Genomic DNA, 54,970 nt, shown 5'->3' with positions numbered 1-54,970 from the left:
TTGCCGCACCGCAACGCGGTCAACCTGGCGCTGTTCACGCAGGAAAAAGAGCGCGATCTTTCCGTCCTCGACCACCGCGCACCACGGATAAAACCCGGCAGGGACAGGCGCTTGGCCCGCATTCTCGATTCAGTGGGCGAAGAATGGACACCCTGGGTCCTTTCGAGCGTGGAAACGCCCGTCTGGCACAAGGGTCCTATCGGGCTTGTCGGCGATGCCGCCCACGCCATGCTGCCGTTTCAGGCGCAGGGCGCGGCGATGGGCATAGAGGACGCTGCGGTTCTGGCGCCCCTGCTCGCCGCTTCGCCCAGCGCCGAGCACGCCTTTTCCCGCTTTGCAGCCTTGCGTCAGGAGCGGGTAAAGCGTGTGCAGGACGCCTCGGCCAGCAACGGGAAAATCTTTCATATGGGCTTTCCCTTCTCGCTTGCCCGCAACACGGTCATAAGGGTTGAAGGTCCCCAGGGACATTTCAAGCGTCTGGACTGGCTTTATGGGTATGATGCCATTCAAACGGGAAAGAGTTGATCGAAGGCCTCGGAACCGGCTTCTTGGTTCTTGCCTTTCCCACCGCCGATATGCCAACTGAACGCTTGTCCAAAGGCCGCACCCAAAATCCATGCGCGTTAATCCCCAGTCCAAGCTGACGCTCGTATTTATCCTTCTCACGGTATTTCTCGACATCGTGGGGCTGGGCATCATACTGCCGGTGCTTCCGGGGCTGATCGTCGAGCTGTCGCACGAAGGAATGACCGATGCCGCCAAGATCGGCGGCTATCTGATCTTCGTTTATGCCTCGATGCAGTTCATCTTCTCCCCCATCCTGGGCAATCTGTCCGACCGGTGGGGACGCCGACCGATCCTGCTGCTCTCGCTGGTCGGACTGTCTCTCGATTACCTCATCATGGCCTGGGCGCCCACGCTTCTGTGGCTTTTCGTTGGCCGCGTGCTCTCGGGCATCTGCGGCGCGGCGATGGGCACGGCAACGGCCTATGTGGCCGACATCACGCCCCAGGAAAAGCGTTCGCAACGGTTCGGGCTGATCGGGGCCGCATTCGGGCTGGGCTTTATCGTGGGCCCGGTGATCGGCGGCGAATTGGGCGAATTCGGGCCTCGCGCACCCTTCTATCTGGCCTCGGCGCTGGCTGCCGCCAATGTGGTGTTCGGCTTTTTCGTTTTGCCCGAAAGCCTGTCGAAATTCCGGCGTCGCCGGTTCAACTGGAAGCGCGCCAACCCCTTCGGCGCGCTCTGGGCCTTCCGCCATACCCCGGTGATCTTCGTTCTGCTCGGCTGCGTTTTCCTGTTTTCGCTCGCCGGACAGACCTATCCCAATGTCTGGAACTTCTTCACCATCGAGCAATTTGGCTGGGGGCCATCGCAGGTTGGCCGGTCGCTGGCCATATTCGGCATCCTGTTCGCGCTGAGCCAAGCCCTTCTGGTCGGATTTTCAACCCGCTATCTCGGTGTTACCGCCACCGTTATCATCGGGCTCACGCTGGCCATGGTCGCCTTTATCGGGGTCTCGATGATCCACACCGAGCTGGGCTTGTGGACCTTCCTGGTCGTCGGCGCCTTTTCGGGTGTCGCGGCCCCGGCACTCACCGGACTTTTGGCCAACAACGCCCGCGCCAACCAGCAGGGTGAACTTCAGGGCGCGGTCAACGCCTCAAATTCGCTGACCGCCATCATCGCGCCGCTCGCGGCGACGCAGATGTTTTCCTTTTTCACCAACAATGATCTGCGGCCCTTCACCTTCCCCGGTGCACCGTTCTTTGCGGCTGGACTGATCATTGCCTGCGCCATGGCGCTCTTTATCTTCGCCGCCATTCGCTATGACCTGTCGCACCGGCCCTATGATGAAGCGCGCGAAAAGCCGCGCTATGCCCAACCAAGCGGCCAGGCGGTCAATCCGCCCGAAACCGAACTGCCCGAGGACGAGAACGGCAACGGTGAGCCGGAAGGTGCAGCTCAGACCACGAACAAATAAGGCCGGGTTGCCCCGGCCTTCTCGTTATTGACCGATCAGGCTCGGCCATGTGTGGTGAAAATCGCCATCCTTGTCCAAGCGCTTGAACCCGTGGGCGCCGAAGAAATCGCGCTGCCCCTGGGTCAGATTGGTCGTGCCCCGCGCCTGGCGATAGGCATCGAAATAGGCCAGGGCCGACGAAAGACAGGGCGACGGCAATTCATTGATCGCGCAGGTGGCAACCACGGCCCGCAATGCGCCATTGCTGTCCTTCATCATGTCGATGAAGGCCGGTTGGGTCAGAAGATTGGCCGCCCCACCGCTGTCGAACGCCTGGGCAATCTGGTCAAGGAACCGCGACCGGATGATGCAGCCTGCCCGCCAGATCTTGGCGATGGTGGCCAGCGGCAGGTTCCAGCCATTGTCCTCGGACGCCTTGGCCATGACTGCAAAGCCCTGCGCATAGGCTGCGATCTTTCCGGCCAGCAGCGCCTTTTCCAGCGCCTCGAGCGAAATGGTCGCCTTGCCTTTGGCGCCCGCGCCGTAGATTTCCTCGCCCCGGACGCGCTCGTCCTTCATCGCCGAAATCGACCGCGCGGCAACCGCACCTTCGATCGTGGTGGCCGACACGCCCAGATTGAGCGCTTCGATGGCCGACCAGCGGCCAGTACCCTTCTGGCCCGCCGCATCGAGAATGACCTCGACCAGTGGCTTGCCGGACTCATCGTCCATGGCGTTGAGCACATGGCTGGTGATTTCAATGAGATAGCTATCGAGGGGGCCCTTGTTCCACTCCTCGAAAACCTTGGCACACTCGGCGGGGCTCATGGCCAACCCGTCGCGCATGATGCCGTAAATCTCGCCGATCATCTGCATGTCGGCATATTCGATGCCGTTGTGGATGGTCTTTACGAAATGGCCCGCCCCGCCGGTCCCCAGATAGGCGCAACACGCCTCGCCATTGAACTTGGCGGAAATGGCGGTCAGGACGGCCTCGGCATTGTCCCACTGGGCTTCCGAACCGCCGACCATGATGGAGGGGCCGTGCCGTGCACCCTCTTCTCCACCCGACACCCCGATGCCCAGAAAGCCGATGCCCGTGCCATCGAGCTCTGAAAAGCGGCGTACGGTGTCGTGGTAATTGGCGTTGCCCGCGTCGATGATGACATCGCCCTCGGAAAGCAGCGGCTTGAGTTCGGCAATCACCTGATCGACCGGATCGCCGGCCTTGACCATGATGATGACCGAGCGCGGCCGTTTGAGCATGGAAATGAACGTCGCCAGTTCGCCGCTGCCCATCACGTTGGATTTCAGGTCCCCGGCATTGGCCAGAAACGCATCCACCTTCTCAGCGGTGCGGTTGTAAACGGCCACCTTGTAGCCGTTGTCGGCAATGTTGAGGGCAAGATTTTCACCCATCACCCCAAGCCCGACAAGGCCGATATCTGCCTCTTCCATGCACAAAGCCTCTCAACTTTCGTGTGCGGTCAGGAAAAGCTGCAGACTTTTCCGCTTCGACCGCGCGACCAAATAAGGACCTGGAACGCCGTGTCCATCGGTTGGGCGACCCCTGGTTCCAGTTCTATAGTCCTTGTCTCTAGCCCTCGACGGGAGCCGGGGCAAGTTGTGCCGAACCTCCGGCGTGCATCATCGCGCCCTGCTGTCACTCCGATGCATCAATGGCTTGCAACCGATTGCAGCGCGGGCGGGACCGTGGCAGGTAAGAAAACCTCATCAAGCAACACCCGGATCGCCATGCCGTCACCTGCCTCCAGCAAACCCCGTCTCATCGTCGTCATGGGCGTTTCGGGCGCCGGAAAGTCGACAATCGGGGAGGAGCTGGCCGAACGGCTGGATGTGCCCTTTATCGACGCCGACAATCTCCATCCGCGCGCCAATGTCGAAAAGATGCGCGGCGGCACCCCGCTCGAGGATTCAGACCGCTGGCCGTGGCTGGAGATCGTTGCCGACGCCATGCGCAACACCGCCGACACCAATGGGCGGGTTGTCTGCGCATGCTCGGCCCTGCGCCGGTCCTATCGCGATTGCCTCACAAACCGGGCCGAGGAACCGATCGCCTTCGTGCTGCTGCATGGGGACAAATCGGTCATTGCCGAGCGCCAGGCCAACCGTCCGGGCCATTTCATGCCATCGGCCCTGCTCGACAGCCAGTTCGCGACCCTCGAGCCGTTCGGACCCGACGAGCACGGCATAACCATCGACGTGGCACTGTCGATCAAAGAGATCGTCGACGAAGCGGCTGCGGCACTCGGCTAGCGCCGCTCGACCGTATAGCCGCGTTCTTCCAGAATTTCGGGAATGGAATCCGGGCCGACATAGTGGCCCAGCCCGACGGCCACCAAAGATGTCCCCTTGCCCGAGAGAATGTCCTCGATACCATCGGCAAAACCGAGATTGCGCTCGGTAAACAGCACATCGTAGAACCCTTCGAGTTCCTCGGCGATTTCGGCAGTTTCCCTCTCCAGAGTGGAAAGATCGCCGTCGATCCAGCTTTCCAGTTCATCGACCAGACTGATCTTGGCTTCCTCATATTCGATTATGGTCTGGCGCAGCACGTCCAGTTGCACGGACTCGTCCATGCCCGAAAGCGTTTCGAACTGTTGCTCGAAGGTTTCAAACCCCATCACTGGAATGCCCATCCGGTCGGCCCGGTCCTTGATGTGCATGTCGATGCCGCCCTGCGGATCGAACCCGGCATCGACCAGCATCAGGCTCGAAATCTGCAAATAGGCGTACCAGGGGCGCAAGTCATCGAAACTGTCGAGCGGCACCCCATGCTCATCGAGAATGGTTTCAAGCCCTGCCATTTCCTCGTCATCAAGCAATGAAGACAGCGGACGGTCAGGCGACATGCCCGATTCCATTATGAGCCCGAACAGGTTTTCCGGAGGTTCGAAACTGGCGAGTTCGAGCCAGACGTTGTCGGCCGCATCGAGAATGTCGGCCAGTTGCGGGCTTTCCCAATCCACGCCGTCGCGCATCATGTGCACGGTGCCAATCATATAGACGGTCGAATTGTCGTCCTCGATAACCCAGATCGGTGGCTCGGGCGTTTGGGCGGCAAGCGGGCCGGCCATTGTTCCAAACAACAGTCCAGCCGCAATCCTTCGTGTCCATCGTCCAAACGCCATAAGTTCAACCTTTCAAGTCGATAAGCGGAATGGGGAGAACCCCCAGTCCAAGAAATTGTTTCGAAAAGTTCATCTCGCCATTACTATGGCGCCATGACCCTTGCTCAAACCATAAGCGCGCCGCTTCACCGGCCAATGCCACGCCGCTGGATTGCGGCGGCTGGCTTTGCCGTGTTCGCCATGGCGGCGGTGGCCTTGTGGGGCAGCGGCTACGCCAACCGGCTCTATTTCGACGAAGCCAATGCGCGCGGCAACAACACCCTGCGTCTCGCGGTCGCCGTGTTGCGTGGCCACATGGAGCGCTACGAAAGCCTGCCCAGGGTTATTGCCGATTTTGATGACATCAAGGCCGTGCTCGCCGATCCCGGCAATCAGGACCTCGTTGCCGACGTCAACACCTATCTCAAGCAGATCAATACCCAGTTCGAATCCTCCGACATCTACGTGATGGGCGAAGACGGAACGACAATCGTCGCCTCCAATTACGACAGCGATACGCCTTTCGTGGGCGAGAATTTCCAGTATCGCCCCTATTTCTACGACGCAATCGAAGGGGGCGAAGGCCGCTTCTTTGCTCTTGGCACCACATCGTTCAAGCGCGGCTATTATTTCGGCGCACCGGTTCTGGTCGATGGCCAGTTCAAGGGTGTCGTGGCGGTCAAGGTTGACGTCGATTCGATCGAAGAGACCTGGCGCGGCGGCGACTATCTCATCGTGGTGACCGACCCCGAGGGCATCATCTTCATGTCGAGTCGGGCCGACCTGCTCTACAATTCCATGCTGCCGCTGACCGCCGACCGGTTAGCCCGCACCGCCGAAACCCGGCGCTATGCCAACGCCGAACTCGTCGAGCTGCCGTTCCGCGAAACCGGAGACGCGCGCCATCGCCTGCTCAGCATCGAGCGCGAGGCGACGGCCAGCGAATATCTTGTGGTCTCCGAATCCATGCCCGAGGCCGACTGGACGGTCAGCGTCATGCTCGACACCGCCTCGGCCCGTGCCCAGGCGCTCACGACCACCATCATCGCCCTCCTCGCCATCGCGCTGGGCACATTGGCCGGTGCAATCTACGCCCAGCGACGGGCCCGCTTGCGCGAGCGCATGCACCTGCAACGCGAGGCCAAGGAAATGCTCGAGCGCCGCGTCACCGAGCGCACGGCCGAACTCGCCAGCGTCAATATCAAGCTCGAAGAAGAAGTGGCCGAGCGCCGGGTGACCGAACAGATGTTGCGCAAGACCCAATCGGACCTGATTCAGGCTGGCAAACTCGCCGCTCTGGGTCAGATGTCGGCCGCCCTGTCGCACGAATTCAACCAGCCGCTCTCGGCCGCCCGCAACTATGCCGACAACGCGCTGGTCCTGATCGATCGTGGACGGATCGAAGACGCGCGCGCCAATGTGGGGCGCATTTCGGGGCTGATCGACCGCATGAATTCCATCTCGGGCCACCTGCGCAATTTCGCCCGCAAGCCCAAGCAAAAGCTGACAAATGTGCCGCTCGATCTGGTGATCGGCGATACGATCGAACTGATAAACTGGCGGGTGAAATCGACTGGCGTGGACCTGATCGTCGACATCGAACAAGAACCGCTGACGGTCATTGGCGGTCCGGTTCGCCTCCAGCAGGTTCTGGTCAACATTCTCACCAATGCCATCGACGCCGCCGAAACCGGAACCGACCGCCGCATTGAACTGACTGCGCGGCGAGAGGAAAACCGGGTCGCCGTCGCGATCCGCGACCACGGGCCGGGCATCGCTTCGAGCCTTGCCGAGCGGATCTTCGACCCGTTCTTTTCCACCAAGGGAGTCGGCAAGGGGCTGGGGCTCGGGCTTTCGATTTCCTACAACATCATCAAGGACTTCGGAGGCGAATTGCGCGTGGAAAACCATCCCGAAGGCGGCGCATTGTTCACCATCGAACTCCAAAGCATCCAATCGGGGTTTGCCGAGGCCGCACAATGAGCGGCGCAAAGATCATCCTCGTCGACGACGAAAACGAATTGCGTCATTCGACCGCCCAGGCCCTGGAACTGGCCGGCTTCGAGGTCATCGATTTCGCTTCGGCCGAACAGGCCACCCATTTCGCCGGGTTTGGCTTTAAAGGCATCGTCATCACCGATATCCGCATGCCGGGCCCGGACGGCCTGACATTGATGAACAGGCTGCACGAACTCGACCGCGACATACCGGTGATCCTGATCACCGGCCATGGCGACGTCCAACTGGCAGTCCGCGCCATGCGCGAAGGCGCCTATGATTTCATCGAAAAGCCGTTCGTGACCAGCCAGTTGGCCGAGATCGCCGCCCGCGCCCTCGAATACCGCAAGCTGGTGTTGGAAAACCGGGTCCTTCGCGCTGCAGCCGGCCAGAGCGATGATCTCGAACAGCGGCTTTTGGGCCGCTCCAACCCCATGGTGGAGTTGCGCCGCAAGCTGCGAACCATCGGCCCGACCGACACCGACGTGTTGATCGTCGGCGATACGGGATCGGGCAAGGAGGTGACGGCCCGTGCCCTGCACGATCTCTCCCACCGCTCGAGCAAGCCCTACGTCGCGATCAACTGCGCCGCGCTGCCCGCCAATCTGATCGAGAGCGAACTGTTCGGCCACGAAGTCGGCGCCTTTCCAGGCGCCATGCGGGCCCGGTTCGGCAAGTTCGAACTGGCGCAGGGCGGCACCATCCTGCTCGACGAGATCGGCTCGATGCCCATGGACGTCCAGGGCAAGCTGCTCCGCGTCATCCAGGAGCGCACCATAACCCGGCTGGGCTCAAATGATGGCCTGCCGCTCGATGTGCGGTTTGTCGCAACCTCGAAAACCCCGCTCGAAGCCAATGTGGCGGAAGGAACGTTCCGGGCCGACCTGCTTTACCGGCTCAATGTCATAACGCTGGAAATTCCTCCGCTGTCGGAGCGGCGCGAGGATATTCCCCTGCTCTTCCTGCAGCTTCTGACCGAAGCGGCAGCCCGCTACCGGCGCGAGCCGACCACCGTGCCGCCGCAGGTCCTGACAGCACTCAGCGAGCGCCACTGGCCCGGCAATGTGCGCGAACTGCGCAATGCGGCCGACCGCTACATCCTCGATCTTGGCCTGCCGTTCATTGAAACGGTCAGCCACAATGGCGCGGTGGAAGGCGACTCCCGGCTGGCCGAGCGGGTCGCCGATTTCGAGCGCGGCGTCATAGAAAGCGCGCTGATCGCCCATGCAGGCAGCCTCAAGCCCGTTTATGAATCGCTGGGGCTGTCGCGCAAATCGCTTTACGAAAAGATGCAGAAATACGGGCTGGAGCGCAGCCGTTATCTGCCCAGCGAGGCCGAGGCCGACTGAATTCGGGTGCGCTTGTGGGGGAATCCACACACCGGATGGGGCCGATGTTACCGTTTCCACCCACGCACCTCCAAAAATATGAAAAAACTATGGCAAGCGGTCTCGATCCGCTTGCGCCGCGCCGGCCATTGCGCCCCTCATGGGCCACCGCCGGGCGATGCGGAGGACGTTACGCGCCCGGTCAGGAATGAACCCAAAGAGGTAAACCCACGGGAGGAACGCAATGCGTTTTACCACTCTTGCCGCTTTTGCGGCAGCGACCCTGCTCGCCGCATCTCCGGCCATTGCCCAGGATGACCGGTCCGATTGGCCCTCGAGCATGACCATCGGCACTGCCAGCCAGGGCGGCACCTACTTCATCTATGGCACCGGCCTCGGCGGCCTGATCACTCAGGAACTCGGCGTCAACGCTTCGGGCGAAGTGACCGGCGGCCCGGTACAGAACTCGACACTTGTCGAAACCGGTGACCACCTGATGGGCCTTGTCACCATGGGCCCGGCATATGAAGCCTGGACCGGCGTTTCAGAACTCGCACCCGGCGTCGAGCACAAGAGCCTGCGCGCCCTGTTCCCGATGTATCAGACCCCCTTCCAGGTCGTGACGCTGGCCTCCTCGGGCATCGAATCGGTTGCCGATTTTGACGGCAAGCGCGTTTCTGTCGGTCCTGCCGGCGGTACGGCTGCCACTTACTGGCCCCGCTATTTCGAGATCCTGGGCGTCTCGCCCGAGATTTCCTATTCGGGCGCCAATGACGCTGTCAGCCAGGTCAAGGACGGCCTGATCGACGCCTTTGCGTTCGCCGCCGGCGTGCCGATTGCAGCCTTCGCTCAGATCGCTGCCGAGAACGACGTCAGGATTTTCGGCTTCACCGAAGAACAGCGTGGCCAGATTCTTACGCAAATGCCTGAAATGGCCGCGTTCGACGCTCCGGGCGGTCTCTATGAAGGCTTCCCCGACGAAAGCCCGACGGTCGCCATGTGGAACTTTGCCATCGCAAGCGATTCCATGCCTGAAAGCCTGGCGTACGAAATCACCAAGCTGGTGATGGAAAACACCGAGCGCATGGTGCAGATCCACTCGGCTGCCGCCGAAACAATCATCGACAATGTCGACAAGAATACCTTCATGCCGTTCCATCCGGGCGCCGTGCGGTACTTTGATGAAGTCGGCATCGAAATCCCTGACGAGTTGCGCGGCTGACGCCAGCCATTCTGAAAGGCAATCGCGGCGGATGACGGTTTTTACCGCCATCCGCCTGTTTGCAGGAAAACCAATTGCGGCGCATGCTCATGCGCTGTCCGGGGCACCAGCAGCCCGCGGGAGGAAAGTTCAATGTCTCAGGACAATGCCGCACCGGCCAGCGACGCCGGTCCGATGATCGCACAGGGGACCGACGAGGAGCCCCTCGCCACCAACCAGCGCAGCCTTGCAGGCAGGGTGGGTCTGGCGGTCACCATCATGGCCATCGCCTATACGATCTTCCACATTTATGTGATGAACATCTCCCCGCTCGAACCGTGGACCTACCGCATGGTCCATGTGACCGGCGGCCTGTTCATCGGCTTTCTCACCTATTCGGCGCTGACCCTCAATCCCGACGCACCCGTCGTGGCCCGCAACCGCAGCCCTATCGAATGGGGGCTGATCGCTGTTGGTGCTGCCGGTGTCCTCTATGGCGCCGTCATGGTCGGCTACGCCTGGGCGGGCCGCTGGTTCGGCTTTGCGCCCCTGCCCGACGCCTTCGTGTTCACCACGTACGGCCTGCCGCTGCTGATCGGCACGATTGCCGCGGTCGCCGCCGGCTGGCTGTTTTCCGACCGCAACCGCGAACGTGTCCATCCCGCCGACTGGCTGCTGGGTATCGCCGCGCTCGCCATGTTCGGCTATATCATCTTCAACGTCGGCGCCCTTCGTTTGCGGGCCGGCACGGGCATGGCCCAGACCGCCGATTTCTATGCGGCACTGGTCGGCGTCATCCTGATTCTCGAATTGACCCGCCGCGTGGCCGGTCTGGCGCTGGTCATCATTGCCGGCGTTTTCATCGCCTATTCATTCGTCGGCCCCTGGCTTCCAGGGTTTCTCACCCATCGCGGCTACACCGCCGAGCGCTTCTTCACCTACATCTTCACCGACCAGGGCATTCTGGGCGATCCGATTGCGGTGTCTTCGACCTACATCATCCTGTTCATCGTCTTTGCCGCGTTCCTGCAGGCCTCCAGGGTCGGCGACTACTTCGTCAACTTCGCCTTTGCAGCGGCCGGCAATCTGCGTGGTGGCCCGGCCAAGGTGGCCGTGTTCGCCTCGGGCCTGATGGGCATGATCAACGGCACCTCGGCCGGCAACGTGGTGGCCACGGGCTCGCTGACCATTCCGCTGATGAAAAAGGTCGGCTATCCGGCCAAGAGCGCGGCGGCCATCGAAGCCACAGCCTCCTCGGGCGGCCAGATCCTGCCCCCGATCATGGGCGCCGGCGCCTTCATCATGGCCGAAGTGACCGGCATTCCCTATACCGAGATCGTCGTCGCCGCGATCATCCCGGCCCTGCTCTATTTCGTGTCGGTTTATTTCATGATCGACATTCAGGCCACAAAGCTCGGCATGAAGGGTCTGCCCAAGTCCGAGTTGCCCAAGTTCCGGGTGCTGGCCAAGCAGATCTTCCTGTTTCTGCCCATCATCATCCTCATCTACACTCTGTTTGCCGGCTATTCGGTGATCCGCGCCGGCACCGTCGCCATGGCTTCGGCAGCCGTGGTGTCCTGGCTCACGCCCTATCGCATGGGACCCACTGCCGTGCTCAAGGCGCTCGAACTCGGCGCCAAGATGAGTATCCAGCTCGTTGCGGTCTGTGCCGCTGCCGGAATTATCGTCGGCGTGATCGCCCTCACCGGGGTCGGGGCGCGGTTCTCCTCGCTGCTGCTTGGCATCGCCGAGCAGAACCAGCTCGTTGCGCTGTTCTTTGCCATGTGCATCTCGATCATTCTCGGCATGGGCATGCCCACCACTGCAGCTTACGCTGTGGCCGCCGCGGTGGTTGCACCGGGTCTCATCCAGCTGGGCATTCCGGTGCTCGTCGCCCACTTCTTTGTCTTCTATTACGCTGTGATGTCGGCGATCACCCCGCCCGTGGCACTGGCCGCCTATGCCGGTGCGGGACTGTCGGGGTCCGATCCCATGAAGACTTCGGTCGAAGCGTTCAAGATCGGCCTGGCCGCCTTCATCGTGCCGTTCATGTTCTTTTACAGCCATGAACTGCTCATGCAGGGCGAATGGATCGACATCGCGCGCGTGGTGGCGACGGCCCTGCTCGGCATGTATCTGCTCTCAGCCTCGGTGCAGGGGTATTATTTCGGGCCCATCGGCATCGTTCTGCGCATCGTGCTGCTCATCGCCGCGCTCTCGATGATCGAGGGCACCTGGTACACCGATCTGTTCGGCCTCGCCGTCGCCGTCGGACTGTTCTTCTACCAGAAGCGCTTCGTGACACCACGAACCCTGGCAAAGGGCGCCGACTGAAGGCTCCCGACCCAGAACGACAAAAGGCCGTCCCCCCAAAGGCGGCCTTTTTCATTTTGGCTTCGGGGCAGCAACGCACTGCCGATTCGTGCAATTTTATCTTTCCCCGAAACCGCCGATTTACAACATCTTCAATCTGCCGCCCCGAGGCGCCCGTTGTTTACCATCTGACGGTCCAAGCGGGTGTAGCTTTGCTCGACAACGGTTTTCCAGAATGGGAAATGGGCATGAAACTGCTGACTCGAAACGAACTGACGCTCATGCTGGTCTGGGCTTTCCACGACGAAAAAGTCGAGTCTGCGATCAATCCGCACGTCGACGCGCACACGCTTTATTGCAACGTCATGGCCCTGCCCGTGGCCGAGGCAGCAGCCGTGGTTTCCCATGCACGCTCCGGCAACGTCCCGCCATCCGACCCCGTCGCCCTTGCGCGCTGGACCCGTGGCCTGATGATGCTGCGTGAAATGCTGACCCAGCCCATGTGCACGCTCTCGATTGCCGAACCCGAACCCATGGTCCGGGCAAGCGCCGCAGCTTAACGAGTAAGGCAAGACCGGAACCCGCCGCCCAGATTGGCTTACCACCCAGGCCGCGTTGAGCCGACAAATCGGGGCTTTCGCTCCGTTTTCGTGATCGAATTCTCGCCACAGTGCGCCCGGTCCGACACAAAAAATCCCAACAAACTCCACTGCATAGCCGCAGCGAGGTCCAACCCCCGCCACTGCGCCTGCTCACGATGTGCTCACGGTTTCGCGATCAGCGGAATCGACGCCCGGCACCTGCCGAGCGATTTTTGAATGAATGGCCGGCCCCGTCCGGACCACATCACATGGAGCACAAAGCCATGAATAAGACAGTTCTTTCCCTTGCGACGCTTATTGGCCTTTCCGCAACCGGCGGCGCATTCGCACAGGCCCTCGATTTCAATTCGCTCGATGCCAACGCCGATGGCGTTATCAGCATGGAAGAGTTGCAGGTCGCGATTCCAGACCTGACCGCTGAAAGCTTTGCCATGCTCGATACTGACACCGACGGATCGCTCTCGGCCGAAGAATTCGCGGCGCTGATGCCGGCCACCGAAGCACCGGCCAACACCATGGAAGCACCGATGACCGATGCCCCCATGGAAGCGCCCGCGGCCCAGTAGGTTCCGAACACGGTCCTGGCGGCCCTCCCTTTCCGCCTGGATTTTTGGTGCAGACCTCCTCCCGGTCGGCCGTTCCGCGCTCGCGGGGCGGCCGATTTTGTGTCAGCATCGCGAACTGGCAACCAGGTTTCGGAGGACCATCATGCGAGGCCATCTCATCACATTGTGCGCTCTGGCACTCACCGCAACATTGGCTGCATGTTCAGAGAGCGAAGCGCCCCAGGCCGACGCGGAAGCCAGCGATTCCGAAGCGGCAGCCGAGCCCTCGCCCGAACCTGCACCGTTCTATGTCGGCCAGTGGGCCGCCGATCCGGTCTGGTGCACGGACCAGACCGACGGTTTTCCGATCACGATCACCGAATCCCGGTTCGAGGGTCGCGAGAATATCTGCGACATGACGCAAATCGAGACCACGCCCGAAGGCGGTGCCACCGCGCAGTTGGCGTGCCAATCGGAGGGCGAAACCATCCAGGAGCCGATCAGCTTCGCCCAGGCCGGCGAACAGATCGCGATTGTCTGGCCCGATCGCGGAACCGAGGCGACACTGTTTTCGCCCTGTCAATGAGGCCAGCCCGCGATAAATCTTGCGTTGCGTGGCGCCCTGCTCTAACTGTTCGCCTCCCTTCGATCTTCGCCGATTGAAGGCTTGGCCCGGTCGGAGATTCCACCTCCTGGCCGGGCCATTTATTTGGGCGGCACCGCAAAAGAGCGCACGAAATGAACTTCAAACTTCCAGATCATGCCGACCGCCGCAAAGCGTCCAATGACGCCAAGCGCGCCTTGCTGGATAAACTCAAGGCCAGCCGGAAAACCGGCAAGGCCGATACCGCGCAAAAAAGCACCAAATAGGCCGCCGGCCCGTCGGTAAACGCCGGGTCCTGCCCATTGTTTTGCAGAACTGGTGCGGGCGGCGGGACTCGAACCCGCACGGAGATACCTCCTCAGGATTTTAAGTCCTGTGTGTCTACCATTCCACCACGCCCGCGCAGCACAAACCTATAGGTTGCGGGACGAATTTTGGAAAGGTCTGCACGACACGCAATTCTGCTGTTCCGGCAATCTGTTCAAATCCCTTCGAAAAAGTGCAACAACTGTACCCTATTGGTGCTGTTTCTCACTTGCGATAGGAAGGTTCGTAATGCCGATCACGACCAAGCAGGGGCTGGTTTTTCTGGGGTTTCTCGCGGCCGCTTTTCCGGCCACCGCTGCCACCGTCACCGTTCAATCCGGCGATACCCTTTCGTCCATTGCAGCCCGTGAACTGGGCAACGGCCGCCTCTGGCCCGCCTTGTGCGAGGCGAATGCCGATGTGCTTGAGGGCGATTGCGACCAGTTGTCCATAGGCACTGTGATCTCTTTGCCCGGCGGTCCCGAATCGGAGGAAACCGAGGCTACCCAGGAGCCAGTCGAACTGCCGGCTCAACCGACGGCCGAAACACCAGATGAATCCGGTGTTGAACCAGCCCCCGAAGAAACAGCTGACCCCATTGCAGAACCGGCAGCCGAAGCGCCCGCCGCACCGGCTGCGGAATCGACCGGTGAAAGACCCGACCTGCCCGGCGCCTACGTCTTTGCGTGGAGCGATCTTCCCGATCGCACGGTTCCCAGAGGGTTCACCGTCGAACGGCGCGACGACGCTCTCCGCCTCTCCGGCAGCGTCGAGGATCCCCATTCGAGCGGCAAGACAGGCGGCATAGCGTTCCGCTTGCCCGATGAGGTTGAACAGGCCGCAAGCGGCAATGACATACGTGTCCATATTCTTGCCGCCCCCGTCGAGGGTACGAGTGCCGATATCGAAGTTGCCTATTCCACACACGAAGTCGGAAACAGCGGCTGGCGCCAGGTAACTGCGGGCGACGGCCCGGCCATGTTCCGTTATGCGGTCAGGGAAATCGAGCAGGGCAAAGGGGACTTTGTCGGCATTCTGCCCGATCCCGCCGGCACCGGACAGGTCATCGACCTTCTGGCGCTCTCGATCGAGATCGTGGACTGAGCGCGAGGGCGTTTATTCGCCCTTGTACCCGACCTCGATCCGGTCCAATTCTCCAGGCTTCATTGTATCGAGCCATTGGAGAAATTCGGCGCTGTCACGGAAACCGGCACGGCGGGCGTCCGCATCACCGACATCGTCGGGCCTGATCGGTGTGATACTGCCGATCTGCAAAACCCCGACCTTCGTCTTGAGTGTACCACCCGCCTTGACCGTGCGCCGCCGCCAGCGGCGGAACTGAAGCGTGATCTCGCCCGACTTTATCTTCTCGAGAACCTCGAGCTTGATCAGCATCAGTCAGTGCCGCCTGCAATGGGGGCGGCGTAGGTGAAGTCCAGATCCCATGGGAAGAAAATCCATGTGTCCTGGCTGACCTCGGTGATAAAGCTGTCGACCATATCGCGGCCCTGCGGCTTGGCATAGACCGTGGCGAAATGGGCGTTGGGCAGCATGTCGCGCACCGCGCGGGCCGTCGCGCCGGTGTCGACCAGATCGTCGATGATGAGCAGTTTTTCGCCCGACGCATCGGCCGCGATCAGATCGGAATTGATTGCCTTGAGCACCGTGATCTTGCCCTGGCTCTGATGATCGTAGGATTTGACCGAGACGCTCTCGATCACCCGAATGTTGAGTTCGCGCGCGATGATCGCCGCCGGCACCAGCCCGCCGCGGGTGATCGCGACGATCGAATGGAACGGCCCTTCGCTCGTCAGCCGCCACGCCAGCGCACGGGAATCACGGTGAAACTGATCCCAGGAAACCGGGAAGGATTTGTTCTGCGGGGTCATGCGTAAGGTTCCTTGGGCAAAACGATGTTCTTTTCGGCGTGAAGGCGATCGACCAGCGCCTGCACCTCGGCTGTCGCCTGTTCGAGCCGTTCAATATCGTGGCTGCGTAACACGAGATAGGTCATCACATGGGTATTGCCCATCTGCGGATAGGACCCGATCTTGACGTCGTCATAGCGCGACTGGATTTCGCCCAAGGGGTCGCCAACGGCGCCCTCTCCCACGGCGGCCGGCACCGTCCGGCTTTCCACCTTGCGGCCGCCTTCAAGCGTCGGCGCGATCGATTCGAGCATGGCCTGCATGATCTTGGGCACGCCCGCCATCACATGCACATTGCCGATGCGGAAACCCGGAGCGGCCGAAACGGCATTGACGATCAGATCGGCCCCGACTGGAATGCGTGCCATCCGCAGCCGGGCCGGCGTCGCGGGTGTGCCGCTTTCGGCCCAGCGCGCTTCGAGCATGGCCCGCGCTTCCTGGTTGATCGGCAAGTCGACCCCGAACGCCTTTGCTATGGCATCGGCGGTGATATCGTCATGGGTCGGCCCGATCCCACCGGTCGTAAAGACATATGTGCAGCGGGCGCGCAGCGCGTTGACGGCTTCGATGATCGCATCGGTGTCGTCGGAAACGATCCGCACTTCCCGCAACTCGATCCCCAGATCGGTGCAGAACTGCGCCGTGGTTGCGATGTTGACGTCCTTTGTCCGTCCCGAAAGGATTTCATCCCCGATAACGATCAGGCCGGCAGTGACTGCTGTTTCATTCATGGGTTCAATGCTCTAAACGGAGCGTCATGGATGCCCTTCCCGGTCCGGGAAATCAAGCAATTCTGGTGAGTTTATGCACTTTTCAGGGCCTTTGACCCGCGGCACGCTGATCAGGCGCTACAAGCGCTTCCTTGCCGACGTTACGCTCGAAGCCGGTGATATCGTTACCGCCCATTGCGCCAATCCCGGCGCCATGACCGGGCTCGCCATGCCCGGCCTGCCCGTCTGGCTCTCCAAATCGGACGATCCGAAACGCAAGCTGGCCCATTCTCTCGAACTGGTCGAACTGCCCACCGGCATTGTGGGCATCAACACCGCCCACCCCAACCGCATCGTCGGCGAAGCCTTGCGTGCCCGCGCCATTCCCGAGCTGGCCGCCTATGACGGCATAAGGCCTGAAGTGAAATACGCCGAAAAAAGCCGCATCGACTTCCTTCTGACCGGCCAAGGGCTGCCCGACTGCTATCTCGAGGTCAAAAACGTCCATCTGGTGCGCGCAGCGGGGCTGGCCGAATTTCCCGATTCGGTAACCACGCGCGGAGCGCGTCACCTGGCCGATCTGGCGCGCATGGTCGGGGAAGGCCACCGCGCGGTGATGCTTTATCTCGTCCAGCGCGGCGATTGCACTCAGTTCACCCTCGCCGCCGATATCGACAAGGCTTATGCCAGAGCGTTCGGCGAGGCGCGCGCGGCAGGGGTTGAGGCCCTGTGCTACGCCACCGATATAACGGCAGACGCGATCACCCTCGGAGACCCTCTTCCCATACGCGAGTGAGCCGATTACCTTGCCTCCAACAGGAGACCACAATGACCACCTACGTCGAAGCGGCGGCCAAGAAGAAACGCATGCCCGGTGTCATCCCGCTGCACGGCGAGGAGGGCTTCGCCGGCATGCGCAAGGCCGGCGCGCTGACCGCCGAAGTGCTCGATCTTATCGTTCCCATGGTCGAACCGGGCGTTCCGACTGCAAAGCTCGACCGCTTCGTTTATGAGTTTGCCCGCGACAACGGCGCCGCGCCGGCGACGCTCAACTATCGCGGCTACCGCTATTCCACCTGCACCTCGATCAACCACGTCGTCTGCCACGGCATGCCGGGCGAAAAGCCGCTGCGCGAGGGCGATATCGTCAATATCGACGTCACCCTGATCGTCGATGGCTGGCACGGCGATTCGAGCCGCATGTATCCGGTGGGTGAAATTTCCCGCAAGGCAGAGCGGCTGATCGAGATCACCTATGAAAGCCTGCGACTGGGCATCGAAGCGGCCAAGCCGGGCAACACCACCGGCGACATCGGCGCCGCCATCCAGCGCTATGCCGAAGGCGAGCGGGCCAGCGTGGTGCGCGATTTCGTCGGCCACGGGCTGGGCCGCCTGTTCCACGATGAACCCAACATCATGCATTTCGGCAATCCCGGCACCGGGGTCGAACTCAAACCGGGCATGATCTTTACCATCGAGCCGATGATCAATCTCGGCCGGCCGCAGGTCAAAATCCTCAACGATGGCTGGACCTCCGTCACCCGCGACCGCACGCTTTCGGCCCAGTGCGAGCATTCGATCGGCATAACCGAAACCGGAAACGAGATTTTCACGCTCTCGCCGCGTGGTCTGTTCAATCCCCTGGAGGCCCGCAACGATCCATGACGTCGAAACCGGGGGCAAGCGACACGAATGGATTGGCCGAAGCGGCGCCCGATTATCACGGGCATCGCGACCGGCTGCGCGAACGCTTTACCAAAGGCGGCTCAGCGGCACTGCAGGATTATGAACTGCTCGAGCTCTTGCTGTTCCGGCTCCTGCCTCGCCGCGACACCAAGCCCATTGCCAAGGCCATGCTCAAGCGCTTTGGCAGCTTTTCCGAAGCGATTGGCGCCCCGCCGCATTTGCTCGAGGAAATCGACGGACTGGGGCCCACAGCGATCACCGATCTCAAGGTCATCCTCGCCGCCGCCCAGCGCATCGGCAGGGATGCCGTACACGACCGCCCGATCCTGGGCTCGTGGACCGAGGTCATCGATTACTGCAAGGCCTCGATGTCATACGAAACGGTCGAACAGTTCCGCATCCTGTTTCTGGACAAAAAGAACAAGCTGATCGCCGACGAGGTGCAGCAGATCGGAACGGTCGACCACACGCCGGTCTATCCGCGCGAAGTCATCAAGCGCACTCTGGAGCTTTCGGCCACCGCGCTTATCCTTGTGCACAACCACCCGTCGGGCGACCCTGCGCCGTCGTCAGCTGACGTCCAGATGACCCGTCAGATCGCCGATATCGCCAAGCCGCTGGGCATCACCGTGCATGACCACATCATCGTCGGCAAATCGACCCACACCTCGTTACGCGGCATGAAGCTCTTTTAACTTCAGTTCTTTATCGCGACTTTCGGATTCACCGAGCCAACGCGACCCAGGCACACCATCATGTCCTTGCGGTCTGCACCCGGCCGCCCATGCGGCTGCGCAGCTTGCGATACATGTCGAACAGCGCCGGATGGGTCTTGATCGCGCCCTTTGCCCTCTCGCCGGCCGCCAGACCCGCCGCCGCAAGACGTCCGGTCGGGGTCAGCGCATGGGCGAACGCCATGAGCGGCTGTTTTTCATTGCACCAGAGGCGTTTTTCGTCGCTTTCGCCCTTGCCCATGTCGATGAACCGATAACCGCCGTCAAAACTTGCCTGCATGGCGTGCAGCAGATTCTGCTTGCCCGGGGAGCCAAACTGCATGTCCGGAGACGGATGCATGGAGGTGATGAGCGAATAAAGCCCCCCGCCCGCTTCGATGTTGTAGCGCACGGCGATCACTTGGCCGTCGAGGCGCAACACATGCAGAATGCCGTCGGCGCTCTGCATGGCGTGCTTGTAGAATGCCTTGACCGGGCCGTGGCGGAACGGGTCGCGGATGCCCTGGACCTTGAACCGTTCGGCCCTGTGGGCAAACATCGTATCGATAATTCCGTCCGCTTCCGCGCCGGCGGTAACGATCTCAAAATTCACCTCGCCTCGCCCGGCCAGCTTGCTGCCCTGCTGGCGGTCGACCTTGCGGCGGCGCTTGTCGCGGCGCTCGGCATCGCACGACGCCCAATCGTCATAGCGCGAAATGTGTATGCAATCGGCAAGTACCCGGCCGCCGAGCGCGGCGCTCAATCCGCTCGCCTGAGCAAGCGAGGCGGGCATATCGGGGAGATGAACCAGATCGCAATCGGCGAGCAACGAAAACCCCTGCCGCCACAGGCGAACCTGTTCGCCCTCGGCGACGGTCCGCCACCGTTCAAGATCGATCAGCGGCGCGTAAGATCCCAGATGATCCCCGGTGAACCAACTCGCGACACGGAGCCCATAGGCGCGCTTTCGCATCAACGGCAGCAAGGCGACCGGCACGCCCGCCAGCGAGATGACGATAAACACGCAATCGGCACTCCCGAGCGCGCCCGCCTCTATCCATGTGCTGATCAGCCCGTATTTCTGCGAAGCCAGGGTGCAGTGGGCATTTTCCAGCCGCTGCCAGGCATCGGCCACGTCTTCGATCCTCTGGTGCACGCTGACAGATGCACGCGCCGAAACCGACTCCGGCGCTGCGTTCACCATGGCAGAAAGTGCCGACATTGCTGCTGATCCCCCAATTGATCCAGACAGGACATTGGACCCAAGGGGTAAACTCGCGGTTTCGTGATCGCGTCGTGTTGCGCCAAAATCGGCACTAGCCAAATTTGTCTATGGCTATGGTTAAGCGAAGCCTAGCCGAATTTGCTCAGGCCTTCGAAATTGGCCTGCAGCCAGAAGGCCAATCGCGTGAAATTGCCCGTAAGAAAGAGAATGCCGACCAGGACCAGCAAGGCTCCCATCACCTTCTCGACGGTACCCAGATGCTTTTTGAACCCGTCGAAGAAAGACAGGAACGGCCCGAGCGCCAGGGCCGCAAGAATGAACGGCACTCCCAGTCCCGCCGAATAGACAGCGAGCAGCGCGGCACCTTCCCAAGCGGTCTGCTGGTTGGCGGCAACGGTCAGGATGGCGGCGAGGATCGGCCCGATACATGGCGTCCACCCGATGGCGAACGCCAGCCCGAGAAGGAATCCCCCCAATGGCCCACTGGCCATTTTCGGGCCTTCCATGCGGAACTGCCGATATAGCCACGAAATCCGGAAGATGCCGAGAAAGTGCAGGCCCACGACGACGATGACAATGCCCGCAAGTGGCATCAGGATGGGAAGCGCGCGGCGCAAAGCCTGTCCGAAAAACGTCGCCGTCGCGCCGAACGCGATAAAGATCAGCGAAAAGCCCAGAACGAAAGCCAGTGCCGTCACCAGCGTCCGGCCATAAAGCCGCCCGCCCGCGACACCCTCTTCGCGCAACCGCTCGAAGGTCGCCCCCGACATATAGGTGAGATAGGCCGGAACCAGCGGCAGAACGCACGGGCTGAGAAAACTCAGTATCCCGGCACCGAACACCACAGGCAATTCAAATCCGAACATTTCCGCTCCCGAAAACCGATGGGGGACTTGTAACGGCGTGCGGACGGTGCGCAATGGCTCGTTTTGTCTCATCGCAACGTTTTGATGATCGATGGCGGTTCGCCCCGTTTGCCGCTAGCATGGCAAAACGGGTGGAGAGATTGGCATGCGCATCATCATATTGACGGGCACCGCCATGCTGGCCTTTGCGGCCAATTCCGTTCTTGCCCGCCTTGCGCTGTCAGACGGCGCAATCGATGCGGCAAGCTACACGGGCATCCGGCTGCTCGCCGGCGCCATGCTGCTTTACTTCCTGCTGTTTTGGGGACCCGGAACGGCTGGCGCCCGCAGGATGGGCGGCAGTTGGGCCGGCGCTGCCGCATTGTTGGGCTACGCCATCGCGTTCTCGGTTGCCTACCTCATGCTCGGTGCCGGCCTGGGCGCGCTTATCCTGTTTGCCAGCGTTCAGATGAGCATGCTCGGCTGGGCCATCATCAAGGGCGACCGGCCCGGAGCAATCGAATGGACCGGGATCGGACTGGCGGTTGCATCCCTGGTGTATCTGGTTTCTCCGGGGCTGACGGCACCCCATCCGTTCGGCACCGTCCTGATGGCACTGGCCGGGGCATCCTGGGCCGTCTATTCGCTGATCGGCCGCGGATCGCGCTCGCCACTCGCCGATACCACGGGCAATTTCGTGCGCTGCGCGCCCATTGCCGCTGGTCTGGTGGGCATCGGGCTTTGGACGACGCCCGTTGCACCGACCGGGGTCGCCTACGCCATAGCGTCCGGCGCCATCGCCTCGGGGCTGGGCTACGCTGTCTGGTACACGGCGCTGCCCGCACTCTCGCGGGTTCAGGCCTCGACGGTGCAATTGACGGTTCCCGCAATTGCCGCGGCCGGCGGTGTCCTCATCATAGGCGAAACGATTACGTTGCGGCTCGCGCTCGCTTCGATCGGCATTCTGGGCGGCGTGGCCCTTGCGCTTTTGGCCGCCGAACGCCGCAAGCGGTGAGCAAACAGCCACATCAGACCTTTTGGGACTAGGATTCCGGCCCCCGCCATACTAACAAGCCTGCCAACAGACCACTATCCGGGGTTCGCCGTGACCAGCCATCCCATAAAGATCGCCCCCTCCATCCTGTCGGCAGACTTCTCCCGGCTGGGCGAGGAAGTCCGCGCCATCGATCAGGCCGGCTGCGACTGGGTGCATGTGGATGTAATGGACGGCCATTTCGTCCCCAACATTTCCATCGGCCCGCTGATCGTCGAAGCGATCCGCCCGGTCACCGGCAAACTGCTCGACGTGCATCTGATGATCGCGCCGGCGGATCCATACCTCGAGGCCTTCGCCAAAGCCGGTGCCGATCTTATCACCATTCACGCCGAAGCCGGCCCCCATCTCGACCGCTCGCTTCAGGCGATAAAGGCACTGGGCAAAAAGGCTGGCGTGGCGCTCAACCCGGCTACGCCGGTTTCCACGATCCAGCACGTCATCGATAAGCTCGATCTTATATTGATCATGAGCGTCAATCCCGGTTTTGGCGGCCAGGCCTTCATCCCCGAAGCCATTGCCAAGGTCGAACAGGCCAAAAGTCTGATCGGCGATCGCCCCATCGACATCGAGGTCGATGGTGGTGTCGATCCCACAAACGCCGGCGCACTCGCCAAAGCCGGCGCCACAGCGCTGGTCGCGGGCTCTGCCGTTTACAAGGGCAATGACGCCGCCACCTACGCCCCCCGCATCAAAACCATCCGCGACGCCGCGATGGCCCGATAATCTGAATCAATCTTTGAACGACGGACCCTAAACCCATGATCCCGCGCTATTCCCGCCAGCAGATGGTCGACATCTGGTCACCAGAGACCAAGTTCAAGATCTGGTTCGAGATCGAAGCGCATGCCACCACCGCGCAGGCTAAACTCGGCGTCGTGCCGCAGGCCTCTGCCGATGGAATCTGGGCCAGGGGCAAGGACGCAAAATTTGACGTTGACCGGATCGACGAGATCGAACGGGAAGTCAAACATGACGTCATCGCCTTCCTGACCCATCTCGCCGAAATCGTCGGTCCCGAGGCCCGGTTCGTCCATCAGGGCATGACCTCGTCCGACGTGCTCGACACCACGCTCTCGGTCCAACTCGCCCGCGCCGCCGACCTGCTGCTTGCCGATCTCGACGCCCTGCTCGCAGCGCTCAAAAAGCGCGCCTACGAGCACAAGAACACCATCACCATCGGCCGCAGCCACGGCATTCACGCCGAGCCGACCACGTTCGGGGTCAAACTCGCCCAGGCCTATGCCGAATTTTCCCGCTGCCGCGACCGGCTGGTCAACGCCCGCGCCGAAATCGCCACCTGCGCGATCTCAGGCGCTGTGGGCTCATTCGCCAATATCGATCCCTCGGTGGAAGAATATGTCGCCGAGCAGATGGGCCTTGCTGTCGAGCCGGTTTCGACCCAGGTCATTCCGCGCGACCGTCACGCCATGTATTTCGCAACGCTCGGCGTCATTGCCTCGTCCATCGAGCGTCTGGCGACCGAAATCCGCCACCTCCAGCGCACCGAAGTGCTCGAGGCGGAAGAATTTTTCTCAAAGGGTCAGAAGGGCTCGTCGGCCATGCCGCACAAGCGCAATCCCGTGCTGACCGAAAACCTCACCGGCCTCGCCCGCCTCGTGCGCGGCATGGTGACCCCGGCGCTAGAGAACGTCGCCCTCTGGCACGAACGCGACATTTCGCACTCCTCGGTCGAACGCATGATCGGCCCTGACGCGACAGTGACCCTCGATTTCGCCCTGGCCCGCCTCACCGGCGTCATCGAAAATCTCGTGGTCTATCCCGAGACCATGAAGGCCAACATGGACAAGCTCGGCGGCCTGCACAATTCCCAGCGCTTCCTGCTCGCTCTTACCCAGGCCGGCATGAGCCGCGAGGAAAGCTATTCCGCCGTGCAACGCAACGCCATGAAGGTCTGGCGCGGCGAAGGCAAGTTTCCCGATTTCCTCAAGGCCGACCCCGATGTTTCGGCCAAGCTTTCCGACGAACAGATCGATGCCAGTTTTGACGACGCCTATCACCTCAAGCATGTCGACACGATCTTCAAACGCGTGTTCGGCGAATAGAGCGGCTCCAGCAAAAGTGGAAACGGTCTTGCGGTTCGGACACGCGACAAACAAAGCATCTAGCGATAATCCCGCCACGTCCGGCGCGTTTCTTTCGGCTCCAATCCCACATCCACCCGCAGCGTGTCGGGCACAGCTTGTGCCCGGCCCCGCCGCTCACTGAAAACAGGAGATATCCTGAGCATGGCAAGGATGCTCCCGGCCCGGCTTGCCTTGAGTGCGCGGCTTTGGGCCATTTTCCATTCCGTCATTTGTCCGCTCTCCGTTGCAATAAGAACATAACAGAAACGCCCTGACAGCCTGCGTCAGCAGTCCCGTCAAAACGACAAGCCTGCAGTCGCCCCTCCAGCCGAGCGGCCCCTTGCGCAACTGCCGGAAATCCACCAAGTAATCGTGCTATGAAAACCGCAGACGCCGACATCCTCATCATCCCCGGACTGGGTCATTCCGGCCCCGGCCACTGGCAGCACCGCTGGGTCGAAAAGATCCGCAATGCAAAATTCGTCGAACAGGACGAATGGGAAGCCCCAACGCTCGCCGGCTGGCTCGAAACCCTCGAACGCGAGATCATGATGGCCACGCGGCCTGTGGTTCTGGTCGGCCATTCGCTCGGCGTTCAGACCATTGTTGCCGCGAGCCAGACCCAGGCCGATACCAAGGTCAAAGGCGCCTTTCTCGTTGCCCCGCCCGATGTCGACGAGCACCCCGACGTCCCGGAAGCGACCTCGCCCTTTCGGGGTCTGTCCTCCGACCCGCTCAGATTCCCCTCGATGCTGGTCGCGTCTTCCAACGATCCCTATTGCAGCGTCGAACGCGCCGCCGAATTTGCAGCCCGCTGGGGCTCCGATTTCCATGTCGCGGGCGATGTCGGCCATATCAACATCGAATCCGGCCACGGTCCGTGGCCCGAAGGGTTGTTGATGTTCACCCGGCTGATGAGCCGGATATAGCCGCAGCGGCGAGCAGTTGGGTCAGGGCGAGTCGAAAAAGGCGATCTTCGAGAACCGGAGCGGAGCGTACTTCAAAGTACGTGAGCACCGGAAGCGCAGGAGATTGCGTTTTGCAGACCGCCATCACCCAACTGGCGGGCGCTCGGTCATGATCGTATCGATCAGCCCCCATTCCTTGCCTTCCTGCGGCGTCATGAACCGGTCGCGATCGAGCGTTCTTTCCACCTCGTCATAGCTGCGTCCACAATGTTGGGCGTAGAGCTCAATCATCCGCTTCTTGGTGCGCTGCATTTCATCGGAATGGATCAGCATGTCGCTGGCCTGCCCCTGAAACCCGCCCAAGGGCTGGTGCACATGCAGGCTGGCATTGGGCAATGCGGCGCGGAAACCGGCTTCCCCGCCCATCAGAAGGAACGAACCCATCGACCGCGCCGTGCCCATGCACAGCGTATGCACCGGCGAGCGGATGAACTGCATGGTGTCGTACATGGCCAGCCCGCTGGTCACCACGCCGCCATAGGAGTTGATATACATCTGGATCGGCTTTTTCGTGTTTTCGCCCTCCAGAAACAGAAGCTGCGCGCAGACCAGCGAGGCCATCGCATCGTTGATCTCGCCATTGACGAAAACGATTTTCTCGCGCAGCAGCCGCGAATAGATATCGAACGAGCGCTCGCCACGCTGGGATTGCTCGACCACCATGGGGACGAGTTGCATCGTGTCGCGCATGGGCGACCTCCATTGCTTGGTACTGATAGGAATTAAAGAGGGCCTTAGGCGGCCAGCATCATCGTCTCGCCATTTGCATTGGCGGCAGCCGGCACCGCGACCACAAGACGCTGTATGATTTCGAGCCGCGTGCCCCCCCGAGCCGTCGGCGGCTATCTGGAAGGTGACGACGCTTTCCTCATGCGGGGGTGCACTGTCGCGCATGCGATAGCTCACAGCGCTTCCCTCTTCGAGAGCCAGCGGCTCGTCCTGCGCAAGATCGGTGCCCGGCAGCCAGCGTTCGCGATACTGGGCGATGGAGACTGCGCGCCAGACCTTTTCCGGCGGCGCATCGAAGCTAAATTCCATCTCGATCGTCTCGCTCATTGATCCATCTCCCTCAAAACCTCATCCAGATCGGCCATCCGGCTCGGCCAGTAGGCCCTGTATCGCGACAGCCAGGCCCCGATCCGACCGATACCGGCCGGATCGACTTCGTAATTGACGAACCGGCCATCCCGCTCCTGCCGCACCAGCCCCGCTCCGACCAGAACGCCAAGATGCTGGCTCATCGCCGGCTGGCTGATGCCGAAGCCCTCGCGCAGCCCGCTTGCATTGGCTGGCCCGGCGCTCAGCCGCTCGAAGATCGCGCGGCGTGTGGGATCGGCCAGTGCCCTGAAAAGAGAATCATCATCCATGCCAACAGATAAGCATACACTTATCTGTTTTGCAATAAAAAACCCCGCGCCGAGTACGCGGGGCTTTCAGATAAGCCTGGATCAATCCCTAGATCAGCCGCTCCAGCTTTCGCTTCTTGATGAGATTTTTGTAGTCCCACTGGATCGTACGGGCTTCTTCCAGCCACTGCATCAGCGGGCCTTCATCCACCTCCTCGGCCCGCGTGAAGCGGGCTTCGGCCGCCTTGAAAGTGCCTTCAGGCGCCAGTCCCGGGGTCTCGAAGGATTGCCCGCTCCAGAACAACAGCCGCACACAATGCTTGAGCTTGCTGTACCCAACGATCGGGTTGCCGGCCAGAAACCATACCGGATGGGCGTGCCAGATCTTGCTTTCGGCCTCGGGCAGCACCCGGTCGATGACGCCGCGCAGTTGCTCGCAGATCGCGCGATCCTCATCGGTCTGGACCGCGTGATAGCCGGCAATGGTCTCGTGCCTGATGCCTTTCATGGCGCCTGCCCTCCGAGCCGGAACCTCAGGCCTCGGCCAGCACCTCGGCCCGCGCCTGAATATCGAACTGGGCGATCTTGGCCTCGATGGTCTTTTCGTCGATCTCGATATTCTTGGCCTCGAAATCGGCCTTGATCTTGCGCGCGACGTCGGCCGGGCCGGCCTCTGTCATGTCTGCGGCGATCACTTCGGCAACATAATTGGCAATCGCATCGGCCTCGGTCACGCCCATTTCGGCGCTGGCCCAATGCGCCAGATGCTTGTTGCGGCGCGCTTCGGCCTTGAATCGCAGCGATGCGTCATGGGCGAATTTGGCTTCCTCGCCCCTCTGGCGTTCGTCGAATGAAGACATTTCTCGGTCCCTCGGCTTGTTTGGTTTTCCGGTACTGGCCGCCACGCGCGGTTTACGGTTTGAAATAGGCTCTATCGCCCCCAAAATCAACGTATTGCACGCCCGCCAGACGCCTGCGTAAACCCTTATCGCAGTTTTTGCGCAACAGGGGGCGGAATCGCGATATGTAGAGCGTGAATGGTTTGGCCCGCCCCATGAAAGGGCTTGCATTGGCCACCCAAAAAGGCGCATGAGTGCGCCCAAATTCCGACCCGCTTAACCACGCAATCTACGGGACACCGTCGAAATGAACCGTCGTCGCAAGATCTACGAAGGCAAGGCCAAAGTGCTCTATGAGGGCCCCGAGCCCGGCACGCTGATCCAGCACTTCAAGGACGACGCCACCGCCGGTAACGGCGCCAAGCACGAGATCATCGATGGCAAGGGCGTCCTCAATAACCGGATTTCCGAGTACATCTTCACCAAGCTCAATACGCTCGGCATCCCCACCCATTTCGTGCGCCGCATCAACATGCGCGAACAGTTGATCCGCGAAGTCGAGATCATCCCAATCGAAGTGGTCGTGCGCAATGTCGCAGCGGGATCGCTCTGCAAGCGTCTGGGCCTTGAATCGGGCACCCAGCTTCCCCGCTCGATCATCGAATTTTACTACAAGGACGATGCGCTGAACGATCCCATGGTCTCCGAAGAGCACATCACCGCCTTCGGCTGGGCCAATCCCCAGGAGCTCGACGACATCATGGCGCTCGCCGTGCGCGTCAACGATTTCCTGACCGGCCTGTTCATGGGCGTCGGCATCCAGCTTGTCGATTTCAAGATCGAATGCGGCCGCCTTTATGAGGGTGACCTCATGCGCATCGTGCTGGCCGACGAAATCTCACCCGACAATTGCCGGCTATGGGACATCAAGACCCGTAACAAGCTCGACAAGGACCGCTTCCGCGAAGATCTTGGGGGTCTCGTCGATGCCTATCGCGAAGTCGCCCAGCGTCTCGGCATTCTCGTCGAGGCAGACAACGCGCTGACCACCGGTCCCCGGCTGGTTCAGTAACCGGAGTTTTCCCGGGATAACGAAAATTCTTCCGCCCAACCAAAAGGCCAAACGGAACCATGAAAGCCCGCGTCATCGTCACTTTGAAAACCGGTGTCCTGGATCCTCAGGGACAGGCCATCGAAGGTTCACTCGAAGGTCTCGGCTTTGCCGGAGTCGAGTCCGTACGGCAGGGAAAGGTGTTCGATCTGGAACTTTCGGCCACCGATCCCGTTAGTGCGAAAACGGAAATCGAGAGGATGTGCGAAAAGCTTCTCGCCAACACCGTGATCGAAAATTACGCCGTAGAGATCATCGGTTAACCTCTGCCATTTAAATTAAATCCCGCGCAATTTGTCGCGTCCGCGCGCCATGGAGTATGCCTCGAAATGCTGAAGACCGTTTCCCTTTCGGCCCTGTTCTTTCTCGCCATCGGCGTAATGGTTGCCGCCTACGGCACCGTTCCGGTGGTCTGAACACCCCACCCGCCCCCGGGCGGCACGATTTTTCGCGAAAAGGCCGGAGCATCCCTCCGGCCTTTTCGCATTCTTAACCACGCTTCCAGTTGTTATCATTGGTGAAAGGCGCCGTTTAGTGCCTTGAACTATGATCGCCCCAAATCTTGCTTTGGGGACGCGATATGACTGACACTGCCAAACCACGCCACGCCTGGGTCGATGTGGCCAAGGGCCTTTCCATCATTCTCGTTGTGATGATGCATTCAACCTACGGCGTGGGCGAAGCGACCGAGCGCGTCGGCTTCATGCACTACATTCTCGGCTTCGCAACCCCCTTCCGCATGCCCGAATTCTTCCTCGTTTCGGGGCTTTTCCTTTCGGCGGTCATCGCCCGCCCCTGGCGCAATTTCACCGACCGGCGCGTTGTCCACTACCTCTATTTCTATGCGCTCTGGGCCGTGATCCTGATCGCCTTCAAGCATCTGATCGTCGACCGCGACCCTGCCGGCACGCTCGCCCTCATGGCCAGCGCCGTCTACGAGCCCTATTCGATCTTGTGGTTCATCTATGCCTTGGCCATCTATGGCCTGATCGCCAAGTTGCTCTTTCAGTTGCGTGTACCCCACATCGCCGTGCTGATCGTAGCTGCCGCAGCTTCCATCGCCCCGGTCGCAACGCCAATTTCCATCGTCAACTACGTGGCCGAGTATTTCGTCTATTTCTACGCCGGTTACGCTCTGGCACCGGCTATCTTCAAGCTGGCAGACTGGATCCAGTCCCATCCCGCCCTCGCCGTTGCAGGGCTTGCAGCCTGGGCACTGGCCAATGGCGCTCTGGTGTTCTCGCCGGGTCATTCGGTCACTTATGGTGTGGTGACCAGCGGCGTCGACAACATCCCCGGCGCCCATTTCCTCATGGCCATGGCCGGTGCCACCGCCATCTGCGCGGCCGCAGTGTTGCTCGCCCGCCTCGCCGCCATGGACTGGCTGCGCTGGATGGGTGCCCATTCCATCGTCATCTATCTCAGCTTCGTCATCCCCATGGGCAGCTTCCGTACGATACTGCTGCGCTTCGTTCCCCAGATCGATGCGGGTATTGCCAGCCTTGCCTGCCTGATCGTCGCAGTCGTCTGCCCCCTCATCCTCTATTGGATCATCGGCAAGACAGGCTTGGGCAAGTTCCTCTTCGAACGGCCCGCCTGGGCGCACCTGCCCGGCGCACCCGGCAGCCGCTGGGCACAGCGCCCGGCTCCCGCCCCGGCCGAATAGGCTCACTTCAACGCTGAGGGGCTTTAAGACCACATATCGGGTTCGGAAGCGCGACCACGCGAACTTGAAGGGGATTCGTATGTGAAAGCGTACGAATCCCCTTGCTTTTTGCGGCCAGAATCCCGACAAGACGGCCATCCGGTGCCAGCCCCAATATCGAAAAAGCGAGACCCAGCGCGATGAAGTCCGCAGTCGTTGTCTTTCCCGGCCTCAACCGCGAACGCGACATGATCGCGGCGCTGACAAAGATTGGCGGCACGCCGCCCGCTGTCGTCTGGCACAAGGATGCCGAACTGCCCGATGTTGACCTGATTGTCATTCCCGGCGGCTTTTCCTACGGCGATTACCTGCGCTGCGGCGCCATCGCCGCCCGCTCGCCCATGATGGATGTGATCCGCGAACGGGCCGAAAAAGGCGTTCACGTCCTCGGCGTCTGCAACGGCTTTCAGATCCTGACCGAAGCCGGGCTCCTTCCCGGCGCGCTGATGCGCAACGCCTCGCTCAAATTCGTTTGTCGCGAGGTCAACCTCGAAGTCGCCAACGCCAACACCGCTTTCTCGCGCCGCTATGAGCAGGGCCAGGTGTTCCGCTGCCCTGTCGCCCACCACGACGGCAATTACTTCGCCGATAACGATACGATCGCCGCGCTTGAGGACAATGGCCAGGTGGTGTTCCGCTATACTGCGGAAACCAACCCCAATGGCTCGATCAACAACATCGCCGGCATCACCAACGCCCGCGGCAACGTTCTGGGCCTGATGCCCCACCCCGAAAACCTGATCGAACCTGCCCATGGCGGCGAGGACGGCAAGAACCTGTTCGCCGGCCTTCTCAACTAGAGTGTCCGCACACCAGGTGGAAATGCTCAACGCCCCGGTTCCTCATTGACGACTGGCTGAAATGACCCTCCGCAACGATATCGAAATCACCCCCGAACTCGTCGCCAATCACGGCCTCAAGCCCGACGAATACCAGAAGATTCTCGACCTGATCGGGCGTGAACCGACGTTCACCGAACTCGGTATTTTCTCGGCCATGTGGAACGAACACTGTTCCTACAAGAGCTCGAAAAAATGGCTCAAGACCCTGCCCACAAAGGGCCCGCGCGTGCTGCAGGGGCCGGGCGAAAATGCGGGTGTTGTCGATATCGGGGATGGTCAGGCGGTCGTCTTCAAGATGGAATCGCACAACCATCCGTCCTTTATCGAGCCCTATCAGGGCGCGGCAACCGGCGTGGGCGGCATTCTGCGTGACGTCTTTACGATGGGCGCCCGCCCCATCGCGGCGATGAACGCCCTGCGCTTTGGTGAGCCCGATCACGAAAAGACAAAGCACCTCGTCTCAGGCGTGGTGGCCGGTGTCGGGGGCTATGGCAATTCCTTCGGCGTCCCGACCGTTGGCGGCGAAGTCCAGTTCGATGCCCGCTACAATGGCAACATCCTCGTCAACGCCTTTGCCGCCGGCCTTGCCGATGCCGACAAGATCTTCCTCTCCGAAGCCAAGGGCGTCGGCCTGCCTGTCGTTTATCTCGGCGCCAAGACCGGCCGCGATGGCGTCGGCGGCGCCACGATGGCCTCGGCCGAATTTGGCGACGACATCGAGGAAAAGCGCCCCACCGTCCAGGTCGGTGACCCCTTCACCGAAAAGCGCCTGCTCGAAGCCTGCCTCGAATTGATGAAAACCGGTGCGGTGATCGCCATTCAGGATATGGGCGCGGCAGGGCTCACCTGTTCGGCCGTCGAAATGGGCGCCAAGGGCGATCTGGGGATCGAGCTCAATCTCGATGCCGTACCCGTGCGCGAAGATCGCATGACGCCCTACGAGATGATGCTCTCGGAATCCCAGGAGCGCATGCTCATGGTTCTGCATCCCGAAAAGGAAGCCCAGGCCCGCGCCGTGTTCGAAAAGTGGGAACTCGATTTCGCCACCGTCGGCAAGACCACCGACGATCTGCGCTTCCGCGTGTTGTTCCAGGGCGAAGAAGTGGCCAACCTTCCCATCAAGGATCTGGGCGACGAGGCTCCCGAATACGACCGCCCCTGGGTTGTCCCTGCTCTGCCCGCCCCGCTCGACCCGGCGACCGTACCGGACGCAGATATCGCTGACGCCCTGCTGGCGCTGCTCGGCTCGGCCAATCACTCCTCGCGCCGCTGGGTCTATGAGCAGTACGATACGCTCATCCAGGGCAATTCGCTCCAGACCCCGGGCGGCGATGGCGGCGTGGTCCGCGTCGAAGGCCACCCCACCAAGGCGCTGGCCTTCTCCTCGGACGTCAATCCGCGCTATTGCGAAGCCGATCCCTTCGAGGGCGGCAAGCAGGCCGTTGCTGAATGCTGGCGCAACCTGATCGCGACGGGCGCCGAACCGCTCGCCGCCACCGACAATCTCAATTTCGGCAATCCCGAACGCCCCGAAATCATGGGCCAGATCGTCCACGCCATCAAAGGCATCGGCCAAGCCTGCACCGCGCTCGATTTCCCCATCGTTTCGGGCAATGTCTCGCTCTATAACGAAACCAACGGCCGCGGCATCCTGCCCACCCCCACCATCGCCGGCGTCGGCCTGATCGAAGACAATGCCAAGATGGCCCGCTCCGGTTTCGCCCGCGAAGGCGATGTCATCGTCCTGATCGGCGCGCCGGAAAATTGGGGCAGCCATCTCGGCCAATCGGCCTATCTGCGCGACGTTCTGGGCCGTCGCGAGGGCACCGCGCCCTATGTCGATCTCGATCACGAGAAAAAGGCCGGGCTTTTCGTGCTTTCCCTCATCCGCGCGGGAAAAATCCGCTCGGCCCACGATCTGTCCGACGGCGGTCTCGCTCTGGGCCTCGCCGAGGCAGCGATCAAATCGGGCATCGGCGCTGAGATCGCCGCACCCGAGCACGAGACGCCCGCAACCTGGTTCGGCGAAGATCAGGGCCGCTATATCGTCACGGCCTCCGCCGACCTGGCCGGGGAAATCGTCGCCGGATCGCCCGTTTCCGCCACCATTATCGGCGCCACGGGCGGCGATACCTTGAAGCTTGGCGCGGCCCGGTCCATATCGGTCACAGACCTCAACGCCGCCTATGAAGGCTGGTTTCCGACCTTCATGGGCGCTACAATCAACTAGGTTCCGACGTGCTCACCACAGCACGACAAGAAAGAAAGTGCCTCACATGCCAATGGATGCAGCCGAAATCGAGACCCTTATCAAACAGGCGCTTCCCGATGCACAGGTTGATATCCGCGACCTGGCCGGCGATGGCGACCATTACGCCGCGACCGTCACCTCTGAAACCTTCCGCGGAAAATCCCGCGTGCAGCAGCATCAGCTTGTCTATCAGGCGCTAAAGGGCAATATGGGCGGCGAGTTGCACGCTTTGGCGCTGACCACCAACGCGCCCGATTGATCCTGAAATGAGCTTGCGCGACAGCCTCGATCTCATCAAGGCCGTCAATCCCGAAGGCGGCCACGCCGTTCTCGAAAACGAGATCATGGGCGAACGCGCCGCCTCGCTCGGCGCCGCCGAACAGCGGGTGGCCAAAACCGTCGCTGCCTATAATGCCGCTACGCCCGGCCAGCGCACTGACCAACTCACCGCCGCGCAAAATGCCGTCTGGGCCTATTTCGTCCAGCGTGAGTTGTGCGGCTTCAAGCGCCATCAGGACGTGATCGCCGCCTTCGCCATTCCGCGCGAAGTGCTCAACGGGCTTGGCGCCGTTCACCGCTGATTTGAACACGGTGACCTCGACATGGCCACCATCATCCCCTATCTATCGGGAAACGCCGATCAACGCCCCGAACCTCCCCAACGGGCCGAAAGGACATTTTGATGAGTGACATCAACGCATTTATCGACGAACAGGTGAAGTCCAACGACGTCTTCCTGTTCATGAAGGGCACGCCCGATTTTCCCCAGTGCGGATTTTCCGGACAGGTGGTCCAGATTCTGAGCTATCTCGGCGTCGATTACAAATCCGCCAACGTTCTTGAAACCGACGAGCTGCGTCAGGGCATCAAGGACTATTCCAACTGGCCCACAATTCCCCAGCTTTACGTCAAGGGCGAATTTGTCGGCGGCTGCGACATCATCCGCGAGATGTTCCAGGCCGGCGAACTCCAGACCCATTTCGAAAACGCCGGCATTCCGGTCAAGCAGACCGCCTGATCGGCCGAACTGTCGCCATTTGAACGGCCTCAAGCCATGCTTGGGGCCGTTTTGCCGTCGGGCTTTCTCAAATCAATCATATTGATGATACCCATCGTGCTTTTTCGTTTGTGACGTGCGCGGAAGTCTTTATCGTCGCCCGGCGATACAAACGGAATCCTGACTATGTCCGCCACAACCACCCGCCGCGCCCTGCCGGTTCCCTTGCCTGTCATCATCGTGGCCGGCTGTTTCATCGCCATGGTGACCTTTGGCGCCCGCTCCACCTCCGGTATTTTCCTTCTGCCCATGACCGAGGACCTCGGCTGGTCGCGTGAGGGTTTTGCCATGGCGCTGGCCATCCAGAACCTTGTCTGGGGCATTACCCAGCCTTTCGCGGGCGGCATGGCCGACAAATTCGGCACCGGTCGCGTATTGGCCGGCGGCGCGCTGGTTTACGCACTTGGCCTGTTTTTGTGGTCGATCACGCCAACCGAAGGCATGTTCATGCTCACCGGCGGCGTCTTGATGGGCGTCGGCATCGGCACGGCTTCGTTCGGCGTGGTCATGGCCGCCTTCGGCCGCGCCGTTCCGCCCGAAAAGCGCTCCTTCGTCTTCGGCATAGCCACCGCCGCCTCGTCGATGGGCCAGTTCGTTTTCGCCCCGCTCGGACAGGCCTTCATCTCCAATTTCGGCTGGCAGAGTGCGCTGGTCTATCTCGGGCTGATCATCCTGCTGGTCGTCCCGCTCTCGACAATGCTGCGCGGCCAGACAAACAGCGCGCCCGGCGATGCCGATATGCCCTTCATGCAGGCGCTCTCCAAGGCGCTCGGCCATGGCTCCTATCGCCTGCTGGTCATCGGCTTTTTCGTCTGCGGCTTCCATCTGGCCTTCATCACTGTCCACTTCCCCGCCTTCCTCGTCCAGTGCGGGCTGACACCGGAAGCCAGTTCCTGGGCGCTGGGGCTGATCGGCCTGTTCAACGTCGCAGGCTCGCTTATGGCCGGCTGGCTGGGCGACCGATTGCCCAAGCAGATCCTGCTTTCGGTGATCTATCTGCTGCGCGCCGTCGGCACCGCCGCCTTCCTTTTGCTGCCCATAACCGAGGTCAGCGCCTATATCTATGCGGCAACCCTGGGCATGCTCTGGCTGGCCACAGTGCCGCTGACCGCCGGGCTGGTCAGCCTGTTCTTCGGCCCGCGCTATATGGGCATGCTCTATGGCGTGGCCTTTCTCTCCCACCAGATCGGCTCGTTCTTTGGTGTCTGGCTCGGCGGCCTGTCCTACGACATGACCGGCGACTACTATGCGGTGTGGTATCTGGGCATCGTCATCGGCCTGCTGTCCGCGGCAATTCACATACCGATCAGGGAGGGCAAGGCGCCCGCCTTCATCGCCCCCCAGCCCGCTTCCATCGGCTAGTGCCGATTTTAGGGTTGCCAAACCCGACAGAGGGGTTCAAGCTTTACCAACAAGGCCGGGCCGATGAGTCCCGGCCTTGCCATTTCCAGGGTATCCCATGACGACCACGACGACAGTGACCCGGGACGTTTCCCGGCCAGAATTCATTGCCCTTGTTGCAGGGCTCATGGCGCTCAATGCCATGGCTATCGACGTCATGCTGCCTGCGCTGCCCTATATGGGCGAGGCGCTGGGCGTGATGAATGAAAACGACCGCCATTACGTGCTGACCGCCTATATGCTCGGGTTCGGCGCGGCGCAGATTGCCTTCGGCCCACTGTCGGACCGTTTCGGACGCCGCGCTCCGCTCATGGTTGGCCTGACGATCTACGTTATCGCCGCCTTTGCGGCTGCGTTCTCGCCGACCTTCGCGACGCTTCTGGTTCTGCGCTTCGTTCAGGGCCTTGGCGCCGCCTCCACCCGCGTGATCGCCACCTCGCTGGTGCGCGACAGGTTTGGCGGCAGGGCGATGGCCGAAGTCATGTCGCTGGTCTTTATGGTATTCATGATCATTCCGGTGATAGCGCCCGCAATCGGCCAGGTGCTTTTGCTGACCGGACCGTGGGAATACATTTTCTTTTTCATGGCCGCCCTGGGATTTGTCATCACGGTCTGGGCATTCATTCGCCTGCCCGAAACATTGCGGCCCGAGAACCGCCGCGAACTGCGCCCGGCGATCATCATTGAAGGCTTTCGGCTCGTCTTCACCAACAAGATGGCCTTCAGCTACGGGCTTTCGGCCATGTTCGTGTTCGGCGCCCTCTTCGGCTTCATCAGCACGGCCCAGCAGATCTATGTCGATATCTACGATCTGGGCGCCTATTTCCCGGTCGCTTTTGCCGCAATCGCCGGCCTGATGTCGATCTCGTCCTACACCAACTCCCGCATGGTCCGGAAAATCGGCATGCGCCGGCTGAGCCATGGCGCCATGCTGGTCTTCACCATCATGAGCGGCATCTGGCTTATGGTCTCGCTCACCGGGTTCATGCCGCTCTGGCTGTTCCTGGCCTTCCTTGCCGTCATCATGTTCATGTTCGGCTGGACGATGGCCAATGTAAATTCACTGGCCATGGAACCGCTCGGCAGGGTTGCAGGCACCGCTTCGGCCGTATTCGGCCTGATCCAGACAGTGGGCGGCGCCCTGATCGGAACCGTGATCGGTCAGTTCTACAACGGCACCATAACGCCCATCGCTGCGGGATATTTCGTGCTCGGCTGCGTCGCGCTCGTCTTCATCCTGATTGCCGAAAATGGCAAGCTGTTCGGTGTCGGCGAGGAATACAAGGACGAACTCCCCCCGGTCGGCGGCGAACACTAGGACCAATCGACATTCAGCTCAGGGTGAGTCGAAAACGGCGGTTTTCGAGAGTGATGACCGGCTACAGAAGGTCCGGTGGACCTTATGTAGGGAAAAACGCCCGGCGAGCTTAAGCTCGCGGGGCTATGAGCAGCGTACGTTCGGGTACGTAAGCACCGGAAACGCAGCAAACTGCCATTTGCAGGCCGCCATCAGCTCAATGTCGATTGTCCTGGAGCGTGTCCAGCAAAACCATGTCCTCGACGCGATCGGGGATGAAAATGGCTTTGCGGTTCGGACACGCGACAAAACAAGGGTTTGGAGCCAAGGATTTGAGTCAATCAATCCTCGGCTCTAGCGTAAATGGAAAGGGCCGCGTGCTCGCCTGAGCATACGGCCCTTCCCTTTCACCCTGAAAACGGCTGGCCCAACCGGCCATGCACGCGTGCCACCTTTGGTGGCGCTATTGCCCCATATAACACCGGGCGGCTTCAGCGAGGGCCTCGTTTGCCGCCCGCAGTTCAAGCGCCTCGCTCCTGAGCGCTTCGATCTCGGCTTCTCGGATACCCTGCCCTCGGGCCGGTTCGAGTTCGGCAAGAAATTTGTCGAGTTCAAGAACCTGGGCGCTTGCCGCATCAAAGAGCGCTTCCGCGCCACCGGCTTCACCGATTGTCTGCGCCATGCTCACCCCGTTTACAGCCGTGGGACACGATTGGGCCAAAACAAATGTCGGCACAAGACTCACTGTCGCGGCCAGGGCGATGGTTCGGATCGCTGTCATTGCCTTTCCTTTCCTGGAGTTAGGTGGCGGTGAACCGACCTCGGCAGTCCCAAAGAATGGCGCTAGCCGCACCGGAATCGTCCCGATGAGTCCGAGATCGGTGTGTCCCAATCAGGCGCTTCATAAACACAAGCGGCCCAGTAGACACCGTTCCCTTCGGTATCGACCGGAGCGCTCTCTCCAGGCGAAAGCGTTTCCGATGAGGTATAATACCCCGAGCTCGATCGGCAGGCGTTAGCCATGCAGTAATGAACAACGATTGTTTTGTTGCATCCGTTATACATCTGGCTCTTGAAAAACGCCGTATTGCTTGTATTGCGCACGTCAACACAGTCGTTTGCCTGCTGGGCAAATGTCGGAGAGACACCAAGCGGCACAAAGCAGGCCGCTGCAAACAATAGCAGGAGTGTGTACTTCAATTATTCCTCCGTTTTAATGAGAGCTAGTGATCGCCCCTGCGCCAATCACGGCCTATCCCGGTTCGACGAGAGCGCGAAAGCAGCCTTAATCATCTTGCCATGCCGATGTCTTGGACATTCCCGGAAGATCCCGAGACTGCGGGGCATTTTCGGGGATTTACTGTGATAACTCATATGCTTATTGTCGAATGGCTGAGACGGGAGAAGGCAATGGAAAACGATAACATTGCAGGATATCGGCACTGGCACGAGCTGCTCGACGCCATATGCATCCGCCAGGGCCATCTCGACAACATGGCTCTGGCCGAAGAGCTTTGCCTGGCCTCGGGCAGCAAATCCCAGGAGTCGTTCGAGGCGACGCTAAGGAACCTGCACAATTGGCGAAACGGTACTCACGTTCCCCGGCGCCGCAACTTCCTGCTCCTCACCAAGGTCCTGCAGATCGAGTCCCGGGAGGACTTGAGCGCGGGCTGGAATGCGCTTTACCAGGAAGCCCGAAAGCCCGCTGAGACCGGAGCAAACGACAGTAAGATCGATAATGGCCGAACTCAGATCAGGCAGTTGCAGTTGATGTTGGCTGGAACTGTCATATGCCTGATTGGCCTGGCCGGAACCCTCGCCTACCTGCTTCTCTCGCCCGCCCCCCAAAGCACGGGATATCCCGAAATCGAGTACCACAGGCTCGTGACGCTGGGCGTCGGGGACTCCGAGATCATTCATGGTCGGCGCGGCGCGTGCGGCGAGATGCCTCCAGCCTGGGAGGTTACCCGAAAAGACCTGCCCGACATCGATATAGGCTCATGGTCCGACGGCGGCATAGGACTGCGCAACAGCCGCAGTTGCGGCGGGCCGACCCCTGCCCGGGCATTGATGTTCACGGCCACGGCACCTGGGCGGACTGATTTCGATCTCTACAGTGACCCGATTACGATTCGGGTCGAATGATCGGCAGACAGCGGCAGCTTTGCTGCGTTGGACCAAAGCCTGGAGCGTGTCCAGCAAAACCATGTCCGCGACGCGATCGGGGATGGAAACTGTTTTCCAGTTCGGACACGCGACAAAACAAGGGTTTGGAGCCGAGAATTTGAGTCAATCAAATCCTGAATGACTCTAGACGGTAAACACCTCGCGGCGCAGTTCGTCCCAGCTGTCCCTGCTGCCTGCCACCAGAAGCCCGCCCTCCATATGGGCGGGTTTGTACGCCGAGCCGTCGAAATGGGCCACATGGGCGCCCGCTTCCACCATCATCAGCGATCCCGCCGCGTGATCCCAGGGCGTGAGCTTGTTATACATCATGAAGTTGAGGCTGCCGCCCGCCCCCAGCCGGTATTCATGTCCAGCGCAGCGATAGGCGGCCAGCGTGTGGATTTTGGCCAGATTGGCCAGAACTTCGGCCCGCTTGTCCTGTGCGACGTAAGATGCCGATGCCGTGCCGGCCATCTGGTCGAGCGGCACCGGAGCGGCAAATTTCTGCGCCACAATGCGTCCGTCGGGAAACACCTGGAAACACCCGCAGCCGCGCTCGGTCATCATCCAGTCATCCCCCACCGGATCGTAGATCACCCCGGCGACCACCTCGCCCTTGTGCACCACCGCCGCCATTACCGCGAACAGCGGCAACCCGGCTGCAAAATTCCAGGTGCCGTCCACCGGATCGACATAGACAACCGTCTCGTTCTCGAAATGAGTGTCGAGCAGCTTGGGGTTGGCGGCCACCGCTTCCTCGCCGATCACCACGGTCTGTGGTGAAGCTGCCTTGATCGCCTCGGTAATGAACCGCTCCGACGCTTCGTCGGCTTCGGTCACCAGGTCATGGGCGTGCGATTTGGTGCGGATCGCGCCTTCATCGAGCCGCCGGAACCGCGGCATGATTTCCTTGGCCGCTGCCTCACGCAGAATTGCCGTCAGGCGCTCGATGTTCATTGGTCCATCCTGGCCGCCAGTGCGGCGAAGTCGAAAAGTTTCGGGTCCAGCATGTGGCTGGGATTGATATTGCCCAGCGCCCGGATCATCACGTCCTTGCGTCCCGGCATCTTGCGCTCGAAATCATCGAGCATCGCCTTCATGGCGTTGCGCTGCAGCCCGTCCTGCGAGCCGCACAGATCGCAGGGAATGATTGGGAATTCGAGCGCTTCTGCAAACCGGGCCAGATCGGCCTCGGCGCAAAAGGCCAGCGGGCGCAGCACTTCGACATCGCCCTCGTCATTGAGCAATTTGGGCGGCATGGCCGCCAGCTTGCCCCCATGAAAGAAGTTCATGAAGAAGGTTTCCAGGATGTCCTCGCGGTGATGGCCAAGCACCAGCGCGGAACACCCTTCCTCGCGCGCGATGCGATAGAGATGCCCGCGCCGCAGCCGCGAACACAGCGAGCAATAGGTCGCGCCTTGTGGCAGCTTGTCGGTGACGATCGAATAGGTGTCCTGATATTCGATCCTGTGCGCGATACCGTTGCGCTCGAGAAATTCAGGCAGGATGTGTTTGGGGAAATTGGGCTGTCCCTGGTCGAGATTGCACGCCAGAAGCTCGACCGGCAAAAGCCCGCGCCATTTGAGGTCGAGCAGCACCGCCAGAAGCCCGTAGCTGTCCTTGCCACCCGACAGCGCGACCAGCCATTTCGTGCCCGGCCGCACCATGCCATAGGCATCGAGCGTTTCGCGGACCTGACGGATCAGCCGCTTGCGCAGCTTGTTGAACTCCACGCCCGCCGGCGCATCCCGAAACAGCGCCGGGCAGGACTCATCGGGATCGGCGATAGGTTCGGCAATACTCATTTTGACCCTTCTCGCGCCAGACGAAATGTGAAGCTGGGGCGCATGCGTTTGATACATGCCGCCGGCGCGGGGGAAAAGGGGCAGGTGCCGATTTCAGGAACGACAGGCCGGGCGAAACCCGCGATTGCGGCTCACCCGGCCCAGTGACGCAGAACAAGGCTACTGTGAACCCGTTCGAACCGGACCCGTCAGGAACCATCTGCGATCCGGCTTGCCCATTCATATCCCCCAGACATTGCCCTTCGCTCAACGCGCAGATACGCATTCTTGTCAAAAACCGCTCAATTGCCTTCGATCAGCGCTGATCTGGCTCCTGCGCGGTCTTGCATGCGCCGGATTCCCGGCCTTAGATCATCGTTCGCGGCCCGCAGCTGGAATGACGAGTCGCCGTCCTATACGGAGCGTGCAATGTTTCGATCTTTCTTCCCGGTCCCCAAGCAGTTTTTCTCATCCCTTCTCGGCTTGTTGATCCTGGCGATCATCGGCTGGTCGGCGCTGGGTCCAACGCTCCAGCCCTATCTCAGCCTGGACCGGTTCCTACTGCCCCCCCCATGCGCGCCCACCGAGCCGGCGACGCCGCCGGGCGTGGGCGACACGGCCCAGGCCGTGCCGGGCGCCGAGCTCTCCGAGCCCGATTTGCCCGATTCCTCGATAACGGAGTCCGATGCCCCCTCGGCCACCGAAGCGCGCTGCCTGCCGGAAGGCTCGTTCCTTACCGCCGAGCGGGTCTGGTTTTACCAGTACCTGCTCATTCTGGCCGTCGGCTTCTGTGTGTTCTGGTACAATTACAAACGCAATGAATGGTACTGGTGGTCCGTGGTCAGCACCGTGGCGATCATGCTGCTGGTCTATTTCAACGTTCAGGTCGACGCCTTCATCAACAATTGGCAGGGCCGTTTTTTCAACACCATGCAATTGGCCCTGACCGAACCGGGGTCCGTGACACCCGAAGAATTTTACGGCCAGATCGCAGAGGCTTTCGTCGTCCTGATGCCGCGCATTATCGTGGCGGTGATCGTTGCGTTCTATACAGCCCACTACGTCTTCCGCTGGCGCAAGGCGATGAACTCCTACTACATGGCCTGGTGGCCCTCGATCCGCTCCACGGAAGGTGCCGCCCAGCGCGTGCAGGAAGATACGATGCGCTTTGCTTCGATCACCGAGGATCTCGGCGTCGCCTTCCTCGATTCGCTGATTACCCTTGTGGTGTTCATCCCACTCTTGTGGACCCTGTCGCAAAACGTCACCTCCCTGCCCCTGATCGGCGACGTGCCGGGTAGTCTTGTCTGGGTGGCGCTGCTGTCGGCGGCCTTCGGCACCGTGCTGCTGGCCGTAGTCGGCATAAAGCTGCCGGGCCTCAACTTCGAGAACCAGAAGGTCGAGGCGGCCTATCGCAAGGAACTGGTCTATGGCGAAGACCACGAGGAATATGCCCAGCCCGCCACATGGCGCGAGCTGTTTGCCAATGTGCAGAAGAACTATTTCCGCCTCTATTGGCACTACACCTACTTCAATCTCGCCCGCTACGGTTATCTCAACCTCGCAGGCTACATCCCGCTCCTCGCCCTCTCGCCATCCATCCTCGCAGGTGCCCTGACGCTCGGGCTCTATCAGCAGGTCCAGCAGGCTTTCGGCCAGGTTTCGTCCTCGTTCCAGTTCCTGGCCCGCGCCTGGTCCACGGTCATCGAACTGCTCTCGGTCCACAAGCGTCTGATGCACTTTGAAAGCCACATCCCGCGCGATCAGGAACCGATCAAGGAATCGGTCAGCCAATACGCGGACTGACAAACAAAAAGGGCCGCCCACCGGGCGGCCCTTCGCGTCTTGGGTAACTTTACTCGCAGATAAACGCCGCGCTGGCCGCGTCATAGCGGGTTTCGGCCGGATAAACGCACAAGAGACGCTCGCGATCCGGAGTGCCGCCGCTCACCGGCAGATGGCCAGGGGCGACACCGTCTTCAACCCAGGCAACCAGCGCATCAAGACCGTCGAACAATTCCGGGCCCGTTCCACCCGAAACGTGCCCGACGCCGGGCATCAGATACAGCCGCGCAAAATCCTGCACCGCCTCCGCACTGCCATAACGCTCGATCATTGCGTCATACCAATCCACAGTGTCGATGGCCGAAACGCCCTGATCGCCTGTGCCATGATAGACAATCACTTTTCCGCCCGCGAAGCGGAAGGCGTCCATATTGGGGCTGTTGGCACTGGAAAACTCTGCCGAGCCTTCCAGGGCTGCAGGATCGGTCTCGAAATCGAAGGCAAAGGAATCGAAATCGGGATCGGGCGGCGTCATGAAAACATAGCGGATCGATGTGTTGGTTGCCCGCGGGTTGTTGTTGGGCCATTCGGTCGCTGTCCCCAGCTTCCATCTGCGGAAGTCAGAACCGGGGTCATAAGGAAATGGCGCATAAAGTTGCTCACCGGCCGCGTTGCGCGCGCCTTCATGAACCTTGACGAAGGCCTCGGCCTGCACCGCCGTGATGCAGCTATCGGTCTTTTCGCCCTCGCAGACGATCGGCGAAGGATCATATTGGCACCGCAGCGGCAGATCGATGATCCCGTCTTCCAGACCATCGAGTCCATCGCACTGGGCGATCATTTCGGCAAAGATCAGGTCGGTGTCGGCCTGCGAATAGGCCTCGCTCAGGAGCGGACGTCCTTCGGCGTCACGCGGCGCAATCTCGGCCATCGCCGCCAGATCCCATGCCGTCGCGACGTGTCCGCGCGACTGCGAGATGATGGGGGCCCCCGCGATGATGCCATCGAAATGGTTGGCAAAGCGCTGGGCAGCGGTAAGCCCCTGCCGGCCACCATTCGACGCACCGACAAGATAAGAATAGCGCGGTGCCATGTCATAGGCCGACTGCAGCAGCGACTTGGAGACACCCGTTACCAGATCGAGCGAATTGTACCCCCAGTCGATGCGCGCCTTGGGGTCGAGCCCGAACGATGCATCGCGCCCGTTCGACCCTGTATGTCCGGCATCGGTGGAAACCACGGCGTAGCCCATCGTCAGCGCCGGCGGCTGGCCGGCCGTGTTCGTTCCAACGGCCGGACGGATCGAACCGTCAGTCCCGCCACCGCCCTGGAAGTAGAACCGCTCGTTCCAGTCGAGTGGCAAGCGCAGCTCGAACCCGGTCGAAAACGCGACGTCGTCAACGCCCTTGCGCTCTTCCATGTAGCCTGTGAGAACACAATGGGGCGGCAAACTTGTCTCGCCACTCATCTCGTCCAGCCGCAGTTCGGTGCTGTCAATCCGCAGGTCCGGATACGCGAAGCCTGAAAGACTCTCGCACCAGCCGGCGGCACTGTCCGCAGCAATCTCGACAGCCCACCCCGGCATCGTGCCCAGCCCTGCGATCAACCCGGCGACCAGCGCCGCTCGGCCCATCCTGCCAGGTCCATTGGCCCTGTTGTTAGTCATCTCGTCCTCCTCAAACGAATGGCAACATTAGGTTCAAACCGGCAGACGGCAGTCGACGCCTGCTACGCACGCAAACGCCTGCCGTGCACCGCCCAGCGGACTGGTGCTCTCAAACTGTCCGGAATTGAACGATCAAATGATTGCGGCGCGCCAGGGTACTGGCAAACCCCGCCAGCCAGCATTCCGCAAGGCGGAACGTCCGCGCATATGGGCGGGCCAAACAAAAAGGGCCGCCCACCGGGCGGCCCTTGTTCGTAAAACTGTATGGTTCGCTTAGCGCGAATAGAATTCCACAACCAGGTTCGGTTCCATCTGGACCGGATAGGGCACATCGCCCAGGGTCGGGACGCGGACGAAGGTCGCGGTCATCTTGGAGTGATCGGCATCGACGTAGTCGGGCACGTCGCGCTCGGCGAGCTGGACGGCTTCGAGAACGATGGTGAGCTGCTTGGAGCGCTCACGGATCGAGATCACATCGCCCGGCTGCACGTTGTAGCTCGGAATGTTGACGCGCTTGCCATTGACCTGAACATGGCCATGGTTGACGAACTGGCGCGCCGCGAACACGGTCGGCACGAACTTGGCGCGATAGACGATGGCGTCCAGACGGCTTTCGAGAATGCCGATCAGGTTTTCGCCGGTATCACCGCGACGACGTGCAGCTTCGGCGTAAACGCGCTTGAAGGCCTTTTCGGTGATCGAGCCGTAATACCCCTTCAGCTTCTGCTTGGCGCGCAGCTGAATACCGAAGTCGGAAAGCTTGCTCTTGCGGCGCTGGCCGTGCTGGCCGGGGCCATAGGCGCGGGCATTGAGCGGGGACTTCGGACGACCCCAGATATTTTCGCCGAGACGGCGGTCGATCTTGTGCTTCTGCGAATGACGTTTTGACATCGCTTGTCCTTTCAAATCAGAGCGCTTTCGGCAAAAGTTGCAGACTTTTGCGGTTCGAAAGCGCGACACAAAAAATTGGAGAATGACGTCCGGATCGACCGGACGGATTCTCTAACCGATAAAAGACAGCGCCCTCCTCTGTTCTGCCCGAAAGCAGAACCGACAGACCGTGCGAAAAACGTGAATTTCAGGTCCGGCTCGAAAGCCGACCAAAAACGCAAACCGACGGTCCCGGGTGCTTCCTGACGGACAAAGCCGATCAGGATGGCCGGTTTCTAGGGGGCAAAGCGCATAAAGTCAAGCGCTGCGGGCGACCCTGCGCTCGCGGTGAAAGACGTAGAGCCCGGAGGCCAGTATGATGGCCGTGCCCACCCAGGTCCACAGGTCTGGAAAATCGCCGAACACGATATACCCCACGATCGTCGCCCCGATGATCTCGATATACTGGAACGGCGCCAGCGTCGAAGCCGGTGTACGCCGAAAGGCTTCGGCAAACAAAAAGAAGGTCAGCCCCGAGAACATGCCCATGAACACCAGCAACCCCCAGGGTCCGCTGGTATCGATGCCGCCCGAAAAGCTTACCAACTGGAACTGGCCCAGCAGCGCAAATCCGACCCCGATCAACACCATCGCCACCAGCGAAAACCAGAACTGCATCGAAATGGCGTCCATATGCCGGCCCAGCTTGCGCATGACGATCGCATTGGAAGCAAATCCAGTCGCTGCGATCAGCGGCAGAATCGACGCCCAGCCGAAAATATCCCAACTCGGCCGAATGACGACGACCGCGCCAACCAGCCCCACGGCCACCGCCACATAGCGCCGCCAGCCGGTCTTTTCCCCCAGCAGCAGGCCCGAAAGCACTGTCAGGATCAACGGCTCGACGAAAAAGATCGCGATCGCTGTGGCAATCGGCATGGTGACGAACGCCCCGATCAGCGAGGAGAGCACGATCGCCATCGTCGCCCCGCCCAGAAGCATCAGCCCCCATGGCCCCCGCGCCAGCCGCCGGCGCATCACCACAATGAACAGCCCCAGCATCACCATCTGAAACGCGAAACGCCAGAAGGCGATCTCGAACGGGCTGAGAAGGCCTGTCAGGCTCTTCGACATCGCATCGCTGATCGGCACCAGAAGAACCGCCGCGATCATAAGCGCCATCCCGCTTTGCGGTGAACCGGCTCCAGCTTTGGGAGCGGGAGATTGCGTGGCGACCATGACAGACCTGATTGGAAATACGGGAGGGTTTTGCGTCCCACCCTAGCTGCGAGACCCGAGCACGGCAACCTCAGGACAAATCGTCTGCGTCCTCGTCCTTGTGCCGAGCAGGATTGGGCCGCTCGTGCCGCCGGTCGAGCGCCGCAACGATGCCGCGCAGCGTGCGCACCTCCTGCGCGTTGAACCCGCCGCGCGCGAACATGGCGCGAATATTGTTCATCATGCCGGGCCGCTTCGCCGGGGTCTTGAAAAACCCCGCCCGGTCGAGCGCTTCGCCCAATTGTTCAGTCATCGCGGCCAGTTGCCCGCGCGGTGCCGGCTCGCCCTCATCGGCAGAAAAGGGCAGTGGCTGATCCTTGAGCGCCGCGCGCCGCCATTCATAGGCAATAACCAGCACCGCCTGGGCAATGTTGAGCGAGGCAAAGGCCGGCTCGACCGGCAGCGTCACGATGGCATCGGCCAGCGCCACCTCGTCATTGTTGAGCCCCCAGCGCTCGCGCCCGAACAAAATCCCGGCCTTCTGCCCGCCCCCGATATGGGTCGAAAGCCGGTCCGCCGCTTCGTCGGGCCCGATCACCGGCTTGAACATCTCGCGGTTGCGCGCCGTCGTTGCCAGGACCAGATTGAGATCGGCCATCGCCTCTGTCAGCGTCTCGAACACCTGCACCCGCTCGATCACCGGCAGCGCCTTGGCCGCCGATGCCGTGGCCTTTTCGTTCGGCCATCCGTCCCGTGGATTGACCAGCCGCAGATCCCAAAGCCCGAAATTGGCCATGGCCCGCGCCGCAGCCCCGATGTTCTCGCCAAGCTGGGGCTCGACCAGAATGATCGCCGGCGTGGGCCGGAACGCAAATTCCTTGCTGCTGTCGGTCCCCGCCATCAGTTTGCCTTCCGCGCCGCGCGCCATTCGTCTTCGAGAATGGCGTAAACCAATTCCTCGTCCCACTCACCCTTGAAGATCGCATGCTCGCGAAAATGCGCTTCCCGCCGCATGCCCAGCTTTTCCATAACCCGCCACGAGGCGCTGTTGCGCGCATCGCACCGCGCCGAAATCCTGTGAAGGCCCACCTGCTCAAAACCCACCGCCAGCACCGCTTCCATCGCCTCGGTCGTATAGCCCTGGCCCTGAAATTGGGGGCTCATGACATAGCCGATCTGCCCCTGCCGCGCTGCGCGATCCTCAAACATCAGCACCACATCCCCGATCAGCGCTCCGCTCGCCTTGAGCACGGCCGCATATTGAATGCCTTCGCTGTTCTCGCCCGTTCCATCCATGGCGATCCAGCGCGGGATCAGCTCACGAACGCGATCGAGCGAGCGCGGCTCCCACATGCAGTAGCGTGCGACTTCGGGCAGCCCCTGATAGGCGGCTGTCGCTTCGGCATCTGACGGTGCGAATTTGCGCAGCATCAGCCTCTCGGTTTCTATTGCGAAAAAAGTCATTAGCCCGGCGCTCGTTTGTTGAAGGCTGAGGCACTAATGCTTGCCGGTCGCAATGGCAACAATAGCGCTGGATTTGTCAGCGTGCTCGTGCCAGCTTTCGCCGATGCCAACACTCAGCCTCGATGAAACCGCCAGTTGCGCCTGCGGCGCCGTAAGCCTTCGGATCGAGGGGCCTGTCCGCTCCATGCTGGTCTGCTCCTGCCTCGATTGCCGCAAATCGACCGGCACGGGCCACTCTGCCGTCGTCTTGATGTCGACCGATTCAGTTGCCGTTTCGGGCAAGACCAAGGGCCATACCCGCCAGGCCGCTTCCGGGTCTGAGATCACCCGCTATTTCTGCCCCCAATGTGGAACGCCCCTTTTTGCCAGAACAGCCCGTGCGCCGCTTTTGGCTCTGGTTCCCGCCGGCCTGTTCGACCGACCCGATTGGTTTTCGCCCAGTCAGGCGATTTTCTCGCGCACCCATCTCGATTGGGACACCCTCGACGAGACGCTCCCACACTACGACACCTATCGCGACAACGGAGGATTTTGATGTTTGCAACCGGCCGCTGCCTGTGCGGAGCCATCAGCTTTACGGTCGCCGAACCGCCCATCCGCATGGCCCAGTGCCATTGCGAGGATTGCCGGCGGCTCACCGGCACCGGGCACATCGTTCAGGCATTCTTCAAGACAGATGATCTGACGGTCAGCGGACAACCGGCCGTGTTCGAAAACGTTGCCGATAGTGGCAGCGAACGCCGCCGCTCGTTCTGCCCAACCTGCGGCTCCACCCTGTTTTCCGAACGCAACACGGCTCCCGGCGTGATCGGCATCGCCATCGGCGCCTTCGACAATTCCGACTGGTTCAATCCCGCAATGGTGCTTTATGCCGGACAGCGCCCGCAATGGGACCCTGAACTCCCCGGTATTGAGGCCCATGAAAGAATGTAGATGAGCCACATCGCCGACGCCCTCTCAGACCGAATCCGCGAGCGCCTTGCCCCCATTCCCGGCATCACCGAACAAAAGATGTTCGGCGGACGCTGCTTCATGCTCGACGGCAACATGGTTTGCGGCATCATGAAAAACGGAGCCCTGCTCGCCCGCGTCGGCAAGGACGGCTATGAGGACGCTCTTACCCTTCCCGGCTGCCAGCCCATGACCATGGGCACCAAGACCATGTCGGGCTTTGTTGAAGTCGATGGCGACGTGCTCGAACCCGACAGCGGTCTCGCCCAATGGGTCGACCGCTGCCTGGCGTTTACGGCCACCCTGCCGCCCAAACAGGTCAGGCCCGCCCGAACACCAGCGTCGCGTTGATCCCGCCGAACCCGAACGAGTTGGACATGACATAGTCCACTTCCCTGGCGATCGGCGTATTGGGCACGAGCTCGAAGTCCCCGCCCTCGGGCACCGGATCGTCGAGATTGATCGTGGCAGGCAGCGTGTTTTCGCGCAGCGCCATCACCGAGAACATCGCCTCGATGCCCCCTGCCGCGCCGAGAAGATGCCCGGTCGACGATTTTGTAGACGAAATCGCCAGCGACTTGCCCCGATCGCCGAACACCGCACCAATGCCGGCCAATTCCGCCGCATCGCCCACCGGCGTGGCGGTCGCATGCGCGTTGACATAGCCCACGGCATCGGGAGAAATGCCCGCCATGGCCAGTGCTTTGCGCATCGCCACTTGAGCCCCAGCCCCATCCGGCGATCCCGCCGTCAAATGATAGGCGTCGGCCGACGTGCCATATCCCGCCACGACCGCAAGCGGCACGGCCCCGCGCGCCCTGGCGTGACTGAGCTTTTCGATCACCAGCACCGCTGCCCCCTCGGCCAGCACGAACCCCGAATGCCCCTTGTCGAACGGCCGCGAGGCCTTGTGCGGCTCGTCATTATAGGATGAGGTCAAAGCGCGCGACGCGCCGAACCCGCCAATTGATATGGGATCGACCGATCCTTCGGCCCCACCCACCACGGCAACTTCGGCTTCACCGGTCAGGATCAGCCGCATGCCATCGCCGATCGCCTGGGCCGACGCCGCGCACGCCGTAACCGGCGTACCGATCGGCCCACGAAACCCATGCACAATGGAAATCCAGCCCGCCGCCATATTGGCCAGGAACGAGGGCACGGTGAATGGCGAGAGCCGCCGCGGCCCCTTTTCGGCAATGGTGCGCGCCGCCTGCGCCATCACCGGCTCCCCGCCCACTCCCGAAGCGATGATCGTTGCCGTTGCCTGCTGCCCTGCATCGTCCTGGGGGTGCCAGCCGGCCTGATCGAGCGCCTGCGCCGCTGCGGCAAGCCCATACTGGATGAAAAGATCCATCTTCTTGATTTCCTTGGGCTCGATCCATTCGGCTGGATCGAACCCTTGGGGATCATTGGTCTTGTCGGGAACCAGCCCGGCGATGTGGGAGGCAAACCCCGTCGTATCGAAGCGATCGTTGCGCACGACCCCGCTCTTGCCGGCAATAAGCCGCTCCCAGTTGGTCGCAACGCCCACCCCAAGCGGCGACACCACACCCATCCCGGTTACAACAACCGGATCATCGCTTTGCATCGAAAGTCTCCATCAATGGTTCTGGATTGATATGCCGTCCGGGCCTTCAGGCGTCCGCGTGCTCGCGAGCCTCACCAGCGGTAAGGGCACGCAACCCGCCAAGGAAATCCTCAGCCCCCGGCTCGGCCACCAGCGCCCTCAATTCGACCTGCGACTCCCGCCAGAGCGGCAGGATGTCGTCAAGCAGCGCCGCGCCCTTCCCGGTGAGTTCATAGTGTCGGATATTGCCCTTTTCCGGGCGTCCCGCGACGACGAGCCCGCGTTTGGCGAGTGGCTCGAGATTGCGCAGCAGCGTCGTCCGATCCATCGAAATTCGTGCCGCCATCGAATTGACCGACATGCGCGGCGAGTTCCGAACCGTCATAAGGACGGTAAACTGGACAACCGAAATTTCAAAAGGCCGGAGCACCTTGTCGTACCGGCGCGTCAGCGCCCGCGCCGCCATGACGGTGTTGAGCACGAGGCAATCGAAAAAGGCAAAGGTCATGGCGGCAACCTATAGTGTAATTACACATGTGTAAATACACTATACTATTCACCTCCGTGCCACCCCCGCTCGGCAAGCCCCCTTCGCGGCGAGACACTTTGCGCCTTTCCAATGCTCTGCTATAGGGACCGCGAACTTTGGCTGGCCCGTGCTGGCCGAACCGGGTTTTTGCGCGCGAGGAGCACACATATATGAGCAAGATCAAAGTCGCCAATCCCGTCGTCGAACTTGACGGCGACGAGATGACACGCATCATCTGGCAGGCCATCAAAGACAAGCTGATCCACCCCTATCTCGACATCGATCTTGAATATTACGATCTCAGCGTTCAGAAGCGCGACGAAACCGACGACCAGATCACCGTCGACGCTGCCAACGCCATCAAGAAGCACGGCGTCGGCGTCAAATGCGCCACAATCACCCCCGATGAGGGCCGTGTCGAGGAATTCGGCCTCAAGAAGATGTGGCGCTCGCCCAACGGCACCATCCGCAACATCCTGGGCGGGGTGATCTTCCGCGAACCCATCATCTGCAAGAACGTGCCGCGCCTCGTCCCCGGCTGGACCCAGCCCATCATCGTCGGCCGTCACGCCTATGGCGATCAGTACCGCGCCACCGATTTCAGATTTCCCGGCAAAGGCAAGCTCTCCATCAAGTTCGTTGGCGAAGACGGACAGGAAATCGAGCATGAAGTGTTCGACGCTCCCTCCTCGGGCGTGGCCATGGCCATGTATAACCTCGACGAGTCGATCCGCGACTTCGCCCGCGCTTCGCTCAACTATGCCCTCCAGCGCGGCGTCCCCTGCTATCTCTCGACCAAGAACACCATCCTCAAGGTCTATGACGGCCGCTTCAAGGATATCTTCGAGGAAGTCTTCCAGGCCGAGTTCAAGGAAAAATACGAAGCCAAGAAGATCTGGTACGAGCACCGCCTGATCGACGACATGGTTGCAGCGGCCCTCAAATGGTCCGGCGGTTACGTCTGGGCCTGCAAGAACTATGATGGCGACGTGCAGTCCGACATCGTCGCCCAGGGCTTTGGCTCGCTCGGCCTGATGACCTCGGTTCTCATGACCCCCGATGGGCAGACCGTCGAAGCCGAAGCGGCCCACGGCACCGTGACCCGTCACTACCGCCAGCACCAGCAGGGCAAGGAAACCTCGACCAATTCCACGGCCTCGATCTTTGCCTGGACCCGTGGCCTTGCCCACCGCGCCAAGCTCGACGGCAATGACGAACTGGCAACCTTCGCCGCCACGCTCGAAAAGGTCACCGTCGACACGATCGAACAGGGCAAGATGACCAAGGATCTGGCGCTTCTGGTTGGCCCTGATCAGCCCTGGCTCACCACAATGGGGTTCCTGGACGCCATCGACGCCAACCTGCAAAAGGCCATGGCGTAACCGTCATCAAGCCGTACACAGCTGCCAAAGCCGCCCCTCGGGGCGGCTTTTCTTTTGCCTGCAGTCTCGCACGGCGCTGTTGCGGATGTGCATTTGTGACACATTTTTGACCAAATCCGCTTCGGGGCAATTGACCGGGACGGGGAACGCAGCGATTGTTGACGTAAGCGTCATAGCGCTATCGATAACGATAGGGCTTATGGCGTCGGCGTGTTGGAGGGACGCGTCAGGACAATCCCGCGCATGTCCGGCAAGACGTTTTTGCGGTTCGGACACGCGACAAAACAAAGGTTGGAGCCAAGGATCTGAGTCAATCAGATCCCGAACGGCTCCAGGAGGAGAGTTACTCAATGCGTGCACCACGCAAGCGTTCCCATGCACTTGCCCTTTTGGGCCTGATGGCCGTCGGCGGCTCCGCCCAGGCCGGGGGTCTGGAAGCCAATGGCTACAACTGGGACATGATCTTCGATCCGGCGACCTATGCCGCCAAAGGCACGATCACCTATGTCGATATCGATCACGCCATTACCAATCCCGGCTACCCGGGGACCACGGTGTCCTCGTCACCGAGCCGCGTTCACTACAATTTCGGCATAAGCGGCGAGATTATCGACAACACCTCATGCCTGGTCTCGGCACAGAACCCGTTCGGTTCGGGCACCGATCGCGACAGGGCCTATGCCTTCGCCACCAGCCAGGCCGTGCGCGAGCGCATAAGTTCCAATGACATCGGCCTGACCTGCGCTTACGGGCTCGACGTCGGCCCCGGCGTTGCCAGCATCATCGGCGGCATATCGGCCCAGCAATTGAGCTACACTGCCACCGTCCCCACGGCTCTGGGCATTACGGCCCCCATCGATATCGACGGCATGTCGGCCGGCTGGCGGCTGGGTGTTGCCTATGAAATCGAAGAGATCGCCCTGCGCGTCAGCGCAATCTACAATTCCGCCGTTTCCTATGACCTCGATGGCACGGCCCTGGACGGCACCCCGTTCTCCGGCCCGGCCAGCGCCAATGTCACCGCCCCGCAATCGATCGAGCTCAAGGCCCAGACCGGCGTTGCGCCGGGGTGGCTCGTGCTCGGCTCGGTCAAATGGGTCGATTGGTCGGTGGTCGATACACTTGCTGTCAGTACAAATGCCGGTCCCATCAGCACCGATCTCAACTATCGCGATGGCTGGACGGTGACCGGCGGGGTCGGGCACGCACTGACTCCCGAGCTTACCGTGCTGGGCACGGTTACATGGGATCGCGGCACCGCCTCGGTCGACAATGCGGGCGTGTTGGAAAACGGCACCCAGACCGACCGTTGGGGCGCAACCCTGGGCGCGGCCTACGACATTTCCGAGAGCGTCGAGTTCTCCGGCGGCGTGTCCTATTCGACAATCGCGCCCGGCAGCAATCTGCAGAACGAAAGCTGGGACCGCGGCTCGGTCCTCGCCATCAGCGCCAGCCTCAAGGCATCGTTCTGAGCGTTTCGCGGTAACGAAAATGGCCCCTCACGGGGCCATTTTTATGCGTTTGATAGAGGCGATCAGGCGCCCAGATGAGCCTTGATGGCATCAACCGCCGCCTGGGCTTGCGAGGCGTCGGGGCCACCGGCCTGCGCCATGTCGGGACGACCGCCGCCGCCCTGCCCGCCGAGCGTCGTCGAGCCGATCCGCACCAGATCGACGGCGCTGTAACGCGACACAAGATCGTCGCTCACGCCCACCGAAATGCCGGCCTTGCCATCCTCGGTCGTGCCCACGATGACAACAATCCCCGACCCGATCTGCTTTTTGCCCTGATCGACGAGCCCGCGCAAATCCTTGGGCTGCAGTCCTTCGACCACGCGCCCCATAAAGGTCACGCCATTGATCGTTTCGCTGGCCGCCCCATTGGCAGCGCCGCCGCCCATGGCCAGCTTCTGGCGCAGATCGGCGACCTGCCGCTCCAGTGCCCGCCGTTCTTCCACCAGCGCTTCGACCCGCGACACCGCATCGCGCGGCGACACCTTGAGCGCCGCAGCGACCGTCTTGAGCTGATCTTCCTGCTCGTTGAGATAGGCCCGTGCGCCATCGGCGGTCAGCGCCTCGACACGCCGCACGCCCGCTGCGACAGAACTTTCCTGGACGATCTTGACCAGCCCGATGTCGCCGGTGCGCCGCACATGCGTGCCGCCGCACAATTCCATCGAATAGGTCTTGCCCGCCTTTTCTCCATCCAGCGACGTGCCCATGGAGACCACGCGCACCTCGTCGCCGTATTTTTCGCCAAACAGCGCCATGGCCCCGGCTTTGACCGCATCGTCGACGGCCATCAGCCGCGTTTCGACAGGCGCGTTCTGCAGCACGATGGCATTGGCCATGCGCTCGACCTCGGCGATCTCCGCTTCGCTCATCGGCTTGGTGTGCGAATAGTCGAACCGCAACCGGTCGGGCGAAACCAACGAGCCCTTCTGCGCAACATGGCTGCCCAGCACTTCGCGCAACGCCTCGTGCAGAAGGTGGGTCGCCGAATGGTTGGCGCGGATCGCCGTTCGGCGGG

Annotated in this window: 58 protein-coding genes and 1 tRNA gene (1 of these 59 cut by a window edge); 36 read left to right on the top strand and 23 right to left on the bottom strand. The window is 61.3% G+C overall.

The genetic code is table 11. From position 1 onward, the window contains the following. Together AACZ55_RS01935 and AACZ55_RS01930 are read left to right on the top strand one after the other, a co-directional pair. On the top strand, positions 1–525 hold the 3' portion of the coding sequence (locus tag AACZ55_RS01935) for an FAD-dependent monooxygenase (RefSeq protein ID WP_339642448.1). It extends 666 nt beyond the left edge of the window; 525 of the gene's 1,191 nt are visible here — the last part of the coding sequence; its start codon lies off the left edge, out of view; the stop codon is at positions 523–525. A 91-nt stretch (positions 526–616) separates the two neighbouring features. Further along, entirely contained in the window at positions 617–1,984 is a 1,368-nt protein-coding gene (locus tag AACZ55_RS01930) for a TCR/Tet family MFS transporter (protein ID WP_339642445.1), read from the top strand. Between the two features lie 24 nt (positions 1,985–2,008). Here AACZ55_RS01930 and gndA read toward each other — a convergent pair whose 3' ends face one another. Next, entirely contained in the window at positions 2,009–3,421 is a 1,413-nt protein-coding gene (gene gndA, locus AACZ55_RS01925; protein WP_339642442.1) for an NADP-dependent phosphogluconate dehydrogenase, read from the bottom strand. A 297-nt stretch (positions 3,422–3,718) separates the two neighbouring features. On the opposite strand from gndA, the gene AACZ55_RS01920 reads away from it, so the two are divergent. Further along, positions 3,719–4,240 (top strand): gluconokinase, encoded by a 522-nt coding sequence (locus AACZ55_RS01920; RefSeq protein WP_339642439.1) that lies wholly within the window; start codon positions 3,719–3,721, stop codon positions 4,238–4,240. Here AACZ55_RS01920 and AACZ55_RS01915 read toward each other — a convergent pair. Continuing rightward, the gene (locus tag AACZ55_RS01915) at positions 4,237–5,061 is read right to left on the bottom strand and encodes a TraB/GumN family protein (protein ID WP_339642436.1); all 825 of its coding nucleotides are present in this window, start codon (positions 5,059–5,061) and stop codon (positions 4,237–4,239) included. The two genes, AACZ55_RS01920 and AACZ55_RS01915, sit on opposite strands and share 4 nt — an antisense overlap. Before the next feature lie 147 nt (positions 5,062–5,208). On the opposite strand from AACZ55_RS01915, the gene AACZ55_RS01910 reads away from it, so the two are divergent. The 8 genes from AACZ55_RS01910 (at position 5,209) to AACZ55_RS01875 (ending at position 13,951) form a co-directional block, all read left to right on the top strand. Continuing rightward, complete coding sequence (locus AACZ55_RS01910; RefSeq protein WP_339642433.1) at positions 5,209–7,077, top strand: ATP-binding protein; 1,869 nt, start codon at positions 5,209–5,211, stop codon at positions 7,075–7,077. After that, positions 7,074–8,441 (top strand): sigma-54 dependent transcriptional regulator, encoded by a 1,368-nt coding sequence (locus AACZ55_RS01905; protein ID WP_338610241.1) that lies wholly within the window; start codon positions 7,074–7,076, stop codon positions 8,439–8,441. Before AACZ55_RS01910 ends, AACZ55_RS01905 begins: the two co-directional genes overlap by 4 nt. Before the next feature lie 223 nt (positions 8,442–8,664). Next, on the top strand, positions 8,665–9,642 hold the full coding sequence (locus AACZ55_RS01900) for a TAXI family TRAP transporter solute-binding subunit (protein WP_338610240.1): 978 nt from the start codon (positions 8,665–8,667) through the stop codon (positions 9,640–9,642). A 132-nt stretch (positions 9,643–9,774) separates the two neighbouring features. After that, on the top strand, positions 9,775–11,955 hold the full coding sequence (locus tag AACZ55_RS01895) for a TRAP transporter permease (RefSeq protein WP_339642429.1): 2,181 nt from the start codon (positions 9,775–9,777) through the stop codon (positions 11,953–11,955). Between the two features lie 227 nt (positions 11,956–12,182). After that, entirely contained in the window at positions 12,183–12,494 is a 312-nt protein-coding gene (locus tag AACZ55_RS01890; RefSeq protein ID WP_338610236.1) for a hypothetical protein, read from the top strand. A gap of 305 nt (positions 12,495–12,799) precedes the next feature. Then, on the top strand, positions 12,800–13,102 hold the full coding sequence (locus AACZ55_RS01885) for an EF-hand domain-containing protein (RefSeq protein ID WP_338610234.1): 303 nt from the start codon (positions 12,800–12,802) through the stop codon (positions 13,100–13,102). 142 nt (positions 13,103–13,244) lie between these two features. Next, positions 13,245–13,667: a hypothetical protein gene (locus AACZ55_RS01880; protein WP_339642424.1), complete on the top strand. Its 423-nt coding sequence runs from the start codon at positions 13,245–13,247 to the stop codon at positions 13,665–13,667. Positions 13,668–13,819: 152 nt separating this feature from the next. After that, complete coding sequence (locus tag AACZ55_RS01875) at positions 13,820–13,951, top strand: hypothetical protein (RefSeq protein WP_338610231.1); 132 nt, start codon at positions 13,820–13,822, stop codon at positions 13,949–13,951. Positions 13,952–14,001: 50 nt separating this feature from the next. Here AACZ55_RS01875 and AACZ55_RS01870 read toward each other — a convergent pair. Then, positions 14,002–14,087: transfer RNA gene (locus AACZ55_RS01870), tRNA-Leu, on the bottom strand. 153 nt (positions 14,088–14,240) lie between these two features. Between AACZ55_RS01870 and AACZ55_RS01865 the strand changes: the two genes are divergently transcribed. Next, a complete protein-coding gene (locus AACZ55_RS01865; RefSeq protein ID WP_339642420.1) occupies positions 14,241–15,095 on the top strand; it encodes a LysM peptidoglycan-binding domain-containing protein in 855 nt (284 codons plus the stop codon). A gap of 12 nt (positions 15,096–15,107) precedes the next feature. Here AACZ55_RS01865 and AACZ55_RS01860 read toward each other — a convergent pair whose 3' ends face one another. From AACZ55_RS01860 to AACZ55_RS01850, 3 genes are read right to left on the bottom strand one after another with little or no spacing between them, the layout of a single operon-like run. Further along, positions 15,108–15,386 carry a hypothetical protein gene (locus AACZ55_RS01860; RefSeq protein WP_339642417.1) on the bottom strand — a complete coding sequence of 93 codons (279 nt, stop codon included), beginning with the start codon at positions 15,384–15,386 and terminating at the stop codon, positions 15,108–15,110. Then, on the bottom strand, positions 15,386–15,880 hold the full coding sequence (gene gpt, locus AACZ55_RS01855) for a xanthine phosphoribosyltransferase (RefSeq protein WP_338610227.1): 495 nt from the start codon (positions 15,878–15,880) through the stop codon (positions 15,386–15,388). Before gpt ends, AACZ55_RS01860 begins: the two co-directional genes overlap by 1 nt. Next, positions 15,877–16,650 (bottom strand): molybdopterin-binding protein, encoded by a 774-nt coding sequence (locus AACZ55_RS01850; protein ID WP_339642413.1) that lies wholly within the window; start codon positions 16,648–16,650, stop codon positions 15,877–15,879. The genes gpt and AACZ55_RS01850 overlap by 4 nt, the downstream gene beginning before the upstream one ends. A gap of 73 nt (positions 16,651–16,723) precedes the next feature. Between AACZ55_RS01850 and sfsA the strand changes: the two genes are divergently transcribed. The 3 genes from sfsA to radC are packed head-to-tail and all read left to right on the top strand — an operon-like array spanning position 16,724 to position 19,010. Then, the gene (sfsA, locus tag AACZ55_RS01845; RefSeq protein ID WP_339642410.1) at positions 16,724–17,425 is read left to right on the top strand and encodes a DNA/RNA nuclease SfsA; all 702 of its coding nucleotides are present in this window, start codon (positions 16,724–16,726) and stop codon (positions 17,423–17,425) included. Positions 17,426–17,457: 32 nt separating this feature from the next. Beyond that, positions 17,458–18,294 (top strand): type I methionyl aminopeptidase, encoded by an 837-nt coding sequence (gene map, locus AACZ55_RS01840; protein WP_339642407.1) that lies wholly within the window; start codon positions 17,458–17,460, stop codon positions 18,292–18,294. Beyond that, positions 18,291–19,010, top strand: coding sequence for a DNA repair protein RadC (gene radC / locus AACZ55_RS01835; protein ID WP_338610219.1), 720 nt, complete (start codon positions 18,291–18,293; stop codon positions 19,008–19,010). Before map ends, radC begins: the two co-directional genes overlap by 4 nt. A gap of 58 nt (positions 19,011–19,068) precedes the next feature. On the opposite strand, the gene AACZ55_RS01830 is transcribed toward radC, so the two are convergent. Further along, a complete protein-coding gene (locus AACZ55_RS01830; protein WP_339642404.1) occupies positions 19,069–20,250 on the bottom strand; it encodes a GNAT family N-acetyltransferase in 1,182 nt (393 codons plus the stop codon). 131 nt (positions 20,251–20,381) lie between these two features. Continuing rightward, positions 20,382–21,119: a cytochrome c biogenesis protein CcdA gene (locus AACZ55_RS01825; protein ID WP_339642401.1), complete on the bottom strand. Its 738-nt coding sequence runs from the start codon at positions 21,117–21,119 to the stop codon at positions 20,382–20,384. 145 nt (positions 21,120–21,264) lie between these two features. On the opposite strand from AACZ55_RS01825, the gene AACZ55_RS01820 reads away from it, so the two are divergent. The 4 genes from AACZ55_RS01820 (at position 21,265) to AACZ55_RS01805 (ending at position 25,168) form a co-directional block, all read left to right on the top strand. After that, complete coding sequence (locus tag AACZ55_RS01820; protein WP_339642398.1) at positions 21,265–22,113, top strand: DMT family transporter; 849 nt, start codon at positions 21,265–21,267, stop codon at positions 22,111–22,113. 90 nt (positions 22,114–22,203) lie between these two features. Beyond that, a complete protein-coding gene (gene rpe / locus AACZ55_RS01815; RefSeq protein ID WP_339642395.1) occupies positions 22,204–22,878 on the top strand; it encodes a ribulose-phosphate 3-epimerase in 675 nt (224 codons plus the stop codon). Positions 22,879–22,913: 35 nt separating this feature from the next. Further along, positions 22,914–24,218 (top strand): adenylosuccinate lyase, encoded by a 1,305-nt coding sequence (purB, locus tag AACZ55_RS01810; RefSeq protein WP_339642393.1) that lies wholly within the window; start codon positions 22,914–22,916, stop codon positions 24,216–24,218. A 398-nt stretch (positions 24,219–24,616) separates the two neighbouring features. Further along, a complete protein-coding gene (locus AACZ55_RS01805; protein ID WP_338610207.1) occupies positions 24,617–25,168 on the top strand; it encodes an alpha/beta hydrolase in 552 nt (183 codons plus the stop codon). Positions 25,169–25,291: 123 nt separating this feature from the next. Here AACZ55_RS01805 and AACZ55_RS01800 read toward each other — a convergent pair whose 3' ends face one another. The 4 genes from AACZ55_RS01800 to AACZ55_RS01785 form a co-directional block, all read right to left on the bottom strand. Further along, positions 25,292–25,897, bottom strand: coding sequence for an ATP-dependent Clp protease proteolytic subunit (locus tag AACZ55_RS01800; RefSeq protein WP_339642496.1), 606 nt, complete (start codon positions 25,895–25,897; stop codon positions 25,292–25,294). Between the two features lie 362 nt (positions 25,898–26,259). Continuing rightward, complete coding sequence (locus AACZ55_RS01795; protein ID WP_338610201.1) at positions 26,260–26,574, bottom strand: metalloregulator ArsR/SmtB family transcription factor; 315 nt, start codon at positions 26,572–26,574, stop codon at positions 26,260–26,262. 88 nt (positions 26,575–26,662) lie between these two features. After that, entirely contained in the window at positions 26,663–27,061 is a 399-nt protein-coding gene (locus AACZ55_RS01790) for a DUF1801 domain-containing protein (RefSeq protein WP_339642390.1), read from the bottom strand. A gap of 25 nt (positions 27,062–27,086) precedes the next feature. Then, complete coding sequence (locus AACZ55_RS01785) at positions 27,087–27,413, bottom strand: DUF1476 domain-containing protein (protein WP_338610198.1); 327 nt, start codon at positions 27,411–27,413, stop codon at positions 27,087–27,089. Between the two features lie 286 nt (positions 27,414–27,699). Here AACZ55_RS01785 and purC point away from each other — a divergent pair, with 286 nt between their 5' ends. The 10 genes from purC (at position 27,700) to AACZ55_RS01735 (ending at position 37,077) form a co-directional block, all read left to right on the top strand. Beyond that, on the top strand, positions 27,700–28,464 hold the full coding sequence (gene purC, locus AACZ55_RS01780) for a phosphoribosylaminoimidazolesuccinocarboxamide synthase (RefSeq protein ID WP_264227353.1): 765 nt from the start codon (positions 27,700–27,702) through the stop codon (positions 28,462–28,464). A gap of 59 nt (positions 28,465–28,523) precedes the next feature. After that, the gene (purS, locus tag AACZ55_RS01775; RefSeq protein WP_338610193.1) at positions 28,524–28,766 is read left to right on the top strand and encodes a phosphoribosylformylglycinamidine synthase subunit PurS; all 243 of its coding nucleotides are present in this window, start codon (positions 28,524–28,526) and stop codon (positions 28,764–28,766) included. A 317-nt stretch (positions 28,767–29,083) separates the two neighbouring features. Continuing rightward, positions 29,084–30,169: an acyltransferase family protein gene (locus AACZ55_RS01770; RefSeq protein ID WP_339642385.1), complete on the top strand. Its 1,086-nt coding sequence runs from the start codon at positions 29,084–29,086 to the stop codon at positions 30,167–30,169. Between the two features lie 179 nt (positions 30,170–30,348). Then, positions 30,349–31,008, top strand: a complete 660-nt coding sequence (gene purQ / locus AACZ55_RS01765; protein WP_339642382.1) for a phosphoribosylformylglycinamidine synthase subunit PurQ — start codon at positions 30,349–30,351, stop codon at positions 31,006–31,008. A gap of 61 nt (positions 31,009–31,069) precedes the next feature. Continuing rightward, positions 31,070–33,280 (top strand): phosphoribosylformylglycinamidine synthase subunit PurL, encoded by a 2,211-nt coding sequence (gene purL / locus AACZ55_RS01760; RefSeq protein ID WP_339642379.1) that lies wholly within the window; start codon positions 31,070–31,072, stop codon positions 33,278–33,280. A gap of 46 nt (positions 33,281–33,326) precedes the next feature. Continuing rightward, positions 33,327–33,560, top strand: a complete 234-nt coding sequence (locus tag AACZ55_RS01755; protein ID WP_338610185.1) for a BolA family transcriptional regulator — start codon at positions 33,327–33,329, stop codon at positions 33,558–33,560. A gap of 7 nt (positions 33,561–33,567) precedes the next feature. After that, on the top strand, positions 33,568–33,882 hold the full coding sequence (locus AACZ55_RS01750; RefSeq protein ID WP_338610184.1) for a DUF6665 family protein: 315 nt from the start codon (positions 33,568–33,570) through the stop codon (positions 33,880–33,882). Between the two features lie 101 nt (positions 33,883–33,983). Next, entirely contained in the window at positions 33,984–34,319 is a 336-nt protein-coding gene (grxD, locus tag AACZ55_RS01745; RefSeq protein ID WP_338610182.1) for a Grx4 family monothiol glutaredoxin, read from the top strand. Positions 34,320–34,484: 165 nt separating this feature from the next. Next, complete coding sequence (locus tag AACZ55_RS01740) at positions 34,485–35,720, top strand: MFS transporter (protein WP_338610181.1); 1,236 nt, start codon at positions 34,485–34,487, stop codon at positions 35,718–35,720. A gap of 97 nt (positions 35,721–35,817) precedes the next feature. Continuing rightward, on the top strand, positions 35,818–37,077 hold the full coding sequence (locus tag AACZ55_RS01735) for a multidrug effflux MFS transporter (protein ID WP_339642374.1): 1,260 nt from the start codon (positions 35,818–35,820) through the stop codon (positions 37,075–37,077). A 442-nt stretch (positions 37,078–37,519) separates the two neighbouring features. On the opposite strand, the gene AACZ55_RS01730 is transcribed toward AACZ55_RS01735, so the two are convergent. Beyond that, the gene (locus AACZ55_RS01730; RefSeq protein WP_339642371.1) at positions 37,520–37,837 is read right to left on the bottom strand and encodes a hypothetical protein; all 318 of its coding nucleotides are present in this window, start codon (positions 37,835–37,837) and stop codon (positions 37,520–37,522) included. A gap of 629 nt (positions 37,838–38,466) precedes the next feature. Between AACZ55_RS01730 and AACZ55_RS01725 the strand changes: the two genes are divergently transcribed. After that, positions 38,467–39,201, top strand: coding sequence for a hypothetical protein (locus tag AACZ55_RS01725; RefSeq protein ID WP_339642368.1), 735 nt, complete (start codon positions 38,467–38,469; stop codon positions 39,199–39,201). Between the two features lie 165 nt (positions 39,202–39,366). Here the strand turns inward: AACZ55_RS01725 and AACZ55_RS01720 are convergent, their stop codons facing one another. After that, a complete protein-coding gene (locus tag AACZ55_RS01720) occupies positions 39,367–40,179 on the bottom strand; it encodes an inositol monophosphatase (RefSeq protein WP_339642365.1) in 813 nt (270 codons plus the stop codon). Further along, complete coding sequence (gene ttcA, locus AACZ55_RS01715) at positions 40,176–41,027, bottom strand: tRNA 2-thiocytidine(32) synthetase TtcA (RefSeq protein WP_339642362.1); 852 nt, start codon at positions 41,025–41,027, stop codon at positions 40,176–40,178. The genes AACZ55_RS01720 and ttcA overlap by 4 nt, the downstream gene beginning before the upstream one ends. 408 nt (positions 41,028–41,435) lie before the next feature. Between ttcA and AACZ55_RS01710 the strand changes: the two genes are divergently transcribed. After that, the gene (locus AACZ55_RS01710) at positions 41,436–42,812 is read left to right on the top strand and encodes an SbmA/BacA-like family transporter (RefSeq protein WP_338610173.1); all 1,377 of its coding nucleotides are present in this window, start codon (positions 41,436–41,438) and stop codon (positions 42,810–42,812) included. A 49-nt stretch (positions 42,813–42,861) separates the two neighbouring features. Here AACZ55_RS01710 and AACZ55_RS01705 read toward each other — a convergent pair whose 3' ends face one another. The 5 genes from AACZ55_RS01705 to AACZ55_RS01685 form a co-directional block, all read right to left on the bottom strand. After that, positions 42,862–44,457, bottom strand: a complete 1,596-nt coding sequence (locus AACZ55_RS01705) for a tannase/feruloyl esterase family alpha/beta hydrolase (RefSeq protein ID WP_339642358.1) — start codon at positions 44,455–44,457, stop codon at positions 42,862–42,864. 273 nt (positions 44,458–44,730) lie between these two features. Beyond that, positions 44,731–45,348: a 30S ribosomal protein S4 gene (gene rpsD, locus AACZ55_RS01700; protein WP_338610170.1), complete on the bottom strand. Its 618-nt coding sequence runs from the start codon at positions 45,346–45,348 to the stop codon at positions 44,731–44,733. A gap of 297 nt (positions 45,349–45,645) precedes the next feature. Next, positions 45,646–46,509, bottom strand: coding sequence for a DMT family transporter (locus AACZ55_RS01695; protein ID WP_339642356.1), 864 nt, complete (start codon positions 46,507–46,509; stop codon positions 45,646–45,648). A gap of 127 nt (positions 46,510–46,636) precedes the next feature. Further along, the gene (locus tag AACZ55_RS01690; RefSeq protein WP_339642353.1) at positions 46,637–47,473 is read right to left on the bottom strand and encodes an RNA methyltransferase; all 837 of its coding nucleotides are present in this window, start codon (positions 47,471–47,473) and stop codon (positions 46,637–46,639) included. Continuing rightward, a complete protein-coding gene (locus AACZ55_RS01685) occupies positions 47,446–48,009 on the bottom strand; it encodes a GNAT family protein (protein ID WP_338610166.1) in 564 nt (187 codons plus the stop codon). The genes AACZ55_RS01690 and AACZ55_RS01685 overlap by 28 nt, the downstream gene beginning before the upstream one ends. Positions 48,010–48,112: 103 nt before the next feature. On the opposite strand from AACZ55_RS01685, the gene AACZ55_RS01680 reads away from it, so the two are divergent. Genes AACZ55_RS01680 through AACZ55_RS01670 form a run of 3 tightly spaced genes read left to right on the top strand, consistent with a single transcriptional unit; the run spans position 48,113 to position 49,311 of the window. Further along, positions 48,113–48,544, top strand: a complete 432-nt coding sequence (locus AACZ55_RS01680; RefSeq protein WP_339642349.1) for a GFA family protein — start codon at positions 48,113–48,115, stop codon at positions 48,542–48,544. Then, the gene (locus AACZ55_RS01675; RefSeq protein WP_339642346.1) at positions 48,544–48,942 is read left to right on the top strand and encodes a GFA family protein; all 399 of its coding nucleotides are present in this window, start codon (positions 48,544–48,546) and stop codon (positions 48,940–48,942) included. The genes AACZ55_RS01680 and AACZ55_RS01675 overlap by 1 nt, the downstream gene beginning before the upstream one ends. Continuing rightward, the gene (locus tag AACZ55_RS01670; protein ID WP_339642343.1) at positions 48,943–49,311 is read left to right on the top strand and encodes a TfoX/Sxy family protein; all 369 of its coding nucleotides are present in this window, start codon (positions 48,943–48,945) and stop codon (positions 49,309–49,311) included. Here the strand turns inward: AACZ55_RS01670 and fabF are convergent. Then, positions 49,280–50,551, bottom strand: coding sequence for a beta-ketoacyl-ACP synthase II (gene fabF, locus AACZ55_RS01665; protein WP_339642340.1), 1,272 nt, complete (start codon positions 50,549–50,551; stop codon positions 49,280–49,282). The two genes, AACZ55_RS01670 and fabF, sit on opposite strands and share 32 nt — an antisense overlap. Before the next feature lie 46 nt (positions 50,552–50,597). Continuing rightward, positions 50,598–51,038, bottom strand: coding sequence for a MarR family winged helix-turn-helix transcriptional regulator (locus AACZ55_RS01660; RefSeq protein ID WP_338610157.1), 441 nt, complete (start codon positions 51,036–51,038; stop codon positions 50,598–50,600). A gap of 191 nt (positions 51,039–51,229) precedes the next feature. Between AACZ55_RS01660 and AACZ55_RS01655 the strand changes: the two genes are divergently transcribed. Next, positions 51,230–52,441 carry an NADP-dependent isocitrate dehydrogenase gene (locus AACZ55_RS01655; RefSeq protein WP_338610155.1) on the top strand — a complete coding sequence of 404 codons (1,212 nt, stop codon included), beginning with the start codon at positions 51,230–51,232 and terminating at the stop codon, positions 52,439–52,441. 350 nt (positions 52,442–52,791) lie between these two features. Next, entirely contained in the window at positions 52,792–53,913 is a 1,122-nt protein-coding gene (locus AACZ55_RS01650; RefSeq protein WP_339642336.1) for an outer membrane protein transport protein, read from the top strand. 62 nt (positions 53,914–53,975) lie between these two features. On the opposite strand, the gene AACZ55_RS01645 is transcribed toward AACZ55_RS01650, so the two are convergent. Next, the coding region (locus AACZ55_RS01645; RefSeq protein WP_339642334.1) for a DHHA1 domain-containing protein at positions 53,976–54,970 on the bottom strand (995 nt) is incomplete at its 5' end.

This window comes from uncultured Pelagibacterium sp. (assembly GCF_963972885.1).
GTDB lineage: Bacteria > Pseudomonadota > Alphaproteobacteria > Rhizobiales > Devosiaceae > Pelagibacterium > Pelagibacterium nitratireducens.
The sequence above is the reverse complement of the archived record's forward strand: the minus strand, read 5'-3'. Positions and strand labels throughout refer to the sequence as shown.

Excerpts from the sequence above, each read along its gene's own strand:
- AACZ55_RS01930 (WP_339642445.1), top strand. The coding sequence starts at position 617 with ATGCGCGTTAATCCCCAGTCCAAGCTGACGCTCGTATTTATCCTTCTC.
- gndA (WP_339642442.1), bottom strand. The coding sequence starts at position 3,421 with ATGGAAGAGGCAGATATCGGCCTTGTCGGGCTTGGGGTGATGGGTGAA.
- AACZ55_RS01920 (WP_339642439.1), top strand. The coding sequence starts at position 3,719 with ATGCCGTCACCTGCCTCCAGCAAACCCCGTCTCATCGTCGTCATGGGC.
- AACZ55_RS01915 (WP_339642436.1), bottom strand. The coding sequence starts at position 5,061 with ATGGCCGGCCCGCTTGCCGCCCAAACGCCCGAGCCACCGATCTGGGTT.
- AACZ55_RS01910 (WP_339642433.1), top strand. The coding sequence starts at position 5,209 with ATGACCCTTGCTCAAACCATAAGCGCGCCGCTTCACCGGCCAATGCCA.
- AACZ55_RS01905 (WP_338610241.1), top strand. The coding sequence starts at position 7,074 with ATGAGCGGCGCAAAGATCATCCTCGTCGACGACGAAAACGAATTGCGT.
- AACZ55_RS01900 (WP_338610240.1), top strand. The coding sequence starts at position 8,665 with ATGCGTTTTACCACTCTTGCCGCTTTTGCGGCAGCGACCCTGCTCGCC.
- AACZ55_RS01895 (WP_339642429.1), top strand. The coding sequence starts at position 9,775 with ATGTCTCAGGACAATGCCGCACCGGCCAGCGACGCCGGTCCGATGATC.
- AACZ55_RS01890 (WP_338610236.1), top strand. The coding sequence starts at position 12,183 with ATGAAACTGCTGACTCGAAACGAACTGACGCTCATGCTGGTCTGGGCT.
- AACZ55_RS01885 (WP_338610234.1), top strand. The coding sequence starts at position 12,800 with ATGAATAAGACAGTTCTTTCCCTTGCGACGCTTATTGGCCTTTCCGCA.
- AACZ55_RS01880 (WP_339642424.1), top strand. The coding sequence starts at position 13,245 with ATGCGAGGCCATCTCATCACATTGTGCGCTCTGGCACTCACCGCAACA.
- AACZ55_RS01875 (WP_338610231.1), top strand. The coding sequence starts at position 13,820 with ATGAACTTCAAACTTCCAGATCATGCCGACCGCCGCAAAGCGTCCAAT.
- AACZ55_RS01865 (WP_339642420.1), top strand. The coding sequence starts at position 14,241 with ATGCCGATCACGACCAAGCAGGGGCTGGTTTTTCTGGGGTTTCTCGCG.
- AACZ55_RS01860 (WP_339642417.1), bottom strand. The coding sequence starts at position 15,386 with ATGCTGATCAAGCTCGAGGTTCTCGAGAAGATAAAGTCGGGCGAGATC.
- gpt (WP_338610227.1), bottom strand. The coding sequence starts at position 15,880 with ATGACCCCGCAGAACAAATCCTTCCCGGTTTCCTGGGATCAGTTTCAC.
- AACZ55_RS01850 (WP_339642413.1), bottom strand. The coding sequence starts at position 16,650 with ATGAATGAAACAGCAGTCACTGCCGGCCTGATCGTTATCGGGGATGAA.
- sfsA (WP_339642410.1), top strand. The coding sequence starts at position 16,724 with ATGCACTTTTCAGGGCCTTTGACCCGCGGCACGCTGATCAGGCGCTAC.
- map (WP_339642407.1), top strand. The coding sequence starts at position 17,458 with ATGACCACCTACGTCGAAGCGGCGGCCAAGAAGAAACGCATGCCCGGT.
- radC (WP_338610219.1), top strand. The coding sequence starts at position 18,291 with ATGACGTCGAAACCGGGGGCAAGCGACACGAATGGATTGGCCGAAGCG.
- AACZ55_RS01830 (WP_339642404.1), bottom strand. The coding sequence starts at position 20,250 with ATGTCGGCACTTTCTGCCATGGTGAACGCAGCGCCGGAGTCGGTTTCG.
- AACZ55_RS01825 (WP_339642401.1), bottom strand. The coding sequence starts at position 21,119 with ATGTTCGGATTTGAATTGCCTGTGGTGTTCGGTGCCGGGATACTGAGT.
- AACZ55_RS01820 (WP_339642398.1), top strand. The coding sequence starts at position 21,265 with ATGCGCATCATCATATTGACGGGCACCGCCATGCTGGCCTTTGCGGCC.
- purB (WP_339642393.1), top strand. The coding sequence starts at position 22,914 with ATGATCCCGCGCTATTCCCGCCAGCAGATGGTCGACATCTGGTCACCA.
- AACZ55_RS01805 (WP_338610207.1), top strand. The coding sequence starts at position 24,617 with ATGAAAACCGCAGACGCCGACATCCTCATCATCCCCGGACTGGGTCAT.
- AACZ55_RS01800 (WP_339642496.1), bottom strand. The coding sequence starts at position 25,897 with ATGCGCGACACGATGCAACTCGTCCCCATGGTGGTCGAGCAATCCCAG.
- AACZ55_RS01795 (WP_338610201.1), bottom strand. The coding sequence starts at position 26,574 with ATGGATGATGATTCTCTTTTCAGGGCACTGGCCGATCCCACACGCCGC.
- AACZ55_RS01790 (WP_339642390.1), bottom strand. The coding sequence starts at position 27,061 with ATGAAAGGCATCAGGCACGAGACCATTGCCGGCTATCACGCGGTCCAG.
- AACZ55_RS01785 (WP_338610198.1), bottom strand. The coding sequence starts at position 27,413 with ATGTCTTCATTCGACGAACGCCAGAGGGGCGAGGAAGCCAAATTCGCC.
- purC (WP_264227353.1), top strand. The coding sequence starts at position 27,700 with ATGAACCGTCGTCGCAAGATCTACGAAGGCAAGGCCAAAGTGCTCTAT.
- purS (WP_338610193.1), top strand. The coding sequence starts at position 28,524 with ATGAAAGCCCGCGTCATCGTCACTTTGAAAACCGGTGTCCTGGATCCT.
- AACZ55_RS01770 (WP_339642385.1), top strand. The coding sequence starts at position 29,084 with ATGACTGACACTGCCAAACCACGCCACGCCTGGGTCGATGTGGCCAAG.
- purQ (WP_339642382.1), top strand. The coding sequence starts at position 30,349 with ATGAAGTCCGCAGTCGTTGTCTTTCCCGGCCTCAACCGCGAACGCGAC.
- purL (WP_339642379.1), top strand. The coding sequence starts at position 31,070 with ATGACCCTCCGCAACGATATCGAAATCACCCCCGAACTCGTCGCCAAT.
- AACZ55_RS01755 (WP_338610185.1), top strand. The coding sequence starts at position 33,327 with ATGCCAATGGATGCAGCCGAAATCGAGACCCTTATCAAACAGGCGCTT.
- AACZ55_RS01750 (WP_338610184.1), top strand. The coding sequence starts at position 33,568 with ATGAGCTTGCGCGACAGCCTCGATCTCATCAAGGCCGTCAATCCCGAA.
- grxD (WP_338610182.1), top strand. The coding sequence starts at position 33,984 with ATGAGTGACATCAACGCATTTATCGACGAACAGGTGAAGTCCAACGAC.
- AACZ55_RS01740 (WP_338610181.1), top strand. The coding sequence starts at position 34,485 with ATGTCCGCCACAACCACCCGCCGCGCCCTGCCGGTTCCCTTGCCTGTC.
- AACZ55_RS01735 (WP_339642374.1), top strand. The coding sequence starts at position 35,818 with ATGACGACCACGACGACAGTGACCCGGGACGTTTCCCGGCCAGAATTC.
- AACZ55_RS01730 (WP_339642371.1), bottom strand. The coding sequence starts at position 37,837 with ATGACAGCGATCCGAACCATCGCCCTGGCCGCGACAGTGAGTCTTGTG.
- AACZ55_RS01725 (WP_339642368.1), top strand. The coding sequence starts at position 38,467 with ATGGAAAACGATAACATTGCAGGATATCGGCACTGGCACGAGCTGCTC.
- AACZ55_RS01720 (WP_339642365.1), bottom strand. The coding sequence starts at position 40,179 with ATGAACATCGAGCGCCTGACGGCAATTCTGCGTGAGGCAGCGGCCAAG.
- ttcA (WP_339642362.1), bottom strand. The coding sequence starts at position 41,027 with ATGAGTATTGCCGAACCTATCGCCGATCCCGATGAGTCCTGCCCGGCG.
- AACZ55_RS01710 (WP_338610173.1), top strand. The coding sequence starts at position 41,436 with ATGTTTCGATCTTTCTTCCCGGTCCCCAAGCAGTTTTTCTCATCCCTT.
- AACZ55_RS01705 (WP_339642358.1), bottom strand. The coding sequence starts at position 44,457 with ATGACTAACAACAGGGCCAATGGACCTGGCAGGATGGGCCGAGCGGCG.
- rpsD (WP_338610170.1), bottom strand. The coding sequence starts at position 45,348 with ATGTCAAAACGTCATTCGCAGAAGCACAAGATCGACCGCCGTCTCGGC.
- AACZ55_RS01695 (WP_339642356.1), bottom strand. The coding sequence starts at position 46,509 with ATGGCGCTTATGATCGCGGCGGTTCTTCTGGTGCCGATCAGCGATGCG.
- AACZ55_RS01690 (WP_339642353.1), bottom strand. The coding sequence starts at position 47,473 with ATGGCGCGCGGCGCGGAAGGCAAACTGATGGCGGGGACCGACAGCAGC.
- AACZ55_RS01685 (WP_338610166.1), bottom strand. The coding sequence starts at position 48,009 with ATGACTTTTTTCGCAATAGAAACCGAGAGGCTGATGCTGCGCAAATTC.
- AACZ55_RS01680 (WP_339642349.1), top strand. The coding sequence starts at position 48,113 with ATGCCAACACTCAGCCTCGATGAAACCGCCAGTTGCGCCTGCGGCGCC.
- AACZ55_RS01675 (WP_339642346.1), top strand. The coding sequence starts at position 48,544 with ATGTTTGCAACCGGCCGCTGCCTGTGCGGAGCCATCAGCTTTACGGTC.
- AACZ55_RS01670 (WP_339642343.1), top strand. The coding sequence starts at position 48,943 with ATGAGCCACATCGCCGACGCCCTCTCAGACCGAATCCGCGAGCGCCTT.
- fabF (WP_339642340.1), bottom strand. The coding sequence starts at position 50,551 with ATGCAAAGCGATGATCCGGTTGTTGTAACCGGGATGGGTGTGGTGTCG.
- AACZ55_RS01660 (WP_338610157.1), bottom strand. The coding sequence starts at position 51,038 with ATGACCTTTGCCTTTTTCGATTGCCTCGTGCTCAACACCGTCATGGCG.
- AACZ55_RS01655 (WP_338610155.1), top strand. The coding sequence starts at position 51,230 with ATGAGCAAGATCAAAGTCGCCAATCCCGTCGTCGAACTTGACGGCGAC.
- AACZ55_RS01650 (WP_339642336.1), top strand. The coding sequence starts at position 52,792 with ATGCGTGCACCACGCAAGCGTTCCCATGCACTTGCCCTTTTGGGCCTG.